The following is a 57671-nucleotide window of genomic DNA, read 5'->3' as shown; positions in this document are numbered from 1 at the left end:
CTTTACGCATATGCTCGGTCATACGACGTGATACTACGTCACGTGATGCAAGCTCTTTCTTTTCTGGCTCATAGTCAGGCATAAAGCGATGACCATCTTTATCACGTAATAAGCCGCCATCACCACGACACCCTTCTGTGGTTAAAATCCCTACTGGCACAATGGCTGTTGGGTGGAACTGCACCGCTTCCATGTTGCCTAAGGCGGCAACACCCGTATCTAATGCCAATGCTTGGCCAATACCTTCACAGATAATTGCATTGGTAGACACTTCGTAAATTCGACCATAGCCGCCAGTAGCAATAGTGGTTGCCTTGCCAATATAGGCACGTAATTCACCTGTAATTAAACAGCGTGCAATCACACCATGACAGCGTTTGCCATCATGGATAAGTGATAAAGCTTCAATACGTTCATGAACAGGAATGTCCATTTCAATGGCTTTATTATCTACTGCATATAACAATGAATGACCTGTACCGTCAGCGGTATAGCAAGTACGCCATTTTTTAGTCCCGCCAAAGTCACGGGCATTAATTAAACCATGGGCTTTTTCAGCTTCGGTAATCGTGACCTTTTCAGCATTCACTACCACTTGGCGATCGCCAGCAGTAATACGTGACCAAGGTACGCCCCAGTTAGCCAGTTCACGCACTGCTTTTGGCGCGCAATGGGCAAACATTCTTGCTACGTCTTGATCGCAGCCCCAGTCAGAACCTTTTACAGTATCTTGGAAATGGACATCTTCATCATCACCCATTCCTTTTACAGTGTTACCAAGGCTCGCTTGCATGCCACCTTGAGCCGCTGCAGAGTGAGAGCGCTTTGCAGGGATAAGCGATAACACCACGGTATCTAAACCACGTTCTTTTGAAGCAATAGCAACGCGCAAACCAGCAAGGCCTGCGCCAACGACTAATGAGTCTGTATAAATTATTTTCACGGGTATTCCTTAAATTCGATACGAGGTTAATGGCATAGGTGACTCATTAACCTAAAACTCTTAAGCTTCTAGCTCGGCACAAAAGGAGTCACTGGTAACTCCAACGATTGACCAATCACGATGTAAGTCATCAAACTTGCGATACCAATAATCATCAAGTAAATCACCATAAACTTGGCAAGTTTTAACGCTGCCATACGTTTAGTGGTAATGCCCCACTTAACGGCAACACGGTATAAGCCGAACATGGCATGAATAACTACGGCAGGAAGCAGTAATACATACAGCATCCACACATCTTGGTGGTAAACACGTTCAGCCGATAAATGCGGACCAATCGCAGGATTAGTGATCATGTCATAGAGATGAACAGGCGCGAGGAAGAATAATAAGAAGCCTGTGATCAGCTGCCAGAACCAAATTTTTGTATCTTGGTGAGGCATGATTGTCATTTGACTGCGAAGCGCTCGCCATTGCTGAATCTGAGCAGGAAAACGGCGCAAGGCAAATGCAGCATGAATAATCACCACAATTAACATGAAGGCAGAGATAAATTTGGTTAGTACAGGGAAGCCATGTCCAGTTTCACTGAATATTCCCCCCTCTAAAAAATGACCAACATGATAAAATGCCTCTTTACTGATTAGGATGCTCGACTCAAAATGCAAATGCATAATGATAAAGAGGCCCAATAGTAATCCAGTGGCACTTTGTAATTTATCCGCTCTGGCAGCCCAAATGGGGTTCAAATACCCTTTTGACGATACGTCATGTATTTTTTGATTTTGTGTTTGTGATGAAGCTGTCATAGTTCTCATGCCTGTTAATGACATATTGCTGGTGATTTCAGCTTATCAGTTATCACTATTTCTCCTTGTGCTAGAAAATTAAATCGTGATCAAGCTCACCCTGCATTCACCGTCTTTTAGAAGTTGATCACAGTCACAGATTGTTCAAATTTAAGAACTCAAAATTTACCTTATGTTTCATAAATTTATCATGACATTCAAACAAACAGATGAATATGGTGATTTCATCATGGATATTAATAGCTTAAAGATTAACCAGTAGCAAAAGGTGTGAAAATGGCCCTTTCAATGCAATTGAGCAATATTTCACTATCAAGTGCTGCTGTTTTACCCGCCAAGCAGGTACAATAGGCCATTAAATTATTCTCATAGGAAAACTCCATGCCTTGGATTCAACTTCGCATTAGTACTCACAGCGACCATGCCGACGCGCTTGGCGACCTCTTAATGGAGCAAGGTTCTGTATCAATTACCTATGAAGATGGTAAAGACACACCGATATTCGAACCCAAATTAGGTGAAACACCACTTTGGCAAGACACTATCGTGATTGCCCTGTTTGATGCTGGCACCGATTTAGCTCCGACAGTGAGCTTTTTAGAAACCCTGCCTTATCTAGGCAAAGGGTTTACACATAAAATCGAACAGATTGAAGATAAAGATTGGGTTCGTGAATGGATGGACAGCTTTCACCCGATTAAATTTGGTAACCGCTTATGGATCTGCCCAAGCTGGCGTGATATTCCTGAGCCTGATGCTGTTAACGTTATTCTTGATCCAGGTCTTGCCTTCGGAACAGGTACCCACCCAACCACAGCATTATGTTTAGAGTGGTTAGATAGCTTAGATTTATCTGATAAAGAAGTGATCGATTTTGGTTGTGGCTCAGGTATTTTAGCCATTGCAGCACTAAAACTTGGCGCTAAAACAGTTACTGGTGTCGATATTGATTATCAAGCGATTGATGCATCAACTGCCAATGCAGAACGTAACGGCGTAGCAGATAAATTAGCGCTATATTTACCAGAGAACCAACCTGACAATCTGCAAGCGGATATCTTGGTTGCTAACATTCTTGCGGGTCCTTTACGTGAATTAGCGCCTTTAATTGCAGAAAAGGTTAAAACAGGCGGTAAATTAGCCCTGTCAGGCCTGCTACAAGAGCAAGCAGAAGAAATATCACAATTTTACAGTCAATGGTTCATCATGGATGAAGCGGCTCACAAAGAAGACTGGAGCCGCTTGACAGGTACACGTAAATAACGGTAAAGGCAGTACACCCCTTATGGCAGCTAGATCTCTGCCAAAAGGGGCTATTACGACTCCCCAACTAAAAGTCAAGAAAAAAAGTTACATTTAGTTCATTTATTGACCTTTTCAGCAGCGCAAAAAAGGGCTAATATAGCGCCCCTTTGACGAGCAAGGTGATTAACTCAATGCAAATTGGCCCTTATCAACTGAGCAATCAGCTGATCGTGGCACCAATGGCAGGTGTCACCGATCGCGCTTTTAGAAACCTCTGTTTACGCTATGGCGCAGGCCTAGCAGTATCAGAAATGCTTTCATCTAATCCTGATGTTTGGGATACAGATAAAAGCCGCCAGCGCATGATGCATTCTGGTGAAGAAGGTATTCGCTCAGTACAAATTGCAGGTGCAGATCCTGATTTAATGGCAAATGCCGCCCAGTTCAACGTTGAACAAGGTGCGCATATCATTGATATCAATATGGGCTGTCCGGCAAAAAAAGTGAATAAGAAGCTTGCAGGCTCGGCATTAATGCAAGATCCCCAGCTAGTGAAAGAGATTTTACAGGCTGTTGTTAGTGCAGTTGATGTCCCTGTAACACTTAAGATCCGCACAGGTTGGCAACCTGAACATCGTAATGGTGTTGAAATTGCCCATATTGCTGAAGATTGTGGTATTGCATCGCTCGCCGTTCATGGCAGAACGAGACAATGCATGTATAAAGGCTTTGCCGAATACGACACGATTAAAGCAATAAAACAAAATGTCTCAATCCCTGTTGTTGCTAACGGAGATATCGACAGTCCTGAAAAAGCTAAGTTTGTCTTAGATTACACAGGCGCCGATGCTTTGATGGTAGGACGAGGAGCCCAAGGCAGACCGTGGATTTTTAGAGAAATTCACCACTACTTGGAAACAGGTAAAAAATTACCGCCAGTTGAGGCGAGCGAGCAACGAGAAATCATGCTCGAACACCTGAACAAATTGTACGAATTGTACGGCGAATACAAAGGTGTCCGATTTGCGAGAAAGCATATGGGATGGTACCTAAACCAAGAAGAACAGCGACAGTTCCGTGCTGACTTTAATAGGCTTGAAACCGCTGAACAGCAATATTCCCTTGTGGAATGTTACTTTGATGAATTAGTAAATTTTTAATATAAAGAGCAGAATAGAATGTTTGATCAGACAACTACTAACACAGAAGTTCACCAGCTAACCGTAGGTAAGATTGAAACCGCTAACGGTACAATCAAGCCACAACTATTACGTGACGCAGTAAAGCGTGCAGTAACAAACTTCTTCTCTCAGTTAGACGGTCAAGAAGCGTCTGAAGTATATGAAATGGTTTTAAGCGAAGTTGAAGCACCATTACTAGACATCATCATGCAACACACTCGTGGTAACCAAACACGTGCTGCGAACATGTTAGGTATCAACCGTGGTACTTTACGTAAGAAATTAAAAAAATACGGCATGAACTAAGAAGCAATTCTTAACATGATGTATTAAAACGGGTTTTCCAGAGATGGGAAGCCCGTTTTGCTTTATATGTACCCCCATATGTACCCCCGTTGTTTTGTTGTCCCTCTCTGTGATCTGGTCTTTCACCCTGTTATTACCCCCAAAATAAATCATGCGAAAAGATCTCTAGTTAGCACTGAATTACACCCTATTTGCTAAAACCCCCGAAAATGACAGCTTCAGTTGCAAGCTGATCCAGAATCCTCCTACCAAGCGCAATCAAGCCCTTGGCAACTGAGGAAAACTCAATGAAACATATAGATTTAGCCACTATGGATTGCCAATCAGCCAACGAATTAGTGTTTGACCGCCTAGTAAAAGAAAAAGAGAGGTTACAAATAACCTGTATTAGTAAAGCGCAGGCATTTCAACTCGAACGACAAGGACGGTTTCCACAGCGCAGACGTATCTCTAACCGCTCAGTTGCATGGCTACTATCGGAACTTTTAGATTGGGTAAACTCCAGAGAAAAAGTCACCCTATCTCAAACTGACTCTATAGCAGAAAGTGCCAGTGAAGGGGCGCTATGAATATGAGCGATGAAAAAGCAGCTCAAGATATGAGACCGTTAATTTCAGTCAACCATATCTGCTTAATTTTAGGCAAAAGTAGAACCACTGTTTTTCGCTGGGTCAAATCTGGCAAACTAATAAAGCCAGTGACAAGAAATGGTAGAACCATAGGCTGGAACCCAACCCGATTCGAACAGTGGCGATCTAAAGCCCATTAACAACCAATGTGCTGGTGGACATAAGGCCACCAGCACAACGAAACCAAAGTTATTTAACCTATATCCGCTCCATAAGCCCCCTCAATATGACCCAACACACTAAAACCCTCTAAAATTTAGTTTCTACTTGATAGCCACTTAAAGTCCTCCTACCAAGAGCAATCTGCCCCTTGGACTTCAGGAGAGACGAATGAAAACATCCATATTTACTCCATCAGCTGATGACAGTTTTGATGAACCCGTCATCAACGAAGAACAGCGCTGCTTCATCACAACAGTAAGCCGCTCTCAAGCATTTCAGCTAGAGCGAAATGGTCAATTCCCGACTCGTATAAAACTTAATGCCAATAGCAATGTTTGGAAGCTAAGAGAAGTACTTGAATGGATACGCACACGCCCTGTGGTGAAGCTAAAGGATGTAGAGGTATGCAATGACACCAACTAAGCCTACCACCAGCACAAGAGCTATAAGGCTATGCCAAGTCGTAGCCTCACAACATACAGTTGAACCAGTACTTACAACCGAGAAAATTGCGATTCGGCTAAATAAAAAACCTAAAACAATCCGTAATTGGCTCAGGCTGCAAGTGGACTGCCCGAAAGCCTTCAAAGACGGTAACGAATGGTATGTCTATCAATCAGAGTTATTGCGATGGGAACGAGGGGTGGATTAGCCACTTCCACAACTAGCTTTAACACGGGGCACTTGTTGCCCTTTTTATGACAATAAAATGAAACAAGTTGGGCTGTTATATGCTCTTCTTGAAGCAAGAAAATCGAAATATTAAGAGTGAAACCAGCGCCATGATTGCGCTGCAGACTGCCCTGATGATTAATTGAACTAGGTTATTAAATACTATTATGTCTCTACGCTCTTATGCAGCACCTAACAGTCACCCTTATGACATGGGATCGCCTATCTGTGAGCCAGTCTGTTTAGGCAGATTCGGCTGGCAGGTTATGAGCTTTGCTGATGGCCTTGATAGAAATATCTTAAACAAAACCTACCAATCCTTAACGGCGTTTCTATCTCGACACTCAAAGGCATTCGTCATTCGATTTGATATCTCCCTGTATGACTCACCAGAAGATAATAAACTCATAAGCAAGACCATGCGCAGCGTTACCACTAGCTTAAACAATAGATACGAGTCTAAAGCTGCCTATGGCTGGGTTAGAGAGCAAAACAGCTTAGATGATAAATGCCACTACCACTGCTTTGTCATTCTCGACGGGCATAAGGTTAATAAGACAAAAACCACCTTCGATTACGCTAGACATGCAATTGAGCTAGTTGTGAATGCAAAGACTCACTTCCCAAAGTATTGCCATTACATGGTGTATCGCAATGACCTTGTCACCTTTCAAGCAGCACTTTATCGCTTAAGCTACCTAGCCAAGAACACTTCTAAGCAAGCAAATCCGTCAAAGGTTAAGGGCTACTTCTTCAGCCGCATTGCACCACGGCTATAGAGATCACTTTCAGGCATATTTCAAACAGCAGTCAGCAAGCGTTGTTTTACTACAGAAATTGTTAATAGATTGTCAACCGTTTCAAGTTGGTTGAACAATAGGGAGTTTTTCTAAGGTGTTTGATCAGTCTCCCCCTGACGCAACCAGTTGCTTTTCATAAGCTTAGATAATTTTATATATGAGTTTGATGATCATAAATAGCTAGATAGCATCAAGTGATCACTTTTTTGTGATCACTCCTCAGTTGAGCCACCAGCTCATAGCAATAATTAAAGGGTGAAACTCACTTACGAAGAGTTACAGTTTTGGGGTTATGACGCTTGTAATGACAGCTTTAATTGGTGAGGGAGAATCTCTTGTAAGTTTTCTAGCTTCGCATCTCGTTTGATAACGACCTCACTCTCAGCTGATACCATAGGTATCCAGATTATATCCTCACAAGAAACCTCAGCCTGATACACCCTTCGTTGAGAGTAATCTAACTCAGGATATTTATTAAAGGCAAAGTCGATTGCAGTCTGCTTGCAAGAACTCCAACATTGACCAAAAGAGCCTGCTTGATGTTCTGATTCATTGCAGCCACGATAAATCGTTTTTAACCTAAAACTACTGCAATAGTCCTCTAATGGCTCCTTGAATATCACGATAGGAAACCAATCTTCCCCACCTCGATTTGTGTGAGTGTGCAGTTCCTTCCAAAGCTCTTCTCCATGGAATTCCAGAGTTAGCTTTATCGCATCAAACATACCCTGCTGAAGTACGTTAAACTTAGTGTCACTTTCACAATAAAGCTCATTATAATCAACTACAGTACTAACTCCTTCCTTGATCTGTTGAGATACGAAGTATAGATTCTCTATGTAGCTAATGGCATTAACTTGCTCTTCAGGAGTATAGGAGCTCAACTCAGACTCAATATGATTGAGATCTAGTTGCATGGATTCAGTAAGCATATGTAAGCAAGCGTCTGTCAATTGTGAGCAAATAGAGTCAGTCATCCGCTAGCTTTCCGCATTATCAATTTTCGCTATTAAAAACTCCGCAAACTCTTTAGTGATTTGCACCTTATCACTACCCATATTTAATGTTCCAAGGCTAAAACCACCAGCACTTGTAACTGGAATGGTTGGGTGTGTGTCTCTAAACTCATTCAATGCCGTATTTCGCTTAATGTCATGCTGCCACCATACTCGCCCAAAGTCAGTACTATAGTTCCTCCCCTCCATATACCAAGGCCAACGTTCCTTCCAAGGCTCTAGTGTTATCTCATCATCAGTCACATGAAAGAGGCTACCTGTAACTCTAAAGTATGAGATTAATGAGCCGCAACCAACGCCTGTAGTAATAACAACGTCACCTTGACGTACACCTTTTGGTTTCCATTTCGAAAAATGAAGGGGCTGATGCAAATCAGAGTAGTCATTTCTATCCTCAAGCCTCACAGGCTCTTCGCTTGTACCAATAGGCTTTAAGAAGTAAAGAGGTTCTTTATCCGTTTCAACTTCAGCTGAGTAAATGGTTGATATGATATCCACCGTCACATCAGGTTTCTTTGACCATTCAGGGTGGGAGTTCAAGTATTGCTCAGCAAACATTTTTGCCTTGTTAATTTGAGTTGACGTCAACTCAGGGTAATCTAAGCTACCTAATACCTGCTCTAACAATTCATTTATTGTGTGCTCATCGCGAACCTTTAGCCCCCATTCATGGTTGGAATACATACCACTATGAGTAAAATTTGCAGAGGTAACAACAGCTGATAAAGCTTCATCACCCATGGCCATATACACTTTGCCATGTAGCTGATTATCTATGTGGATTTTTAACTTGACTGAAGGGTACTTCGTTTGAAAATAGGTCTGTATGTCATGTAGCTGGAATGGCTTTGTCAGCTGTTCAGGATCATTCGCTTTAAAGGTAGTCACTATCTCTATTCGCTTCAAACTACTGAAGTCAAAGTTGTCCAACAGTGCAGCCATATCAGATGCTAAGTAGGGTGACGTAATCACTACCCGAGTAGGAGTTGCACTTAGAAGCTCTTGAATCGCAACCACATGGTTACTGCTAATATTCGAAGTTAATTCCATTTAAAATCCTTATTTGCTAACTAAAACCCTGACATAAACGTATCGACAAACTGCTTAAACTTGTCGCTGATAATAGGCAACACACGCTTACGCTGCAGTATTGTAGGCTTGCTCTCCAATGCCTTAGCAAAGTCTTCACGCAAAGGCATCTCATCACTTAGCTCAAATCGTGCCACCAGCTGCTCAAGGCGCTCTTTGTTTAGCTTCTGCTCCTGTGCAAAGACCTCCAAAGCTTCACGCTTCTCTTTCTCCCAAAAGAACTCAAACTCCTCATCAACATCAGCGCTAGCAGGTATGCCGTCAAGGTACTCATTCATAAACTTATCAATCAACTCTTTCTTGCTTAGCAATGTAGGGTCTGATGCAATAAGGTTAGCGATTACTTGGCGCTTCTTCTCTCTCTCTTCGCTACTTTCTTCACCATGAATTTCCCGTAGTAGTTGCAGTATATAGGCAACATTCACTTCATCTCTATGGAGCAGTTCTAACTCAAAATCCACATCATCAAGTATCGACACTTTCTCTTTAATGGTGCTTTCACGGATTTGACGACTTAAGTCTGCATACTTACTGGTGAAGTCTTGAAAGGTCTGCTCATCCATGGCGGTTTCACTCATGTCAAAGTCTGCAAAATTACTTAGCATATTCTTCAACTGCATCAGCTTTCTAAACTGCAATACAAACAGCTTCTGAGCGTCTTCATCTGCTAGGGTATCTACGTCATCAACGGTGGGTGTTATCGCCATCAGTGCAGTGTGAGCCTTATCAAAGTCGGCAATCAACTCGTTATAGGAGGGGGTCTCTATATCCTCTTTAGGCTGTTTGTTCGAAAACAGAGTAAACGCTTCATCAGCCGCTTTCTTAAGGTTTCTAAAGCAAACAATATTACCGTGAGACTTAGTTTCATCAAGTAAGCGGTTGGTACGGGAGAACGCTTGAATCAGTCCATGCTGCTTAAGGTTCTTATCGACAAACAAAGTATTAAGCTTAGGCGCATCAAACCCCGTTAAAAACATATTGACCACCAGCAACAGGTCAATCTCTTTAGCCTTCACACGCTTGGCAATATTTTTGTAATAGTTATAGTAAATCTTGCTATCTTTAGTGTGATAGCTCGTACCAAACATCTGATTATAGTCAGCAATAAAACTCTCTAACTTATCTCGACTATGTAGCTTAGCCGCTTGCCCTTCATTGAGATATTTGACCGAAACTTCACGCACTTCATTACTGTAAATATCAAGCTCACAACCACCAAGCTCATACTCCTCCTCTTCATTAGCCTCATAACTAAATATGGTGGCAATTTTGAGGTTATGTTTCCCTTCAGCTTTCTTCTTAGCAAAAAGCTCGTAGTATTGAATCAGCTCGGGGACACCAGAGACACAAAACATCGCATTGTAATCACGGCTATGAGTCTTACGACCATGATGATCAATAATGTAGTCGGTGATCATCTCTAACCGTTTTGGTGAGCTTAATAGCTCCTTGGTGTCGATATCCTCAACGTCAATATCAAGATTATTCTTAGAGCCATCTTTGTACTGATATCGCCCAACATACTCAATGGCAAACTTAAGTACATTATTATCTCTAATAGCATCGACAATCACATAGGTATGCAGGCACTCACCAAACAGATCTTTAGTGGTCTTCTTTACTGACTTCTTTGCAATAGCGTTGTCTGCAAATATCGGGGTACCAGTAAAACCAAATAGCTGGTTACCCCTGAAGAATTGGGTGATGTTTTGGTGGGTATCACCAAACTGACTGCGATGGCACTCATCAAAGATAAATACAATGCGCTTGTCTTGCAGTGCTGACATCTCCTCAAGGTAGCGCTTCTTAGTGATCACGTTATTGAGCTTCTGTAAGGTAGTGACCACCAGCTTGGTATTACGATTCGTGTTCTCGGTTTGCCCTTTTCTGAGCTTTACAGGCTTATCAAGCAGCTGGTGGAACAGCACCTTAGTGTTGTCGGTACTGTCGACACAACCTTTTGAGAAAGCATTAAACTCTAGCGCTGTTTGATAGTCTAGGTCTTTGCGGTCGACCACAAACACCACCTTATCAACTTCACTGAGCGAGGTAATGATTTGTGCAGCTTTAAATGAGGTCAGTGTCTTTCCTGAACCTGTCGTATGCCAGATGTAGCCATTCTCATAACCAGAGTCATAGCCCCCACCGCTATCTAAGTAGGAGTCGTGAGGAAGCCCATCAGCCTCCTTCACTTGCTTTACAATCGCCTCTACTGCATAAAATTGATACGGTCGAAGCACCATCAAGAACTTGCCAGTCTCATTCAGCACAATGTACTTAACGATCATATCGGTTAAGTGCTGTGGTGATAAAAAGGCGCTAGCAAACTCTGTAAGCTTGCTTATACGATTGTTACTGACATCAGTCCAGTCAAAGGTCTGCTTAGCTGACATCTCGCTGTTATTGGAGAAGTACTGGCTATTAATCCCATTAGAGATCACAAACAGTTGCACATAATTAAACAGGCCATGATTGGCATGATAAGAGTGCTTCTGGTAACGCTTAACCTGATTAAACGCCTCTTTAAGCTCTAATCCACGGCGCTTAAGCTCAATCTGTACCAATGGCAAACCATTAACCAGAATCGTGACGTCATAGCGGTTAGTGTACACACCTTTAACTGTGATCTGCTGCGCCACCTGAAAGTGATTCAGTCCTCGTTTAGCACTCTTAGCTGAATTAGCATTAGCCTGTTCAAACAGCAAGCTCAGGTGACAGCTATCACCATTATCTAAACTCACATCCAACTGATCCCGCAGTATCTTGGCTTTACCAAAAATATTACTCTTATCGAGCTTACCAAGTACCTGCTTAAACTCACCGTCTGATAGCTGAACACCATTAACTCGCTCAAGCTGCTTTTTAAGGTTAGCTTCAAGGGCAGCATTATCAGGCAGGCAGACCACCTCAAAGCCCTGCTTACTTAGCTGGCTAACAAGGTTATCTTCTAGTTGCTGTTCTGATTGATGTGCCATCTATTCCCTTCCATTTGTTCTGTGTTTGCGCTTGTATAGGTAGCTGACTCAATTGTGGCTAAATCCATCTAGTTACGGCCACTACCATGTAAAAAGCGTGTAAAAAGTAATAATGCTCCTATCCGAGCTAGAAGTGCTAGTAGCTGTCCTATAGTGTCTCATGGCGTATCTTTACGCACTAAAATGGCCAAATATGTTTGCTAATTGCCGTAAATTAAATTATATTCTGTAGCAACACGACCTCTATCGGTAAGTTTCCTTCGGGAAGCAGACTGCTTAGAGGTTTTTTATTGCCTGTCATTCGTGTGTGGTAAATAACTCTAACCAGTCTTCACAAACTCCCATACTATTTAAGTCCAAACCAAGCATCGACATATCGGGCAGATCATTAGCCATTAAGTCCGTTAACCTATTCCACCATGTTGAATTAGGGTTGATATGATCCATCAAGTGCTTAGTAATGCAAAACAGTAAAAAAGGGCGAGAGCGTAACCTGTCATATTCAATAAACGGTGCCACCCAAGGCAGTTCTGGTGCTGGAGGTAGCTTGGGCTTTTCAACCACATTGCGGTTCCAGAGTCTGCTATGATGAGCGCATAAGTTACGCAGGTAGTTCAGTGAACGCAGCCAACTGGCCAGCACACGGCCATTGGATAAGCCAAATTTTCGAGCGATTCTATCTTGGTCAGCCTCTTTCATACCGCCATACAGGAAGGACAGGGTACCAAAGTCCCACACCTCACAGGCTATCCAGATAGGTAGGGGTAGGCCATGTTTCTTCTTGTTGTGCTCTATAAACTTCTCTTTTGAGCGCTTAATCAACCCCGCTTGCTTAGTTAGCCAGTTATGATGCTCTGTCAGCCCAGTATGCGGCTTCAGAATCTTGGCAAACTTATCGTGGAATAGCTCTGGCTTTAAGTAGGCAAACATATCTTGCTCGCCCAATAAGTGAGCTAACTCAACACGAAATGCAATCTCAATCCGCTCTAGCGCATCCATTGCCAGCAAGCGTAGATTCTTATCAAATACATACAGCTGAACCGCCTGCTCAAAACTGGCACCAGTGATAAAGTTATCAAGCTTAACCTTTTTGCCTTCGACTTCTTGCTGCTGGCGAAACGAGTACCAGTAGCCACTTAAGCGGTAGTACCCAATACGGGCAAGGTAATCTAGCGCCTTATCATCTTCAGTGATGTTAAGGCCACGCTCACGTAGCTTATCGAGTTGCGCCTGATAGGAGTGCCAAGGCTTGCTATAGGGCATCTTGTTTCTCTCTCTGGCAACTTAATAAAGCGTTCATCGTTGAATTCCTTTTCTTATTTATATATATATTTTTCACAGCACAAACACGTCCACCAACCTACCTGTCTTACACAAACATCTGCTGCAGTAAGCCTTTCTTAAACTGCTTGATCTGCTCTACCTGCTCAGCCACCCCGTCAATTTTGTTATCGATAGCTTGCAGGAACTGGGCGATTTTCTGTTGTTCTTTTAAGCTTGGTAAGTTGAGTTTTAACTCTTGAAGATTCTTAAAATATAAACGTGTACGTGTTCCACCTTGCTTTTGTTGAATAGCAAAGCGCTTAAAATCATTACCTTCATTAAGCTGAAGCTCTAAGTAATAGCTATCCATATCCACTGTTTTAAATACTGGGTACTCCTTGCTAACTGCACCTTTTTCCCACCAACGGTTCACATTGAATTTAAAGACCAAATCATCACTCATGTGTCGATAAGTAAAGTACCCTAATGGCACAACACCATAATCACCTTCATTAATAACAGAGCGTTCTTGAGGATAGAGTCCTGTTCTAGATGAAGTTAAAATTGGGATTTCGGTATCAGCTGAAACCAACTCTCTATATGGCTCTAAGTACTTTCCAATACGCTCAACTCGCCACTCAGGAAACGCCTTGTTGTCGTCATCTTTAAACCTCAGTTGCTGGCTAAACAGCTGCTGCATGATGCCCTTCTTGTACTCTTTGAGCAGGCGATGCTTTTCTGTTAGCTGCCTGATTTTGCTATCGACAGCGATGAGGAAATCAGCAATTTTTTGTTGTTCATCAGTTTGAGGAATACATAATCTGATATCAGAAAAGAATTCCTTGACGCTAACATTGAGCAAGCCATGATTTCGGGCTCCCTCCTGAGCTATTTTTGCTATTTCTGTGTTTAAACGCCCAGACTCAAAGTACTGCGCAAAGAAATCACAACTATTTTCATTTTTTGATCTAAAACATATGTACAGCGGTGACACAACACCGCTATCATAAAATGACAAAGGTTTAATGGCTCCCATCGGGTAACCTTTGGAATAGCTTTTGTTATACGCAAAATCACCTTTTTCCAAAAAGTAATAACCCGAAACATCTCGGGAAGAAACCGATTTAGTAAAATAATTCAACTGGCTGACCAATCCATTTTGTGCGGATATGGTCAATACATTCATATTATTATCAATATTTTTTTTGGTTATTCGTAAAAACTCATTTCCAAACTCAGTTTCATGCCAACTGGGGTAATCCAACCCCTTATCGTTTTTAAAGCGCACTTTAGGCACTAAGGAACTTCTCATCCTTTCACCTCAAACGGTGCACTGATGCCCAGCTCTTTACAGTAATTGGTAATAGATATATCAATATCAACCATGGCCTTATCATTGGCCACCAGCTGCTTAGCCACTAGCGATAGGTCAACAGGCTCTGCCTCTTCAAAAGTATCCACATAGCGTGGGATATTGAGGTTGTAATCATTGTCGCTAAGGTCTTGTTGAGTCGCCACATAGGCAAACTTATCTAGCTCCTTGTCTGTCATTTTCTCACGCTCAGTCACGGCGTTGATGATGCGCTCAAGGTCACTGTCACGCATCACATTATTATTAGTGCCTTTCTCATAGTGGGCGCTGGCATCGATAAACAGGATGTTATCATCGGCTTTGCGGTGCTTTTTGAGCACTAATATACAGGTCGCAATAGGGGTACCAAAGAAGATATTGGCAGGCAAGCCAATCACCATATCGAGATAGTTTTTCTCCTTGATTAAATGCCGGCGAATATGGCCTTCGGCTGCACCACGGAACAACACGCCATGAGGCAGTACCACCGCCATGGTGCCGTTATCATTAAGCTGGTGAATCATATGCTGCACAAAGGCAAAGTCAGCCTTACCTTTTGGCGCTAGCTTACCGTAATCGGCAAAACGGTCGTTATTGAGATGTAGTGGGCTTGCAGACCATGCAGCAGAGAATGGCGGATTAGCAACTACCGCATCGAAGCGCTCTTCAAAATGCATTGGTGTTTCTAAGGTGTCATCGTTTTGAATATCAAAGCGGTTGTAATGCACATCATGCATGATCATGTTCATGCGCGCTAAGTTAAAGGTGCTAGGGTTCTGCTCTTGGCCATAAAACTTAAGGTCTGGGTTGTTAGCCTCTTTCGCTACACGCAGCAGCAATGAACCCGAACCACAGGTTGGATCATAAACACTTTTAAGGTTAGGTGTATCAAGCGTGACCAACTTAGCCAGCAGTTTAGACACCATCTGCGGGGTATAGAACTCACCCGCCTTTTTACCTGCTCCACTGGCAAACATACCGATAAGGTACTCGTAAGCATCACCTAGTACGTCTATTTCACTATTCTCTAAGTGAAATTCGATGTTATCGAGATGAATTAGCACTTGAGCAATCAGCTTGTTGCGAGCTTCTGGGGTTTTACCTAGCTTGTTTGAGGTAAGGTCTAACTCATCAAACAGACCTGTAAAGTCATCAGCACTTTCTGCGCCCATAGTGCTTTGCTCAATATGGTTAAGCACATTAGTGACATCATCAAGGATGAACTTGTCATTTTCTCCATGCTCAGCAATCAGGTGAAATAACTCAGAAGGCTTAAAGAAGTAGCCTAGGTTATCCAGTGTTTCATCTTTAACCGCTGCTAAGATCTCTTGGCCGTCTGCGGTGCTTTCGTCAATATCAGCAAACTTTATACCGTCTTCACTCAGTAAAGCATCTGCATAACGATTGAGCTTGTCTGATAAATACTTGTAGAAGATAAGCCCTAGAATGTAATCACGAAAATCATCGGCAGACATATTGCCACGTAGGGTATTTGCGATATTCCAAAGCTGCTTTTTAAGCTCTTGTTGATGCTGTTCGACCATGTTTATTCTTTAATCCGTTCGCTTGCATGAAGTACACCACTAAAAATAGGGGTGTTGTCACTCAAAAATTGTATCGATTATACACATTAATGCATCCAACCTATCTTTGTTAGATCAAAAACAATAAACATTCTCGTATCTATTGGTATTGTAAGGTATTACATAGTTCTATGAGCTGTAATACCTATGCGAAAAATGACTATTTATAAATGGCACTTTGCTATTACGAGATGGTGAATTCAAGACTGTGGCTTCTAGACTTTAACTTAGCGCAGTGACCATCACGCAGTGACAAACAAGGGTTAAGATGAACATTGAATTAATACCGACAGTAACATCACTACTGCAGCAAGATGCGATCACTGTCAGTGGCGATAGACAGCTGATTGAGAAGCTATCAGAACATATGGAGATGATGCTGCGCTTACCTAGTTTTGCTAATCGCTCAGCCTCTAGGTCTCGCTTTTTTCCTAAGGAGCATAAAAACCCTATAAGGCATAAGCTAATTGGGAGTATTGACAGGCCACTCACCAAGCAGGTGATCTATAGCATCAAATTATCAGCTGAACACATTGAACTATTAGCCCATATTCATAGTGAACATGATGTTGTAGAGAAAGCTGTTTTCAGCAAGACACTATCAAACATTAAAGACCCTGACTTTGAACTATACGAGCTGTATTCTGCGCTTGATAGATCACCAGTCTTCACTATCTGCCAACAGTGCAAACAGCTGGTGGCCTCAGAGCTATGCAGTGATGGGATTTGTAACGGTATCAAAGATGGTAATCACGGTTTGATTGCTCACAACAGTGATGCCCACCAGCACTGTGAGGCTACTTATAAGCAGGTATTTGATACTAGCCTTGTTGATCGACTCTCAAATGGTTATTGCTACGATGGCAATGTCGGGGTTTACAAAGACGTTGAAGCGGGAGAAGTTAAGTTCTATATCTCAGTGACAGACTGGCCACACCCTCACGAACCAGTACCCAGCTACCTAGTCCTTGCCACACTTCCACTTACCGCTAGCGTTAAAGAGGTGAAAAGCCTCAAGTTAAAACTAGAAGCAGAACAGGAATATCCTGCTCCCTGCTTTCACTGCAAGGAGCAGATCGATAATGCAGGAGATGGAATGGACTTAGATTCATTCGTTGACTTCAAGACAGAGGCTAAACTCTGCTACGGCTGCGCCTCTATTCATTATGGTGTGGTTTATTAATTACTCTCTGAAGATATTAGGTAGTGAGCAATCCTCCCTTTGCTCAATCCACAGTTTTTCACTGATAGTCTAAGCTCTATGAAGCAGCACAACATTATCAACTGGGTTAACGTGTTGCTCTAACCACTCACACCACATATTAAGTGCTGCAAGCTTCTCTGGAAGGTACTGACTTCGGTTGTAGATAGCCATAACCCCACCGAGTGAGTGGCCTAATAGCTGCTCGACAACATAAGGTGCAACACCTAAATCATTTAGCTTGGTAGTGAAGGTTCTTCGCAGATCGTGCAGTGACCATGACTCTTTGTGCTTTAAGCGCTTATGTATTAAGCAGCCACTGCCACTAACCGTTTCACAGCTTTTCAACTCACCCAGTAGGTATCCTGTCTGCCCATGTCTTTTATAGAGGAACTCTATGATCGGTTTTACTTTGGCTGGTATAGGGCGAATAATGATGGTATCGGTCTTACTGTGCGCTTTAGGTACTGTCCACAAGCCTGTTTCTAAGTCCCACTCATCAAATGTAGATAGTCTAAGCTCTTGAGTTCGAGCACCAAACACAATAAGCAGCTGACATAGGTAACGGAGGTAGAAACTCCCTTCACGTTTTTGTATTGAGTTCATTAAGTCATATAGCTCAACATCACTAAGAACTCTATCTTTCTTACGCTGCTTTTTACCAACATCAGATGCAATGAGGTCATCAAGCTCACGGCTTATTGCATAGCGTCTTACTCGGCAATACTTCAATGCCTGCTTACAGTTTTGCAGTATCTGCCCTGCCGCTACTGGCGCAGGTTTCTGTTTCTTACTTTTTATACCTTTCCGTATGTGGTCAAAACACTCAATCCAATGTCGTGTCTCAGTTTGCTCTACAGGAAAGTGGCCAATATAGGGATAGATATGCTTATGAAATTGAGCCTCTGTTCTAGGCGCGTTAACACGATGCTCTATGGCATAATTTTCAATCCAATAATCTAGGGCTTGCTTCACGGTTACGGGTGCTAATGATTTCTCTCTGCCCATACTGCGCTTTACTTTAGGATCGTGCCCCTGTGCTAACCAAGTACGGCACTCCTCAGCCATATCCCTTGCCTGCCTGAGTGATACATCTGGGTAGCTTCCTAGATCCATGCGTCTATTCTTGCCGCTAACCTTATAGCGATATTGAAAGCGTATCTTGCCTTGCATTGATACCCGAATGCCTAATCCCCTGCCATCAGCTTGCTCTATGGCTTTAGGTTGAGACTTACCGTTCATTGCTCTAAGCGATGTTTCGTACAACATAGTTCTGGCTCATTTTGGCTGGGAATACGGCCAATTCCATGTACCCCCATATGTACCCCCATGTAACCATAGGAGCCAATATCAGCCAATACCAATGAGGACACTAAAAACCTCTTAGCTGTTGATAACTAAGAAAAACTCATAACAAACAGAGACCTACTAAAACCAATAAAAACACCTAAATGCGATATACGGCATGAACTAAGAAGCGATTCTTAAGTTTGTTGTATTTAAAAAGGCTAATCAGTAATGATTAGCCTTTTTTGTTATTAACTCTTTTACATCAGCAGGTTAAATTAGGTCCAAGTAACCATTCAAACATCCTTATTTTTGGCCGTTTTATACATAGCTACAATCTCGTTCATTCAAAGCGTAAATCGCCTCTCGATCACTCATCCAACTAGTTAGTAACTTGTTTTAACAACTTTATTAATTTGTTACAATTACTTTGCTAATTAACTGATTTATTTACAAAACAACTTTAGCGATCACTTAATTAACGTTTAAATCTTTTTTAGGCAGCGCACACTATTCTGCCAATAATATTTGTTACGACATAACAATAAACAATAAGGCACTCAGTGCCAAATAATTAGCTAGAGCTAAGGCGCTCGGCGACATTATCACCACAATTAAGGAATGTTATGAAACATTGGATTGGAGCAGCAAGCTTATCGATATTCTTATCAGCTTGTGGCGGGAGCAGCGACAGTACCCCCGACATAGATGAAACACCAATAGATAAAGAACCTGTATCAGCAGTATTTGTAAATAGTTTCGCAGTAACCAGCAGTAATAGTTGTGATGCAGCAGGAACCCAGATTAATTTAGGTTTCGATATTAACGGCAACGCTAACCTTGATGATGATGAAATAACCTCAACAGAATATATTTGTAACGGCTCAGATGGCCTAACAGCTCTTTTAGAAACTGAAACCCTAGATATAGGATCTGCATGTGCTAATGGTGGTATCGCCATATATACCGGATTAGACGCTGATGCCGATGGCATACTAGCAAATAATGAGCGAACTCAAACCCGATATATATGTAGTGGTAAGAATGGTACTGATGGCAACGACGGAGCTGATGGCAACGACGGTGCCGATGGCAACGACGGTGCCGATGGCAACGACGGTGCCGATGGCAACGACGGTGCTGATGGCGAAGACGGTGCTGATGGCAACGACGGAGCTGATGGCAACGACGGAGCCGATGGCAACGACGGAGCCGATGGCAACGACGGAGCTGATGGTTCAAATGGTTTTAACAGCTTAATCAATGTCACTATAGAACCTGCAGGAAGCCAATGCCCCGCTGGCGGCCAAAAACTTGATATGGGATTAGATACCAATAATGACTTATCTTTAAGCGCTGGTGAAATTACATTAACAACTTATATTTGTCACGGCGTTGATGGTTCTGATGGCTCTGATGGCTCTGATGGCTCTGATGGCTCTGATGGCTCTGATGGTTTTGATAGTTTAATTGATATTACAACTGAGCCTGTTGGAGCAAACTGTACTGCTGGCGGCATGCGTATCGATACGGGTCTTGATACCAACCAAAGTGGCGTTCTAGACAGTGGGGAAATTACTGCAACAGAGTTTATCTGTAACAGTATCGATGGCTCAGACGGTTTCGATAGTTTAATCAAAATTACGACTGAAGCTGCTGGGGCAAACTGTGTCGCAGGAGGAAAACGTATTGATAGTGGTTTAGATACAAACCGAAGTGGTGTACTCGATAATAACGAAATATCAGTGACTGAATACGTTTGTAACGGCGAAGATTTTGATTCCGGTAACGATGATTACGACGCTCCTACAGCAACCATAACCTTCCCAATAAATAATAGTTTAACGACTGAAAGCAGTTATATCATTCGTGGAACGAGTACTGATGTAAGTAACATTGACTCAGTGAAAGTTAATGGCGTAGATGCCAGCAGCGATGATGATTATGCAACTTGGACTGCAAGTATTCCATTAAGCCACCTAGACAATACCATCACTGTAGCTGTTGAGGATGAATGGGGGAACGAAAATAACAGCGCAGCTTCAATCAACTTAAAAAATGTTGGTCCAATAATTAGTTATGTCAATGACATGAAAGTGGAAGACAGCGGTGATGAAATCTTCTTAGTTGATTCATCTAATGACACTGTTTATGTCGTTTCAAAAACTGATGGTTCGGTCAAAATCATCGCTGATGATAATCTTGGTGAAGACTTTATTGAGTTTACTGTGCCACAAGCTTTAGTGATTGATAGAGCGCGAGATCGATTATTAATATCTGACACTCTTGAAAATCATATCGTGGCAGTAAGTTTAACGACAGGGGCAAAAACAATATTTTCAAATGATGTCATTCCAAATACAGACTACCCTGTGAGTGATAATAGCATTATTGAAATGGCGATAGATGCGGACAATAATCGTCTGTTTGCATTGCAGTATGACAGTTCTGGCAATGATGACCGAATTTTAAGTATCGACTTGTCCACTGGCGCACGTACTTTATTTTCAGGTCAAGGTGTGCCTGATAATGATAATATTTTCGCCAGACCTTATGCAATGACAATCGATCACGATAATAACAAACTGTGGATCATGGATTTATATTCAGGTTTGTTTTCTGTATCAATGACAGATGGCACCCGCGCTGATGACTTGTATACTTATAATTTTACTTCCTCAGGAGCAATCACTTACGACCCAACCAATGATCGAATACTTTCCAGTAAAGGCAGAGTATCAGTGACCACCATTGATGTCGTATCAAGTGCGTTTGCGACACTATCTGATGACTCTACACCTGACGGTGAACTCACGCTCAAAGAAATCAGTTCTATTCGATGGGATGATGACAAGCAAGTCGCCTATACATGGGATGATGATCGAGAGATTATCACTCAAATTAATGGCACTGACGGTAGTCGTAGTCCTTTAACACACGGTTATACTGGCGATACCGATATTGTTTTTAGTTCGATCACTAAAATGGTTGAAAGTGCCGACGGCAGTACGCTTTATGTAACAGATGACAGTCATGAGGAAATATTTAAAGTTGATATTGCGACCGGTACTAAATCATTATTAACTAGCTCAACCTACCCTGATGCTAATAATCCAATTATTGAAGTCCATTTTGCAGTTTTGGACGAAAATAATAACCGCTTGTTAGTGATGGGAGATGAATTCAAACTCACCGCTGTAGATATCACCACAGGAATAAGAACACTAATTGATGCAAATGTGGGCAGCACTATAGGTGAAGATGTTTATGCTGCAGGATTAGAGTTTGATGCAGTCAATAACCGCTTATTTATTCTGGATGATGACGAATCCCACGTTTATCAATATGAACTTAATACTAATACGATTTCAATATTCATGCAGCATGATGACAATGGTTTTGAATATCCATTTGATTCAACTCTTGATACCGTCAATGATGCATTAATCATCGCTGATGAAAACCGTATTTTAATCAAACCGCTGGATGGTTCTGCTTTTACTGTTCTTTCAGATAACGCAGGTATACCGAACGCTGATAATCCAACAGATTATGACATTCATGCGATGACGTTTGACAGTGAAAACAATAGAATTCTCGTTGTAGATGCAGACCAACAATTATTTTCTATTGATCGCACTAGCGGTGTACGTAGCCTTTTAGGGGACCTAGATTATTTTAATAAAGGTGATTTGAACAAAGGCGTCGCAATGAGAGACATGATTAAAACTTCGTCAGGACAAATACTACTCTTTGACTATGACTCGAAATCTATCTTGTCATTAGATATCGAGTCACTAGATCACGTTATTGTAGCAAGGTAATGTAGCAAGGTAATAACGGCTAGATTTCAATCTAATTAACAACTAAAAACCGTAAAGCATAAGCATTACGGTTTTTTATTTTATGGTTTTCATTTCATTCGCACTCTATACCGCTTCTTCACAAGATTCTCAATCACCCAATACAAACCTGTTAACGATAAAATCAGCATCATCAAGCCAAATAACCAACTAAAGGGATTATTAAAACTGCCTTGGTGCAAGTAGTTCACCCGCTCTCATTAATTCAGTAAGGGCTGGAATACAGGCTTTTAAGATGGCAACGGTTTCAAATTCACTCTTCGGTGGTAATAAGGATAAATGGTTATGTGCTTGGGTCGCTTGCCATTCCATGTTTAAAAACCTTCTTTTATCGACATATATAGATATTTCTGTGAGCTGCTGTCGATTCAATCGACATGTAAAGTAAACATTTTTATGAAATCTAATTTAATCGACATATATTGCAATCAAAAGGTGATTATGTTGATAGCATCAACTAAGCGCTTACGTCACTAATGATAATAATGCATCATAGTTTGAGGATAGTTTCTTTACGCAGTCATCCCATGAGATAACTTAACGAGTGAGTTTTTCACGCTCTTAATGCCTTCGATACTAGACAGGAATGTAAGAGGCGGTTCATTTTCAAGTGAGATGCTGGGGGTATTTAACCATTCCAAAGCTATATTTATATCACCGTAATATTGCTCTGCTTGAGCTAATACCTCAATAATCATTAGCATCCTCTCGCTTTCAAGAAGCGTAAGCCTATCATTTTCTCTAGAATACTGACTACCATAAACACCCCCAATAAGTGAGATGAAGTGTTTTTTCTTCATTCCCATTAATTTGGCTGCACAATCAAGCATAGATACTGGTAGACCTAATTTAAGGAAGTTAATACTGTCTAATGTTGATGCCTGAGTAAAGTCAAAGTCTTTACCACCAAGCATAGAGTAAGAATTTTGATACATACTATATCCTACATAATATTATCTATTTAAACCCTAAGTTGTCTGTATGCCAGTATACAACCACAAAAAAACACCTTTCTGTATTACTCGGCAATATTCTAAATAAAACATACTGGCACGTTTTGAGTGCAATACCTTTTTAAGTTTGAAGGGTAAAGATCATCCATGTATATCCCTAAGCTTATTGTCACTTTATGCCCTAAAAATTCATAAAAGTTGTAATAAATTGCTAGTTTCAGTTCACATCCTTGAATCTTTAACCTAATTGTTCGAAGCAATAAAACAATTAATCACAATAAGATCATAAAGATACAATAAGTTACTTTTTATTTTTTTGACATAGCTAACATCTTAAAGCACTCATTGGGACTTACAGTAACAGGGCATTTGAGAAAATGAGATACATTTTTATAGCCACACTCAAGGATGGATAAGATGAAATCTGACTTTAACCCGACAATAAGATCGCTGATTCAACAAAAGGCGATACGATTTATTGGCGATAACGAGCGACTTAAACATTTTTTAAAAGAATACTTTGATAACGTTTCGAGGGGTAACTGTAAACCTTCATTTGAAGTATCTGACACTCCAATACCTATAGGCTGGGATTACGGCGAAACATATAACCTCACTGATTATATCAATCTACCACTAACAAAAACGTTGCTTTACACCATCGAATTGCAAGCTAATTTGTTTACCATAACAGCACATATTCATTCTACTGATGGTATCAATCATCAACTAATTTACGCCAAAAAGAATCCAAACTTAAACTATATACGCCCTACTTATCATGCAATATATCGTCACCTTGATAACTCTAATGCCTTCTTTATTTGTCAGCGCTGTAATAAGCTGGTGGCCACTTCTGAACGCGCTGTTGATGGCCAGTCCGTTTGTATTGATAACCACTGCAATACGACCTATAAGCAGGATTTTGATGCGACATGTGTCGATAGAATAAGCAACACTGGTAATATTGTTAATGTGTATAAAGACGAGGATAAGATTAAGTTTTATGTCGCATCAACTTATTGGGGTAGCCCATATCAATCGTGCCGCTTTGACCGTGTAATAAAAACCTTACCGCTAGGCACCACGTTGGATGAAGTAAGGGCATGGAGAAAGAAGCTTGAAAAAAGGCAACCCTACCCAGCCCCATGTTTTCATTGTGGTAGAGTGATTATGGAAGGTGAAGGTGAAAACTTAAGTGATTTTGTTAAGCATAAAACAAAAAGCAAAGTATGCCATGGCTGTATGTCTAAGCACTATCGGGTCGTGTTTTAAATTTTCTTATTGATAACTAAAGGTATTCGAAAGGCCATAATATTAAAAAATTTATGGCCACCAGCAATTTTAATCGATGAAGATGATGGGCTTACCAGTAGCATGTACTCCACACCATCGCAATCAATCTTATCGCACAAATTCCCTTATCTTCGACGGTTACCTAGCGCTGCCAGCTCAATCACCACTTAGAGCTTTAATTGCTTTGTAAGCGACTAACTGTAATACCCTTATAAGTCATAAATTATATATTCATTTAAACCCATACCTAACAACACACTTTAATGCGCATAAAAGTGTAATTGCCTATACAGTTTTATGCAGGGAATAAGTCATGCGAAGGTTATTGCTCAATAAATTATTGAAGTGGAAAGATAAAGATAAGCGTAAGCCACTGTTAATTGACGGCGCTCGTCAGACAGGTAAGACTTATTTACTGCAAACCTTGTTAGGCAGTACATTTGCTCGACTACATACGGGGCTACCCCTAAGTCGTTTAGTTTGGTGGTAAAAGTTCGTCGTAAGTCATGCAGTGACCATGGTTCTTTATGCTTTAAACGTTTGTAAATCAAACAACCTGAGCCGCTTACTGTTTCAGATGATTTTAGCTCGCCAAGCAAATAGCCGGTATGCCCGTGGCGCTTATAAAGAAACTCAATAATTGCTTTAGCTTTGGCAGGGATAGGTCGAATAATCAGTTTATCTGTCTTACTATGCGCTTTAGGTACCGTCCACACATCACGCTCTAAATCCCATTCATCAAAAGTGGACAGTCTTAACTCTTGAGTGCGAGCACCAAATATAAGCAGTAACTTACACAAATAACGAAGGTAAAAAGTGCCCTCACGATTTTCAATAGAGCGGAGTAAATCGTATACCTCAACATCGGTAAGGACTCTATCTTTTGGCTTTTGCTTTTTACCTACATCCGATGCGATTAAATCATCAAGCTCACGACTAATGGCGTAACGCCTTACACGACAAAACCTTAACGCTTGTTTAGTACTTTGAAGTATTTGACCTGCAGCGACTGGTGCAGGCCTTTTTTTACCTTTAATGCCACGCCTAATGCGGTCAAAGCATTCAATCCAATGTCTTGTTTCTGTTTGTTCTAAAGGGAAGTGACCAATATAGGGGTAGATATGCCTTTGATACTGAACAATGATTTTATCAATGTTGACACGATTCTCTCTGCCGTAATTATCAATCCAGTATTCAAGCGCTTGCTGAACAGTCACTGGGGCTAAGGTTTTTTCTCGGCTCATACTGCGCTTAAGCTTAGGATCATAACCTTCAGCTAACCATGAGCGACATTGCTCAGATAAATCTCTTGCCTGCCTTAGTGATATTTCAGGATAACCACCTAAATCCATCCGTCTATTTTTACGATTGATTTTATAGCGAAACTGAAAGCTCAACTTCCCCAACCTAGATACTCGCACGCCTAAACCTTTACCATCGGTAAGCTCAGTAACTTCAGATTGTGGCTTGCCATTCAAGGCGCGTAATGTGGTTTCATAAAGCATGGGTTTGGCTCATTTTCACGGGTAAATAGCTCAATTCCATGTACCCCCATATGTACCCCCATATGTACCCCCATGTAACCATAGGAACCCATACCTGCCAATACCAATGAAGACAGAAGAATAGCGTTAACCATTGATATATAAGTATTTATAATGACAAAATAAGACGAACTAAAACCACTGAAAACAGCTAGAAAGCAATTTACGGCATGAACTAAGAAGCGATTCTTAAGCTGTTGTATTAAGAAGGGTTAACCAGAAATGGTTAGCCCTTTTTTGTTTTTATCGATTTTTAACTTTATCTAGCAACTTTCATTAACTCTCTGAGCGTGTCTTTTAGCCAAATCAGTTTAGGGTTGTAGGCATTGCGCTTATGCCAAATCATCGTAAATGGAATAACAAGTTGATCAAGCCACTCTTGAGCTAGAGGGATAGGCAAAGAAACAAGGTTGGGATGTAATTGCTCAATATATTTCTCGCAATATTGTGGCGCTGTGGTGAGCAATTGATGTTCTGGTTGCGCTGCCATATAAAGAGCTTGCTCAAAGCTTGATAGGGTTAAGCCAATAGTGCGAGTCTGACCCATTTCGATTAATACCTCATCGAGCGCCCATTTATCACTCTTCTCCCACACGATATTGATATGTGAATATTTTAGGAATGTTTCTAGGCTCCAATCTTCTTTAAGCGCAGGATGATCATTGCGTAAAAATACTTTGGGATGGTCGTGAAATAACACTTCAAAATCAATTGAGTATGGCAGTAAGTTTAACGACTCTTTTGACCTTGGGTGAGTCTCTCGCCCAGTAAACGCAATATCCGCCTCGCCACTGACTAATGCTTCAAATGAATCATAATCCCAATTATTTGTTTTGACTGTGGCATTTGGATAATGCTGATGAACCTTAATAAGCAGTTGATTAAGAAATGTTAATAACAGTGGCGACTCAACATGTAAATCAAAGCGAACGTTACTTGATGTGGCTTCATTTCGTTTTCCTAATAATTGGCTACTCATTTGTAGCCAATCAGTGAGTTCTTGCTCCATGCTTTCTACCAGCGGTGTCGGCACAAGACCTGAAGGCGTTTTCACAAACAATGCATCATCAAACCAATATCTAAGCTTATTCAGCGACTTACTCACCGTTGACGGGGTGACATTGAGCTTTTTGGCTGCCATCGAAACACTGCGCTCTTGCACTAACAGCTGCAAGGTAAACAATAAGTTTAAATCAAGACGAGACAGAGCTTTTTTCATTATGAGTTGCTGTTGTATTGGCTTTTTCTAATAATAATAGAAACATACTAATGCTACTACCGAGTATTAAAATAAAGATAAGAATGTTCAACGCACTCACGTTTAGCATGCCCATTAACCAAATGTATGCCGCCGAGAAAGTCACGTGACTAACACAAAGTAGTGAACTAGCAACGGCTGCTCGCTTGCTAAATGGCGCTAAAGCTTGGCTCATTGTCACGCCAAAGCCTAAAGAGAAAGCGATACATAGCATGGCAAACGAAGCAATATAATAGCTTGCTTCAAGATTTAATTGGTAACAGCACACCAACCCTAATGCAGACCCTAAGAGTAACAACTGCCCAAAAACCATTAAGGTTTTTTGCTTAAAATAGTTCAATGCTAATGGTGTGACGAACGATGCGACCATACTCGTAAGCGCAGTAAATGCCATAATGGAGGCGTATGTTTCTCGGTCACATTCAAGCATGCCCATAATCACCATAGGCGAGACGTTAACATAGCTAAGGATGATGGTGATCCCTAACGATGTAATCAGTAAGCGCTTAATAAAATAGCCATTGAGAAAACTTTCAGAAGTATTTCCCTGCGCTGTCGATACACTGGATTTATCAAGCGTCTCTCGCAGCACAAAAGTTGCCATGATTAATACAATCAAGCCAATTGCTGCCATCACAGTAAATAAGGTGCGCCAAGGTGAGTAAATCATGATCATATGCCCCACGACCGGCGCAATCACCGGAATAATGCAGATAATGCCGTTGAGCATAGATAGCACTTTTGCTCTTACATCATCATTAAGTGCATCGCGTAAGATAGCAAACGCGGCGACATAGCAAGCTCCAGCTCCCACACCTTGAAAGAAGCGAGCCACTAAAAATGCATTTATTTGCTCTGTATTACCCGCTAACAAAGACGCAATGATAAATATCAAGCCGCCAACCATAGCCACAGGTTTTCGGCCAATTTGATCCGCGATTTTACCTGCAACAAGCATGGTGCTAGCCATACCGCCTAAATAAATTGAAAATGCAGTATGAAGTTGTGATTCAGTAGCACTCAGATCGGCAGCGATTTGAGGCAAACCGACAAGATAAAGGTCGATAGCCGTTGGATATAACAATACAAAACTGAAACTACAGAGTAAAAAGCGAAACATAAAACCTCCAGATGAACAAAGCGGCATGAGTTTATGTCGCAATACGTAAAGTGGCGAGTGAACTCGGCGACAACAGGTATGTCGTAAATGGACAATGCCTTGTCGGTAAATTCAACTACTCTTTACTATGGAGCTTAATCATTTACTTATTAGATAGTTAACTCTATAACAGTATTATAGAGAATGATGAGATAGCCACGTTGCGGTCTCGGAAAATCAATTCTGCATACCAAGAATGCATGCAAATAATGCATTCAGAGAAAGCTAACCCGACTTAACCCTGACTCGATATCGTTTCATCAATAGGTTTTCAATCACCCAGTACAGACCTGTTAGCGATAGAATGAGCATCACCAAACCAAAAAACCAACTAAAGGGATTATTAAAACTGCCTTGATGTAAGTAATCCATAAAGTGCAGCTTGAACATCAAATCAGCTAAATCAGTGCGGTCATTTTTATGGCCAACCAATCGACCATTAACGCCATTAATGTAAATTCGGGTATTCAAGTCATCATTAATGCTGACTTGCCACAATGGATTACATTCTTTGGGCCACTCATCAAAAGGCGCGCTCAATTTTTGCGTTTGGATAACCTCACCATTACCTGTGTAGGTTTGCTTAGCTAACTGCTCAGCAAGATGGCCATCAATCATCACTTCCTCGCCGCTCAGAGCATCAATGAGCGTTTGTTGCTGGCAGTCATGTTGGTAGCGCTGTACTTGCTCATCTAACAGATATACGGGGCGTTGATTCAATGAAATGAGGCTGACTTGCTCTACTGGTTTTACTCTTGCCAATATTGAGGCTAACGGCAAGAGTTCGTTAACGCTAAATGACTGCTTCTCTAATTGTGGTGGCGTTTTAAAGTACAACTTACCCTTAAGTGATTCATGGGGCGTGATGTTGAAATAAATACCTGTACCCAACCAAATGAGCAACTGCACACCGACGATCACCCCTAACCAATAATGACCGACTCGTAGCCAATGTCTGAGACTTTTCACCTTCATTAGCAATACCTCTTTCGGCGTTGCCAAAGTAAAACAAACCCTGCAAAAACGGCGATAAACGAGCCTATTGCACTGTAAAACAATAATGCATTATCAATCGCTTCCCCTTCGTCATAATCCATAATGTGCCATTTCCAAAACAGGTCAAACCAACGCCAATATTCATGACGTTTTGTCACCACATCGCCTGTCTGTGCTGATATATACAATGTCGTTTTGGCCATATCATCAAACACCACCTGCCAAACAGGCAAATGCCTTGAAGCTAGCTCAGCTGGAGCTTGCTCTACTAATAACTTAGCCGCAGCAATGCTGGCTGAAGGTGAAATAGCGTTATTATGCTGAAAAGACTGAGCTATCTTTGTTGCCTGCTCATGGGTTATTGCATCGAGTTGCATACCCGATTGGGCACTTATTAATAGTGTTCTTTCAGGTAGAGTGACGTGATAAACAGCTTGCTGAAGCAGTGATTTTACTGTGATTTTTTTAGCCTCAGGGAAATCTTGGTAAAGCTTGGAAATAGGATACGACACTGAAGATGCGTCAATTTTAGCGGTTTTTTCAACGGTAATATGATCGCTGCGGATAAAACCAATATCCATCAATACAAAGTAACTGCCCGTAAAGCCCCAAATCACAATAGGGATAGCCAAAATTAACATTAACCAGCGATGTATAAATTGAGCCGAAGTCATTTTGTTAACGATGTTTCGAGACGTTTTTTTATGATTCAAAATAACAATTTGCCTGTATTTTACTGTGATGTTTATATTGGTCGTAAACGCTAGCTATATTTTATATTGGCACTGATATTAGCAAAAACTAACTTACCGTAAAAATTCCCCCATCGCAGCATTTAAATCATTCCGCATTAACAGAAAAACCATATCATTCGCCCTATACCCGATACAGTTGAGTTAACTATCAGTCAGCAAATATGGTTAAATGTGCACTATAAAAAATCAAAAGGATTGATAATGACTCGATTAACTCAACTCGGTGCGATTGTGATAACGACTATCACAGCTATATGCGCCGCGCCATTAGCCTATGCGAGTTACCCGCAGTTATCTGAAGGCGTATCTAATAATGCCGTTGCTAAAGTCTCCACAACTAAAGGGGACTACCTCATTAGCTTTACAGGATTAGCTGAAGGGAAAGACTACCAAGCGGTTCATAATAAAGTGTGGGGCATTAATCTTTCGACCTCAGACTCCCAATGGCAAGCATTAAAACCTGTGCCATTTGTAGCGCCGTTAGCTGGTCGCCTCGCATCAATTGCTGTCGGTATTGATGAAAAAGCTTATGTATTTGGTGGCTACACAGTTGCTAAAAACCATGAAGAGATCAGCACTGTCGATAATTATCAGTTCGATATATTAACCAATCACTACCAGCGAATTGCTGACATGCCTGTAGCTGTTGATGACACTGCTGCCAGCGTTTATCAGCAGCGTTATATCTACTTATTTGGTGGCTGGCATAACGACGGCAATGTTAATTTGGTTCAAGTTTACGACACTAAAACAGATACGTGGGAGCAAGCAAGCCCTATCCCTGCTCCTGCCGTATTTGGTCAAGCTGTCGCCATGAGTGGCAATAAAATCGTATTGTGTGATGGTGTAAAAGTGCAGGCAAATATCGGTAAACGCCGCAACTATCAATCATCGCCAGTGTGCTTGTTTGGTAAAGTGAATCCAGAAAATCATTTAAGAATAAGCTGGCAATTATTGCCGCATTATTCGATCAGTGAACAGGCTGCCAAGCTTAATGAAGCACCAACAGCCACTGCACATTACCGAATGGCTGCCACAGGAGTCAGTGATTCATCTGAAGGGCAAGCAATCTTTATGGCTGGCAGTAACAACCCATACAATTACAGCGGCATCGGCTATAACGGCGACCCGAGCGCCCCTCATAATGTTCAATACACATTTGATTTTAAATCTATGCAATGGTTAACGCCTGTAACGCTTGATGTACCCAGCATGGATCATCGTGGCTTAATTTGTCACCATGATCAGCTGCTTCGCATCGGTGGCATGCTTGAGCAGCAACAAGTCAGTAAACAGGTGTTAGTGAGTCCACTAATAAATGGGCAAAAGTGTACTCAGTAAGAGATACTCGTCTTTAAATTATGTGATCCAACTAACAATTACTCATCAATATGATTGCCCAACCAAAAGATGCATTTAAAATACAGGTATTAACTTATTGCATCTTTTGGAGCAACCATGCCTTCTACTCGCTTTGAGCAATTACAAGCTTTGCCTATTCCTGCTTTAATTGACCATTTAGAAGCAACGCATCACCAATACGTGCGTGAAACAGCGCCGCTGCTAGTTGAATACTCGCAAAAAATGGTGCAAGCCCATGGCGAAGATTATGCAGAGGTTAAACCATTAGCCATGCTAATTGGTGCGCTGATTGCTGATTTGATGCCGCATTTAATGAAAGAAGAACAGATTTTATTCCCTGCGATGAGAAGACTCGCTGCTGGCGAAGAAGTGAATGGTTGCTTTGGCCATATTGGTAATCCAATTAATGCCATGGAGCATGAACATGATCATGCTGGTAGTGTTTTACAACAGTTACGCGAACTCACCAATAACTACCAAGTTCCTGAAGGTGCATGTAGCACTTGGCAAAAATGCTACCAAACCTTGGCTGAATTTGATGCTGATTTACAGGTACATATTCATACTGAAAATGAATTACTGTTTCCAAAAGCACTCGCAATCTAAACCTTAATCCGATTGGTTAAGTAAAAAGTTTCATCAGGTCCTTGGCTCTCGCTCCCCCAGCAGAGCCATTTTTTTGCTTTAATACTAATGCCATTCAACTATACTCAGCCATTCAACAACGCCAGCGTAATTTGATTTCTCAAGGCGTTATAACAGCTTTTGACTAACGCGCTATAACCGCAAAATATGCCTGTCACCACAGCGAAATCCTCACGGTTTATCTTCAAAGCAATGTGTGCTTAACTAATAAACAGTATGGTTAACAGTTAAACAGCTTATTTAAGCGATAAGCCATGCTTATTGTAATAATGGTTCTGGAGAGTCAGCATGGAAAAAGCTGGGGTATTTATTGCCACAGACGGCACAACATACGTAGACAAAAAACGTCACTTTTGGTGGCTGTCATTATTGATCCCCACTATTGCTGTCGCAGGGCCTTTGCTATATCAAACCTATCAGCAAGAAATTTTTCTATGGTTGTTTTTTGCAGTGGTCTATATGTTGTTTCCCTTAATTGATTATGTCATGGGAGAAGACACCAGCAATCCACCTGAATCAGTTATTCCTGCACTCGAATCCGACCCATTTTACGCTCGAATTACACGGTTAAATGTGTTTGTCGTACTGGCAACATTCATCTATTGTGCTTGGTTTGTTGCCAATTATTCCCTTAGTTATTCCGGATACTTAGCCGTTGCCTTGTTGGCAGGCAGCATTGGTGGGCATGGGTTAAATATTGGCCATGAACTCGGACATAAACGAAAAAACATAGACAAATGGTTGGCCAAGATTGTGTTGGCTCCTGCAGCTTACGGTCATTTTTTTATTGAGCATAATCGTGGTCATCATAAACATGTGGCCACACCAGAAGATCCCGCTTCAGCTCAAATGGGAGAAAGCATCTATCGATTTGCACTGCGAGAGCTCCCTGGTGCTATCATGCGTGCTCACCAAATCGAAAAGTTACGGCTCAACAAGGCAGGAAAATCCTCCTTGAGTTTACACAATGAGTTTTGGCAGGCCATGCTATTAACATTTTCGCTATTTATTGGTTTGGTGATCTGGTTAGGTGTATCAGTCATTCCCTATCTGCTCATTTGCGCTTTTTGGTCTATGTGGCAGTTAACCTCGGCAAATTATATTGAGCATTATGGCCTATTAAGACGTACGCTACCCAATGGTCGTTATGAGCCTCCGCAGCCTCATCATAGTTGGAACAGTAATCATATTTTCTCCAACTGGGCACTGTTTCATTTACAACGTCATTCTGATCACCACGCCAATGCAACACGCAGTTACCAATCATTACGACATTTCGATGACTTACCGACACTACCAAGCGGCTACTTTGGTATGTATGGTCTGGCTTATATTCCTTGGTTGTGGTTTAAAGTGATGGATATACGACTATTAGCAACTACTGGTGGCGATGCAAGTAAAATCAATATGCTTGCCAGTAAACGGCAACATCTCATTGAAAAATATAAGATGGTGATACAACATCCTACTGATTAACTGTCAATGCATTGAATTAAAGCAGCTTGCAATGTGGGCAAAGCTAAACCGTTAATATGAAGACTTATCGTAAAGCCCAGCAATCGCTGGGCTTTGTCATGTGTAAATACACTTAATCACTTCACGCTTTAGCTCTACCATGTATCCATTGATACAAAGCAGGTAAAACAAACAAGGTGAGAATAGTCGATGAAATAATACCGCCAATAACCACTGTCGCAAGCGGACGTTGCACTTCCGCACCGGTACCAATATTCAGCGCCATCGGCACAAAGCCCAGTCCGGCAACCAATGCTGTCATTAACACAGGCCTTAGTCTTATCAAAGCACCATCGACAATTGCATTTAATAGTTCGCCTTTTTCTTGGTGAAGTTGGCGGATAAAGCTCAGTAATACCAATCCATTAAGTACAGCCACACCCGATAAAGCAATAAAGCCTACACCTGCAGAAACAGACAATGGCATGTCTCTTATCCACAATGAAATGACCCCACCAGTTAATGCCAGCGGAATACCGGTAAAAATAATCAACGCATCTTTGACAGAGCTAAACGCCATAACTAATAAACCTAAGATAATAGCTAAGGTCAAAGGCACCACAATTGATAATCGTTGACTGGCTGATTCAAGCTGTTCAAATGTTCCACCATATTCAAGCCAATAACCTGCTGGAATATTCACTTGCTGAGCAATGTCTTGCTTGGCTTCAGCAACAAAAGATCCCAGATCGCGCCCACGAACATTTGCAGTAACCACAATGCGGCGTTTACCATTTTCGCGACTGATCTGATTTGGCGATGGCGCAATAGATAAACTGGCGACTTCTGATAAAGGAACAAACTCACCAGAAGGCATCACAATTGGTAAATTGTGTAAGTGCTCGACATCTTTACGGATATTTTCAGGCAATCGAGTCACTATTTTGAAACGGCGATCGCCTTCAAAAATCAATCCGATCTCATCTCCGCCAATCGCTGTCGCCACAAAATTTTGCAATGCTTGTACTGATAAACCGTATTGAGCAAGCGCCATTCGGTCAGGTTGAATCGACAACATTGGCAAGCCTGTCACTTGCTCGACTTGTAAATCCGTCACACCGTCAATCTTCTCTAGCACTTCATGAATGTCATTAGCTGAAGTTAATAACTGCTGTAAGTCATCACCCACCACTTTAATCCCCAAATCGGCACGCACGCCTGATATGAGCTCATTAAATCGCATCTCAATGGGTTGAGTTAGCTCAAAATTATTACCAGGTTGCCCCGAAACAGACTCCACAATATCAGCCGCTAATATTGCATGGCTCATTTTAGGATCAGGCCATTCATTACGAGGTTTTAGCATGATGAAAGTGTCGGCAATATTGGGCGGCATAGGATCATTCGCCACCTCAGGCGTTCCTATTTTAGAGAACACGTTTAAGACTTCTGGAAAGTGCTTAATACGATCTTCCAATAGTAATTGCATCTCTACAGATTGCTCTAAACCAGTACCTGGAATACGAATAGCCTGCAGCAATATATCTTCTTCATTAAGCTGTGGAATAAACTCTGAGCCTAACGTCGTCGCCAGCCAGATAGAAAAAGCAACCAAGGCTAAGGCCGCACTTAACACCAACCAGCGTAATTTCATCGCAAGCAAAAGGAGTGGCTTATAAACCGATTTACTTAATGCCATTACTCGGCTTTCTTTTTCGTTGATTTTACCCGTCATGAACAACGCGACAGCCGCTGGCACTAGGGTTAACGATAAAACCAATGCCGCCAATAACGCCATAACAACCGTAGCAGCCATAGGATGGAACATCTTTCCTTCCACGCCCGTTAAACTAAATAGCGGGATATACACCACAGTGATAATCAATACACCAAATAAGCTTGGACGAATCACTTCGTTAGTGGCTTCGTATACCAGTTGCAACCTTTGTTTACGTGCTAAAACCTGCCCGCCATTTTGCGCCTGAGCTTGACCTAAACGGCGTGTGGCATTTTCTACAATAATCACCGCACCATCGACAATAAGGCCAAAATCTAACGCCCCTAAACTCATTAAGTTTGCCGAAACACCTGCTTGCACCATGCCTGTCATCGTTGCCAGCATTGCCAATGGAATAACTGCAGCAGTGATTAATGCAGCCCTAGCGTTACCAAGTAGGATGAATAGCACCACAATGACGAGCAATGCGCCTTCAACGAGGTTTTTCTGCACTGTATGGACTGCTTTATCAACTAAGGTCGTGCGGTCATAGACCGCTTCTACTTTAATCCCTTCAGGTAATGACGCCTTGATATCCTCAAGCTTACTTGCCACCGCCAAAGACACTTGACGGGAGTTTTCCCCCACCAGCATCATGGCACTACCTAGTACTGTTTCTTTACCATCACGTGTTGCAGCGCCCGTTCTCAGCGCTTTACCGATACCAACATCGGCAACATCACTAATAAACACTGGCGCATTATCAATATGCTTAACAACAACTTGTTCAATATCATTAATCGAAGCAAGTTGCGCCGCTGAACGTACAGTCAGCTGCTGCCCTTCTCGCTCAATAAAACCTGCACCACGGTTACTGTTATTGGTTTCAATGGCTAATTTAATATCAGCAAAAGCGATGCCATAAGACAGCATCTTCATTGGATGCGGTGTAATATGATATTCCTTGTCAAAACCACCGATGGTATTAATTTCTGTCACACCAGAAACTTGGGCTAATTGCGGTTTGATAATCCAATCTTGGATCTCTCGTAACGCAGTCGCATCATATTCACGGCCATTGGCTTGCTGTGCCTCAGGTAAGGCTTCAATGGTATACATGAAAATCTCGCCAAGGCCGGTAGAGATTGGCCCCATTTCTGGCTCGATATCACTAGGCAATTTTCCTTTAATTGCATTTAATCGTTCACTAATAAGGTTACGGGCAAAATATAGATCCGTGCCCTCATCAAATACCACTGTCACTTGTGATAAACCATATCTCGACAGTGAGCGGGTATAGGCAAGATTCGGTATGCCCATTAAGGCATTTTCAATCGGGTAAGTGATTCTTTGCTCGGTTTCTTGCGGTGAATAACCTTCTGCTCGGGTACTGATTTGCACCTGCACATTGGTAATATCAGGCACCGCGTCAATCGGCAATTTTTGATAACTCCAAAGCCCCACTGCAACTAGCAGCAGCGCTAAAAACATCATCATCCAGCGTCGGCTAATAGCAAGACGCAAAACAGATTCAATCATTTGCATCTCCTTTTAGTGAACGTGGCCAGCACTAGACTTTTCAAGATCGGCTTTTAATAAAAAGCTTTTTTCGACCGCATACTCTTCACCTTCTGCTAGACCAGATAACAGCTCTGTCTTCTGACTGTCTCTTTTACCTAATGTTACAATGCGTTTTTCAAAGCCTTCTTCATTTCTGACAAAAACAACCTGCTGACCTTCCATAATTTGTATGGCGCGATTATCAATGGCTAACGCGACGTTGTGCTTACTCAGGGTCACTTCACCCGATAATAAGGCACCAACAGTCCAGTGCCCTTCAGTGTTATCGAGTGGCACGCGCGCACGTAAATACACCTCATTACCCATTGGATTTAGCAAGTATTGAATCGTTGAAGTCGTCCGTAATTGCTCAAAGTTCACGCTGAGTTTTTGCCCAACAGCAACGCGGTTTTTTTGCCTATGAAAGACTTGGAGCTCTCCCCATAGTTGGCTGCTATCGACAATGCTCACTAATGCTTTATCACTTACCATTTCGCCGACATTGCCGTGACGACTTACTACGACACCACTAATTGGCGCAGTAATCCCATAGCGTTTCAAACTCGCATTAGACTCAATTTCAGCAATCTTTTGCCCAGCTTGTACTTTATCGCCCACCTCGACAGTTAACTTGGTGATTAAGCCCGCAAATCGTGCACTAACATGACTCACATTTTGCTCAGGTAATACAGTGCGGCCATATAAAGTAAGTACTTTTTTGATTTCACCCGCCTGAGCTGAATCAGTCATAATCCCAGAAATAGCCATTTGCTCAGCACTTATGTGCACTTGCCCTTCTTCATGCTCATCATGGCCATGCTCATCTTCGTGACCATGTTCATCTTTGTGACCATGTTCATCTTTGTGGCCATGGCTGTCTTTATGTCCTTCTTGATGATCATGTTCATCTTGATGTAACTCGTTATGGTTATGATTGGATTCTGAATGTTGTTCTTCATGCTGATGCTCAGTAGACGCATAGACTGATACTGACAATACTAACGCCATCAATACCGCTAGACTGCGAACGAATAAGTGATTAGAAATACTGTGGTTCATGGTTAAAATCCTTGGAAATCACGGAAAAAGGAATGCTGAGATGCGGGTAAGGGTTCGGCAATTAATTGCTCAATATCAACACCAAACCGTAAAGCTGATGCCGCAGCGTCTATCATTGCTCGTCGTGAGAACAATAATTCCTCTCTTGCAGTTAAATAATCAAGGTAACTGTAGAGCCCCTGCTCGTAAGCGACTTGCGTATCTTCTAAGGCCAAAGTTAAGGTAGGGATAATGCGGGTTTGTAAGCGGTTAACCGTCATAATAGCTTGCTTGCGGCTGGCATAAGCGCGATACAGCTGAGCATACAATTCTCGCAAAGCGATATCTCGATTAATCAGTACCTCATCTTTTGCGGCTTGCGCTGCTATTACAGCTCCTGTATTTCGATCGCCACTGAATAAAGGCACACTAAACCCTGCTGATAGAGCCGTATCATTGGTTTGTTGCATTTGTTTAACGCCAACAGACCAACTGACATCCGTGCTAGATTGCGACTGAGCAAAACGCAACTCAGCTTGCTTCAATTGCGCCTGAGTTAAATACGCCTCAATCGCGGGGCTGTATTTCACTTTTTCAAATAACGGCGTTAATGCCACGTCATCGGTAAACTCAAATAAACTGCCTTCGAGGCTGGCATAATTCACCTGAGATTCACCCCACATCATACTGAGTGCTAACTTAGCGTACTCAAGTTGATGCAACTGTGTTTCGGCAACTAATTGGTTATTAAACACAGCGGCTTGCGCTCGTTTCACTTCAGCATCTGGCGTCAAACCTGTTTGAGCTCTAAGCTCAACAACGGTTAATGTTTCTTCTGCCAGTGCAAGTGCATCGTCAGCAAGTTGTAATCTTGATTGCGCAGCTAACACATCAATGTAACGACGCGTTGCTTCAGCAAGAATACCTAAGCCTGCAATTTTCTGTTCGGCATCCAGCAAGGCACGTTTTTTAGTCACTATGCCTGAACGCGCATCCAGTTTATCGCCAAGCTCGATGACAGACGATAAGGACACTGTCATTTCAGCACTATCGACACCTTGAAATTCGCCTGTTCCAGCGACATTCTCAAGTTCGAAACCTAACTCGAACCCTGGTGCTAACGCCTGAGTTTGCGCTTCACCATCTAATGCTTGTTGTCTAAATTGAAAAACCTTCAGCGAAGGATGCTGTAATTGAACTCGCTCTATTACGGTTTGTAACGTCAACTTTTCAGGCGCTGCACTCTGTTCAGCATAGACTGTTACGGGTAATAACACCGACAAGCTAAGTAAGCTGCAACATAAAACAGGAAACAGCACAGCACGCTGTTTAAAGCGACTTGTATTATAAAACATCAAAGATAAGCCTCGATTTAATACAAAAGATAACCCTAACTGAGTGTTCCTAAGTCATAGGAAAACGCAGTAGGCTTGAGCAAATTTAAGGGTTAAATTTGCTCACTAGAATAATATTTTTGATTAAAAGGTTAGGCTTGAGGAGGTCGTAAAAAGCTGAAGTATGGGGATTCAGCGGCAGTAGAAGTAAACGTAAATGCCACATAATCAGAATGAACTAGTTCATTTGCTATTGTGTTTGTAGGATGCATCAAGGTCATGCAACAAGAGCAGCAATTGTCTGTACACTCAGCACAATCATCATCAACATGAATAACCACAGTGCCATCATCACACAACTCTGTATCGCTGTAGCCAAGAGGATAATCTACATCAAGAGCATCATGATTAATAACTGCTAATTCAGTTACTTGGCCCTTATTGTTATCGTTTGAACTTTTGCCACAATCCTGATGCTCTAGCGCACAGTTGTCTGACATCGCTGCCACGGATTGCATCGCAAAAATCATGATCAACAAAACCCGCGCCAGCATAGCTGGAGACATAGTGATGATGGTTTTTAGCTTACGATAAAAACTTAACATGAGCGCTTAGACGATAACCTGTATGAAGTTATTAACAATTAGGTGAATTGGTAACACCTGTAACGTGCAAGTGTAAGCGAAACAATGATAAAACACTATGAGGTTTACCCACACAATGTCAGATTTGGAATAAAAAGAGTCAGAAACCTCGTTGACCGCACAATATTGATTATGATTTATCCATAAACATATTAGTTAACTTAAGCGATAATATAGGTAACTAATTAAAATTATTAAATTAATTTTCTTATTTCTTGTAACTGCTCAATTTCAATATGAGGTAATATGTGTCGAGCCTGACCTTGCTCATTTGGATTCAGATTTAACCACAAGCTTTGACAACCAGCTGCACGAGCGCCCAAAACATCGCTAATTGGATGATCGCCAATATGCAATAAATCCCCATGTAGTATCTCAAGATGTTGGCAACTCAAATCGAATAAATCACTGTATGGTTTCATCTTCACACCGTGTCCGGGATGCACAACAAACTTGAGCACGTCATCTAAGCCAACACGACTAGCATCGACATTACCATTGGTGATCCCAATCAGCGGATAATGGTTCCCTAACTCTGCCAGTAGAGTGATAACACTATCGTCTACTTTAAAATCACTACGATGGAAACGAAAACATTCCAAACCTTGTTGCGCACCTTGGCTGGCTTCTAGCTCAGTGTAATCCCATTGAATGAGCGCCTGACGTAGCACTTCATACCTTGCAGCGGTCGTATCATGGGCTAGCTCTTCATGGCCAGTTATCACTTGCGATTTCAGTTCTCGCCACTGAGTAATTCCCCAACCTTCAGGGACGTTAAAGTGCTCTTGCATGAACAATGATAATGCGGATTCTGCTTTAATAATGTGGGGCGCGTTATGGTACAAGGTGTCATCTAAGTCAAAACTGATTGCCTTAAAAGGCCTAAGTCGCAAATATTGTTTCATTATTTCTCCTTAGCTTTTTTGGCCCTAGGGTGAGCTCCATCATAGACCTTTGCTAAATGCTGAAAATCAAGGCTGGTATAGATTTGGGTAGTGGATAAGTTAGCGTGCCCTAATAGTTCTTGCACGGCTCGTAAATCTGCACTTGATTCAAGCATATGCGTTGCAAAGGAATGTCGCAATTTATGAGGGTGAACTTTTGCCGATAAAGATTGTGTTTGGCCCCATTTTTTCATTCTGAGTTGGATGCTGCGATGGGACAATCGCTTGCCTTGCTGACTAACAAACAAAGCATCACCAGTATCACCTTTGACCAAATCATGACGACACTCGCACCAAACATTGATTGCAGCCAGCGCCATTTTGCCTATCGGCACCACGCGCTGCTTACTGCCTTTACCCATCACTTTAACTTCGTTTTGACTTAAATCGATATCTGCCACATTTAAACTTGCAAGTTCAGCTAAACGTAAGCCACTGGAATAAAACAATTCCATAATAGCTTTATCCCGTTTACTTAACGGGTCATCCGCATCAATATCCAATAAATGGCTGACGGCGTCTAAATCCATGTTCTTAGGTAAGGGCTTAGCCTGTTTAGGAGCATGCAATGTTTTAGCTGGATTGGTTTTTATCACTTGTTCACGAACAAGAAACTCAAAAAATTGTTTAAGCGATGATAAACACAATGATAGAGAGCGTGGACTTAATCCTTTGCGATGCAAAGATGATATTACTCGTTGAAGCTCGTCTCTTGAGACAGTTAACCAGCCGTCATCAAATGCCTCTAATGACGTCCCTTGAGGCTGTTTAAAAAGAATCTCACCTGCTCGCACAAGTTCGTAACGGTAATTTCTAATGGTATGAGGAGACAATTGTCTTTCAGAGTGAAGGTAACGTTCAAAACTGGCTAACCAATTCGGTTGTTGTGCCATTATGCTACCTCCATTCTTTTTATAGCGTTTATCCAAACAAACACGGGGGTGCCGCCTATAATCATAAGGGACTGATTTAAAACTTTGGCAGCATATGATCAAGCAAATCTCTGATTTGTTTAAAAAACAAATGATCCATTTCAGGATGAAAATGAGCAGCATCAGCCGACGCTACACCAAAAATCACCTGACCATTTTCATCAGACAGTTTAGTTAATGCAACGGAGCCCACTTCACTGCCAAACAAACGTTTTGATTCAGATTGAGTCAGGCGACCAAAATAAAAACCTTGTTGGATACGTTGACGCCAAATATTTGCTAATTCACTGTCGATATCGTGAACCGTAATTAAACGAACATGAGTGAATCCAAACTGCCCTTTTAGCTGCTCAGACAATACTTGCCTTAACTCACCTAGATCTTCGCACTTTAAAATACTCAGCGATAACGCACTGTTGAACCTGAAAATCTTTTCGTTTTCAGTGGCGATTTTCATTAATGACGTAATTTCTTCTTCCAATTGCGTGACTCGAGAACGCAATAAATCTTGGCGTTTCTCAACTAAAGAAACCGTACCACGCTCATGGTGAGAAACACGCATTGCCAGTAATAATTCAGGGTAACGATTGAAAAACTCTGGATTATCAAGTAAGTATTCGCGGATCATCAATTCATCAATTGGCATAGCTTCTAATGGTAATTCTGTGCCAAGTAATGCGGCAGATTCAGCATTGTCTTCGAGAAGTTTTTTAGTACGGGTTACATCGTTCATAACTGAATTTGTCCATCAAATACATGTTCAGCAGGTCCAGTCATCCACAATGGTTTCCCTTCTCCTTCCCAATTAATGGTAAGGCGACCTCCAGGCAGGTCAACTTTGACCTGTCTATCTAACTTATTCTGTAAAATACCGATAGCTACAGCAGCGCATGCCCCCGTACCGCAAGCTAATGTTTCTGCTGCGCCACGTTCATACACTCTTAATTTTATGTGGCCACGATCAACCACTTGCATAAAGCCAACATTCACGCCTTTCGGGAAACGTTCATGCTTTGTCAGCATTTGGCCAATCTCTTCTACATCGGCGGTGTCAACATTATCGACTTCGAGTACGCAATGAGGATTGCCCATCGAGATTGCGCCACATAAAAATGTTTGCTTAGGGGTTTGCAGTAAGTAGGTTTTCTCTGGACGTTTCGCTCTGAAAGGGATTTTCCCCGGTTCAGTGACCGGAACCCCCATATTAACCGTCACATTTCCATCACGTTCAAGCCGCAGTGTCATTTTACCAGAGCTGGTACTGACACGAATTTTATACTTATTAATTAGCCCTTTATTACGTACAAAGCGGGCAAAACAGCGTGCACCATTGCCACACTGTTCCACTTCACCGCCATCAGCGTTAAAGATTCGATAATGAAAATCTAAATCAGGATCATACGGAGGCTCAACTAATAAAAGTTGATCAAAGCCAATACCGAAATTTCGGTCGGCTAAACGGCGAATTTGATCAGGCGAAAAAAACACATTCTGTGTTACGCCATCAACCACCATAAAATCATTACCCAGCCCATGCATCTTGGTGAATTGGATCAAAAGAATTTCCTTTATCGAACTAAAAAATTAACTGATTTCACTAGTTTAAGGTAGTAAGTGCTCACCTTGCCATAATTGCTCTAATTTTTCACGCTCGCGTATGACTTGATGCTGGTCTTGGTCAACCATGACTTCAGCAACTCTAGGGCGAGAATTGTAATTTGATGCCATGACAAACCCATATGCACCACTTGAGCGAACGGCGAGTAAATCTCCAGCCTGAACATTAAGCTGGCGGTTTTTCCCCAAAAAGTCACCTGTTTCACATACAGGACCTACGACATCATACTCATAGCTTGGTGCAGAAGTGAGTTGAACAGGAATAATATTTTGCCAAGCGCTATAAAGTGATGGGCGAATAAGATCGTTCATCGCGCCATCAACAATGGCAAAGCGCTTATCGCTATTTTCTTTCAAAGAAAGTACTTCAGTGACAAATATACCTGCATTAGCCGCAATCGCACGCCCAGGTTCAAAAATTAATTTAAGTGGTCTATCACCTAGACGTTCAAGTAATGCGGCAGCATATACGTCAGGATGTGGCGGTGTTTCATCATCATAAGGCACGCCTAAGCCGCCGCCAACATCAAAATGTTTAATTTCGATGCCATTAACTGCAAGACGGTCAATTAACGCCAACATTCTATCCATCGCATCTAAGAATGGCTGCATTTCTGTAAGCTGAGAGCCAATATGACAATCGACCCCTTTGATCGCTAAATGAGGGAGTGCTTGTGCACGTGCGAACACTTGCTCAGCTTCATCCATTGCAATACCAAACTTGTTTTCTTTAAGCCCAGTCGAAATGTATGGATGAGTCCCTGCATCGACATCGGGATTAACTCGCAATGATATCGGCGCGACTTTACCTAATTTACCAGCCACGTCATTGAGCAACTCAAGCTCTGCGCTTGATTCTACATTGAAACAATAAATGCCAATGTTTAATGCTTGTTCCATTTCAGCAATGGTTTTACCCACCCCCGAGAAAACAACTTTTTTCGGGTCGCCGCCAGCAGCGATAACACGAGCTAATTCACCACCAGAGACAATATCAAAACCACTGCCAAGCCTAGCAAGTACATTTAACACCGCCAGATTAGAGTTGGCTTTTACCGCATAACAAATAAGATGGGGATGATTAGCCACGGCATTGTTAAATGCATTCCAATGACGCTCTAACGTCGCTCTAGAGTAGATATATAGTGGTGTGCCGTGAGTTTTAGCAAGTTCAGCAACAGAACAACCTTCAGCAAATAAACTATCCTGTTGATATGTAAAATGGTCCAAAATGCGTTTCCTTGTAAATCTTATTTATTTTGTGTCGGCTCTTGAGTTTGCTCGAGAGACTGTTGTTGGGTTGATTCAGTAGTAGGCTCTTGCGGTTTTCGCTCTTGCTGATTCGTTTCCACTTCAGAAGATTTATATAAAGGGCCTTTTTGTCCGCAACCTATAGTGAATAGGCTAACAAGCATTACTAATAAAAACAGTCTCATTTTTCTCAACATCTATGCATCTGGGGAGTTATAGCCTTATAATCGCATTCATAACCTAGAAAGCACAAGGATTGAAATACATGGCTATGACAGATACTGAATTTCATCAGTTGGCAGATGAAATGTTTAGCAAGATAGAAAACGCCATAGAAACAGCAATTGATGAGCAAGATGCTGATGTGGATATCAATGCGAGTGGCAACGTGTTGCAACTAGAGTTTGAAGACGGTTCGCAAATTGTCATCAATAAACAAGAGCCTTTACATGAGTTATGGATTGCGACGCGATTTGGTGGCTACCACTTTGCGCTTGTTGATGGTAAATGGTTTGATGAACGTAACGATAATGTATTTATGCCATTTGTTATTGAGTCAATTAAAAAACAAAGCGGCATTGCTTTGTCAATTTAAGCGCTAATTTATCAATGAGGTGAACTGAGCTTAAATATCTGAGCTCAGTTCATTCATTTCTACGCCAAATGGCACCACACTCAACTCGCCATCAATTCGTTCTAATTTAAAAAACTGTGGCACATTGAAATAATGCAATGAAGAGGCATCTCGCTCAAAAGCAAAACTATGGCTTTCTTTCTCAACTAATTCTTTCATCGACACATCTTCATATTCACGCTTTGTGAGCCGATTAGTTTCATCAATAATAAACACATCAAGAACATCGGGTCGCTGCCTTAAAAAGTACTGTTTTGCCCCTTTTGAGATATACAGCTTAATGATGCTGGGAATACTGCGAAAAGGATCAGACTTAATAACAGCTACGGGGGCATTTAACTGCGCTTTTTTATAACGTTCAACTTTGACTGGAGCAACTTTAACCTCATCGCCCGTCAACACCTTATAGACGAGACCCATAGAGTTAAAATACAAACCGTAGCGCTTATCGGATAATTTTATTGGGTGCATCATTGCCGACGATGATCTTGCTTCATGGCAATATTTAACGCACTGATTAAAAATATTAAACAGTGCATCATGAATTTGCTTCTTTAATCGCTCGGCACACACCAACACTTCGATATCGACTTGTTCAGGCGTTGCTTTTAGCCCCAGCGCCACAAAAGACAGCGCTTCTAATAAGCCTTGCTCACCTTTAAAGCGATGACATTGCCACTCGCCCCAACTATTCAGTGAAATCACATCCAGAGTCGACAACATGTTTTGCTGCTTTTTCCCTAAAGAAAAAACATTACCATTCATGTAATCCACCATGATTTCCTGACCTTGCCATTTTAGCGTAGGGTCACCATCAACGTTGGCCACCACAATCAGTTTTTTATAGAAAAAAGGTTGGCATAATTCAGCTTTTGAGACTTTATTATTATGGTTTAGTAGTGGCACTAAATGAGCCGATAGTTGTGTTAGCAACGCTGAACGATGTTTCTTACGGCCATATTCTTGCCAACGAGTGGTGGTTCTGGACACATCATTCATCACCGCCCAAGCAATAAGGGCCGTTGGAGTATCCGCTTTAATGATTGAGGTTTCGCCTAACAGTTGACCTGACTTCAGTGGTTTACGGTAAAGGTAATAACGGGATTCTTTAATGCTGTGAATGATGGTCATGTTCGGCTCGAATACCGAGTGACTCCACAGCTTATTTAAGGGCAGCAGTTGATGTTCATCATCACTAAAATAGGTATGTAACTTACGGGCTAACATCCCTAACTCTTCAACTCTAAAGCGATCGCTCAACGCTTGCTTAGAGGCAAATTCAAGTAGCGTTTTATAGCTTTTCAATAAGAGTTCATTTAATTGTTTATTGAACCACTTTAGCTGGCCTGAATGCCAGTTTTGGCTATTATCTAGGGTTTCTAATAAACTTGATGGCCAATGCCATTGCTCAACAAGTTGCTGCATCTTATCTCGGCGCCAATCTTGTCCTACACACGCATTGGTTAAATTAACCCCGCATTTTAGGTAAAAACAACGTCTAACAATCTCTAATCGACGAATGTCTTTTTGTTTTAATAAATAGCTTTCGATACGTTGATACAGAATCAAATAGGCGTCATTCGAATCAGAAAAATCATCACGTAGACACTGCTCCCAAATTTGTTCAGTTATAAAATAAGATTTGGGATAGTCCGCCGCATAAGTTTCAAGTAGCAGTACTTTAAGTAGCGCTTTGTGAGGTTTATTCAACCCCTTATACAGTTGCCACAATGAAGCGCCAAAGTACTCAGTCGCAGGCATTGACCTTACGTCACCTAAATGCAACACCGATGGTTCTTTTAAAGCTTCAGGCCACCACCCCACAGGTTTACCCGCTAGGCGAATGTGCGAACGATAAAACTCTTCTAGTAATAACCAGTGCTGCGTACTACCACTGTGCTCTTCACCGAGTGAACTAAAGCAGTTATCAAATGCACTGCACTCTCGAAACTGCAACGGGTGCACTAAGTAAAAATTCACTTCAAAATCAAATGAAGCAAACCACTCCGTTAATGCCGCCGTTTTGTCTGCGATGAGGGCTAAGTCAGCATTGCCAAGGCTCGACTTATAGACCAACCATACATCAACATCACTTTTGGGGTTCTGGCCGAAACTGGCAGTACTCCCCATAGAGTAAACACCTTCGAAGGCACTTGGTTGGTTATTGTTGGTTTCAATAAAGGGTAAATCAAATACTTCACACGCGAGCGCGACTTCTGGAAGGGTTGCAAAGTCGCTCACGCCAAATGGGGTTAATGCAGAGGTGCCACCGGGTAATTGGGGATGATGATGGTGTATGAGGTAAGGAATCAAATCGAATAAGCGTTGCTGTTTTGGTGACAATAACGATTTGACTCGTTCGTAACGAACAAGGTTTAATCGATTAGCTATTTTGACTGGCCGACAACTGTTTTCAATCAAGGCTTCCATCCCTGTGCAACCATCTACTATCGTTTTGATACCAATTTGACAAGCAATTGCTTGCAATATTAGCGCTCAATTAATTAGCAACAACATGATCATATTATCACTTTTAGATAATTACGCCAGTAAATGAGATCTGCGTCACAAAAATTTTATGTGCATAGGTCAAACAATCACTATCAGTTTGTTACATAAGCTCGATGGCAATGTTAGCATTGACGCAATTAAGTCTATTGATGGAACTCTCTGGCATGTCTCAAAATGTTATTCGTATCGCTACTCGTAAAAGTCCACTGGCTATGTGGCAAGCTGAATTCGTAAAAGCAGAGCTTGAACGCATTCATTCTGATTTAACGGTTGAGTTATTACCAATGAGCACTAAAGGAGACGTTATTTTAGATACGCCTCTGGCTAAAGTGGGTGGTAAAGGGTTATTTGTAAAAGAGCTGGAAGTTGCCATGCTTGAAGACCGTGCAGACATCGCTGTTCATTCAATGAAAGATGTACCGGTAGATTTTCCTGAAGGCCTAGGTTTGCAAGTGATTTGTGAGCGTGAAGATCCTCGTGATGCATTTGTATCTAATACATACAAAACCATTGCTGAATTACCTCAAGGCGCTGTAGTGGGTACATCAAGCTTACGTCGTCAATGTCAGATCCGTGCAGCTCGTCCTGATTTAGTGATTAAAGACTTACGTGGTAATGTCGGAACACGTCTAGCTAAATTAGATAGCGGTGATTACGATGCCATTATTCTTGCTGCTGCGGGCTTAATTCGCCTTAAACTGGATGAACGTATTGCAAGCTTTATCTCAGCAGAAGATTCACTTCCAGCAAATGGTCAAGGCGCTGTAGGAATTGAATGTCGTACTGATGATGAGCGTGTTAAAGCATTACTCGCTCCACTAGAACACCTTGAGACGCGTTACCGTGTATTTGCCGAGCGTGCTATGAATACCCGCCTTGAAGGTGGTTGTCAGGTACCTATTGGTGCTTACGCTGAAATCGAAGGTGATACATTAAGCTTACGTGGTTTAGTGGGTAACCCTGATGGCAGCCAAGTCATTGAAGGTGCTGTATCTGGTCCTAAAACGGATGCTGTCGCTTTAGGTGAAGCACTGGCTGATGACCTACTTAGCCGTGGCGCTAAAACTATTTTAGATGCTGTTTACAACAAGTAATTAGGCGAAAGCTTACATGAAAGTCTTGTTAACGCGCCCAGAGGGGCGCAATCAAGCAATGATAGAACAGCTCAATGCAAAGGGAGTGGACTATATTGTCACTCCTTTGTTAGCAGTTGCTCCAACTCAACACCCTTTCTCTCTTCAGCAACTTTCTGATGCTGATGCCATCATTTTTATCAGTACCAATGCGGTAAAGTACGCTGCAGAAATGCTTAATAACCATTTTCCTGCAAGTCGATATTACGCTGTTGGAAAAGCAACAGCTGCGGCACTGGCAGAGCTCGGTGTATTTGCAGAAACCGCACCAGAAGAAAGCCAAGATAGTGAAGGATTATTATCGCTAACCTCGTTAAGCGATATCGCTCAACAACAAGTCGTCATCATTAGAGGCGTTGGCGGTAGAGAAACCATCGCCGAACAACTTAGCCTAAGACAGGCAAGTGTCAGCTATTGGGAAGTTTACCAGCGAGTCACGCCACAACTCGATTCACAATACATTTGCAACTATTGGGCAAGCGCTCAAATAGACACTATCGTCGTGACCAGTGGCGAAGTCCTAGATAATCTAATTAAACTTGTTCCAAAAGAGTTATTTGCATGGTTGCAATCATGTCATATCATAGTACCTAGTCATCGAGTGGAACAAAGGGCTAAAACGGCAGGTATTCATCACGTCACCAATGCTAACGGCGCGAACACTGAAGCTGTTTTACGAGCGTTATCTATTTAAACAATAAAGTAAACTTGCTTATTTGCCATATTGTATAATGCTGCCAAACTTGTACCCTATCACTCTACATTTTTGTCGCGCAGTAAATGGTCGCACTAATTGTTAACCGCAATTAGTTACTCAAGGACAGCTCATGGAACACAAAAAGCAAGCTTCAACGTCTACTCCAGAAAATAATGAAGCACCTTCAGAATCTGTAAATGAAGTCAATTCTGTTACTGAAAATCAAACTAGTTCTCACACTGATGCTGACTCAACAGACTTGCCTACGAGCAAAGTGCCATCTTCAATACATTCTGATGCGCCAAGCGATAAACCGAAACACAATAAGAGTTCATGGTGGGTAAGATTAAGTATTTTACTCTGCCTGATTATCGCTCTTGCTGGCATTGGCATAAGCTATTTATTGTTGATTGAACTCGAAAGTCAGAAAATTGAGTTACAAACTCAGTATCAACAAACACAAGCTATCAGTAATGAAGTGACTGAAGCGTTAATTGAACCTAAGCGTCGTATTGCAGAATTAGAAGTACAGCAACAAAACGATACCTTGGCCTACCAACAACAAAATCAGTTGGCAAAATCACACCAACAACTTCAAGAGCGAGTTGCAACCTTAGCTCAACGAAATCCAAACCATTGGATGGCATCTGAAGCTGAATACTTGGTGAGAATGGCAGGACGTAAATTATGGTTAGAGAATGACCCTAAAACTGCAGCCGGATTGCTAAAGTCTGCCGATGATCGTATTGAAGCAATGAAAGACCCTGCTTTGTTATCTATTCGACGTGCATTAGCCCACGATTTAGCTCAAACGAATGCCATTAAAACAACAGATGTTGCCGGTACCATCTATACGATTGATGGTATTTTAAATCAGTTAGACAGCTTGCCGTTAAACCGTGCCAAAGCGCAGTCAGCTGAAGACTTAGCAGAACAACACGTCATTACAGACTCGTTAGATGACTGGCAAAGTAATCTTGCTAAAACATGGCATTCAGTTACTGACGGCTTTATTACCATCCGTAAACGTACAACAGATATAGAGCCGTTATTAGCACCAGATCAACAATGGTATTTAATTGAAAATATTAGAAATAAATTACTACAGGCTCAGTTGGCTCTGTATCAACATGATGAAGTAAATTATCGTCAATCGATCGGCTTTGCTCGCACATGGATTCAACAGTATTTCGATTTAGATGAAGACTTAACTCAAGACACCATGACAGCACTTGATGCGTTAATTACAGTTAAAATTGACCAAGTGAAGCACACCAACTTTGAATCGACCCGGTTACTACAGCAATTAATCACTTATGGTTCATTGGTTCCAGCAGAGGAACCACAGCTATGATTAAAATTCTTGCTTATGTCATCATCATTTTAATCGGTTTCTGCATTAGCCCATTCATTATTGGCAATACTGGCTATATCTATATTGCGGCGGGCGAGTATCAAATAGAAACCAGCTTAGTCTTTGGTTTATTAGGGTTAGTACTCTTTTATTGCGCGCTCCAATTAACTGAATGGCTCATCATATTTTTGCTTAATATTGTTATCAATAGCCGTTACTTACCAGAACGTTGGCGTAAAGAAGCTGCGAAGAAGCACACGCTTCAAGGCGCGTTAGCATTAGCAGAAGAAGATTGGCCTAGTGCAGAAAAAGCCATGGCAAAAGGTGCTGCTAAAGGGGAGCTGCCTGCGCTCAATTTATTTGCAGCGGCAAGAGCTGCTCATCATCAAAAAAACACTGATAGCCGAGATAAATACTTAGCAGAGGCGGCAAAAGACCCTTTGGCTAAAACCGCCGTTAAAACCTCAAAAACAAGGTATCTAATTCAGCAAGGAAAACTGACTGAAGCAAGAGCTGAGCTTGATGCATTAAATCCAACCAGTAAAAGTAAATCACCAGTATTAAAACTAGCCCTTGACCTTTATCAACTTCAAGATGATTGGCAAGCACTTAAAATCTTATTACCGGCGATTAAAAAACGTCAGATTATTAGTGAAAAGCAGTATGAAGAGGTTGAATACACAACCAATACGGCATTATTAACGGCAGCGTCTCAACATGGCGAACAAGAGCTAGAAAAGTGCTGGCATTGGCTAAGTAAAACGGAGCGTAATCAGCCACACCTTATTAGTATCTACGCTCGCGGCCTGTGCCAATATGATCGTAAAAAAGACGCCATAAAAATCATCAATAAAAGCTTAAAGACTGATCTTCATCCAGCACTTTTAGCTGACATCCCCAAAATAATCGATGCGGATGATGAAGATATTAGAAAATTATTAGCTCGATTTGAGCAAAGTCATGAACATGATGTTGATTATCAAATTTGTTTAGCAAAGTTAGCTCAACAAAAACGTGATATTAAAGTGGTTAAAAATCATTGGCATAGTGTTTGCCAGATATCACCTAAGCGTGAGTACTTTTTAGCATTAGCCCAAGCGCAGGAGCAATTAGGCGAAAATGCTGCTGCATTACAAAGCTACCGTAAAGCAGCTAATTGTTCTGACTAATATTCATTAAATCGAATAATTAACTATTTAAAAACCTGCCAATTGGCAGGTTTTTTTATCTATTTTGTAAACTAAACGCCAGCTTGAATCGTATAAAAAATAAACTACACTTGTAAATTCCAGTTTTTAGCACTTTGTTATTAAAAACTTCACATTTCCCCATAATGACTTAGTTGCATTGATTTACTAAGTAAATCTTAATTTTAAAACATTTTCATTATCTTAAAGGCATTTAAGGCCACGCCAAAAAATTGACCAAGCATACATATAACGCTAAAATTGTTATATTGCGGTTAATCTTTCTCGCTAATTAAATAACGACAAATATAGCAATGTGATTTTTTATGCATCGAATGTAAATACATTGCTAAAATAGGGTTTGGAGCTAAATATGAGTTCTGTTGTAACGACTAAAAATGGTGTCTTAAGTTCTGCAAACGGCGAGATCACTCTCACGTTAAATGGGCAATCCAAGAATATTCTTCCAGGGGAACAAATTCCTGCTGGTGCAGAACTCCAATTTGCGAGCGATTTAGCATTTGTTGTCACTTTTGATGACGGCACAGTGCTAAACGGTGATGAGCTTATTGCTGAACAAGCTGACCCTAACGTCACTGATGATACAGTGGCTCAATTTTCAACAGATATGAGCCCAGAAGAATTAGCTGAGATTGAAGCGCTACAAGCGTTAATTCTTTCGGGTGAAGACCCTACCGAAGAATTACCAGAGACCGCTGCGGGTGAAGCATCTGGTAACGAAGGTGGCAGTGACTTTGCTTCTCTTGCCCGTGATGGCGCCGAAACTATTGCCATTGCTGGTTTTGATACGTCTTTCGATGCTCCTGAAACATTAACAGCCAACCTGTCGTTAGGTGATGAAGGCGTTAACGCATTAAACAACAATAATTTCAATGTTGCTCAATTCACCGATAACTTTGTCAATGGTGTGTCATTTACTACCTCTTCTGGTTTATCGGGCTTTACGGGAGACTTCGGTGCTCCAGGCTCGTTTGCTTACTTGCCGGGTGATACCATCACCTTCATGGTGGGTGGCGTAACAATTGCGACCTTTAGTGCAGATGTAATTCAGGGCGACATTCTATTCTTACAAGATATTGCTGGCACGTTATTGTCTGATACCAACATGGATTATGTTGAGAACATGGCTATTTTTCTTCAAGCCTTGGACAATGATTTATCCGATGGTGTTGATGATGGTGTGTTAAATACCAACAGCTTAGTTAATATTGAAGATAGCTATGCCACCAATATCAATATTCTTCTTTCTGTTCATGAAGCCTTAGCAAACTACATCGACCCAACAACAGGCCAGCCTTTAAATATCGCGACTGCTGGTAAAGAAATGATTTCTCAAGTTTTGGCTGAACTTGGCATCATCTTTACTCGTGATACCGAACGCCAAGAAAACGAACAAAACCTTTTTGAAACCATCGCAATGGAGCATGTTGCAAGTACTATTGATGAGCTTGCAGGTGACAGAGCACCTGATGAGCATGATGCTCGTACTGTTGATGTACTCGATGTGCCAGGTGGCTTAGTAACCTATAACTACAACGAACTAGATGGCCAAATAACTTTTTCTGTCAATGATTTACTTGAAGGTGCTGTTGGGCAACAAGTTGTCGATCAAAATTTACTCGTCACTAATGTTAGATTGAGCGCCGCTTTTGAAAATATCGGAACATTGCAGGATTTAGGTGATGGTAACTACGCCATTATCTTGAATGAAGGCATTGATCAATATGATCTTGAGGGACTCAGTATTGATTACCGCGTTGAAGATTGGACGGTATTTAAAGACGTTACCTCGTCTACGCAAGATCAGTACAAATCACACTTATCAGCTGATATTCCCGATGTATTAGAGGATGTAGGTTTTAACCAATTCACCTTAAACAGTGAGTTGACCTTTGAAGATGATCAAGACTTATCGATTACATTTACCAGTGAGCTATTAAGCGAACAACTTGGTTACCCTATCGCTGAGTATGCTGATGATTATTTAGTCCCTCTGGAGTATTCCAATGATGGTGGCTTAACCTGGCAAACAATGACTGTAACAGGAATCGATACGAGTGGTGACTTAGCACGCCCTATCTTTGGGTTCACACTCGCAGCAGGTAGTGACAGTGTCATGATCCGCGTGCCGATTTTTGATGACGCAATAATCGAACCCACAGAATATTTCAACGCCATTGTTAGTGGCGAGAATGTTTATGATGAAGAATTAGAATTTGCCATTATTGATAATGATGGAGAAGGCTCTGACTTACCTGTCGTCGATATTGATTACGCTGTAGTTGTTGAGGGCATGGAATTTGCCCTGTTCACATTAACGTTAAGTGAACCTAGCACTGAAACCATTACCTTGGATTATAGCTCTGAAGAGCTGACAGCATTGTTCGGTGAAGATTTTACTAACGTAAGTGGAACTGTCACTTTCCTTCCTGGTGAAACGACTGCCTATATTACAGTACCTATTACCGATGATTTAATTGTTGAAGATAGTCCTGAATTTGCATTAATAAATCTATCTAATGTGACTAATGCCGTACTGGGTGATACCCAAGCCACCCTGCGTATTTATGATAACGATTCGCCTGATAATACAGCGATAACTTTGGATATCGATCCTGTTACTGGTGATAACGTATTAACGCCAGATGAATCTACAGGTACAGTGACAATTACTGGTACTGTTACAGCCGATGCATCGATCACAACGGGTATTATCATGCTGACCATTAATGGTCAGGAATACCAAGCCATTATGCAATCTGATGGCACCTTCTCTGTGGAAGTGGATGCTCAAGATTTATTAAACGATCCTGATACTGTTATTGACGGAATTGTATATGGCTATGGTGATAATGGCGCCAAAGGCACAGCAACATCAACCGAAGATTACGACATTCCAACTGAAGTGGTAAATGACAGTATCATTATCGCTGAAGACACTGTTGCAGAAGGTAATGTTCTTGATAATGATAGTGACACCGATGATGTATTAACTGTCGTTAGTTTTGAAGTTAATGGCCAAACCTACTCTGCGGGCGATTCTGTCACGCTAGATGAAGGTGTATTAACGCTTAATGAAGATGGTAGTTATACCTTTACTCCTAATACTGATTGGAATGGTCAGGTTCCAGTTATCACCTATACGACTAACACTAACGTCACCGCAACTCTAACCATTGAGGTTACGCCTGTTGCAGATGGTGCACCTGGCGTCATTATCAACACTGATGCCAATAATGACGGTATTATCAGTGAAGATGAATTAGCAGGTAACACTGAAGTTTCGGTCACGATAGATTTAACAACTACTGGTGCTCAACCTGGTGACACCTTGGTTGTTAATGGTCAAGAGATCATCTTAACTCAAGAAGATATTGATAATGGATCAGTAGATTTAACATTACCAGCACCGCAAGAAGGCGACACAATTGAAGTTGTGGCAACCGTTATCGACTCAGCTGGAAACATTAGCCCCGAAGGCTCTGATAGTGCAACCCTAGATACTACAGCTCCTGTTATTTCAGTTGTTGCACCAGATAACAGTAACGATGACACGCCACTTATTTCAGGCACTACGGATGCTGAACCTGGTAGCACTGTTACTTTGGTCGTTACAGACAGTGAAGGTAATGAGCAAATTTTAGAAGCCATTGTCAGTGAAGATGGTAGCTTTGAAGTTGAGGTCAATGATCCTTTAGCCGAAGGCGATTATACCGTTGTTGCTGAAGTCACAGATCCTGCTGGGAATACTGCAACAGACAATGATAATGGTTCTGTGGATACCACAGCTCCAACTATCACTGTTAGTGCACCCGATAGTAATCTTGATTCAACCCCTACAATTACCGGCACAACAGATGCTGCACCTGGTAGTACTGTGATCATTACAGTCGTCGATGCTGAAGGAAATGAGCAAACTCTCGAAGCTATTGTCAATCCCGATGGAAGTTATGAAGTTGATGTAGTTGAGCCATTAGTTGAAGGTGATTATACCGTCAATGCTGCTGTAACAGATCCTTCAGGTAATACAGCAACTGCAAATGATGAAGGTGCAATTGATACCGTAGCGCCTGAAATTACAGTTAACGCACCTGACAACTCATCTGATAACACGCCAATTATCACAGGTACTACGGATGTAGAGCCTGGGACTACAGTGACAATTATAGTGACTGATAGTGAAGGTACCGAACAAATTATAGAAGCTGTTGTTTCTCCAGATGGAACCTATGAAGTTGAAGTACCAGAACCTTTAGCTGAGGGAGATTACACTGCAGTTGCTGGCGTATCTGATCCTGCTGGTAATGGCGCTATGGCTGAAGATACGGGTGACGTTGATACAACTGCACCAACCATCACAGTCGCAGCACCAGAAGGAACCGGTGATAATACCCCATTAATTATAGGCTCAACTGATGCAGCTCCTGGCAGCACTGTGACCCTTACCGTCACGGATAGTGAGGGTAATGAACAAATTCTAGAAGCAGAAGTAAATCCAGATGGTACATATCAAGTAGAAGTCCCTTCACCACTTTCTGAAGGCGATTATACCGTTACAGCTTCTGTTACTGACGCGGCTGGTAATACAGCGACAGCAAATGATAATGGTGAAATTGATGCTGTAGCAGGTCAATTGACCGTAGATTTAGTCATCGATGGCGATAATAACGGTGACATCACTGGTACATCACAAGATATTCCAGCTGGCGGCACGGTCACTCTAGTGATCACCGATATTGCGGGTACTGCAATTACCATCACTGATGTGGCAGTAAACGCGGACGGTACTTACTCTGTTGATAATGTTGACCTGTCTACGCTCGTGGATGGCGACATCACAGTGGTTGCGACCGCAACCGACAGCAACGGTAATGACCTGTCTGCCAACGACACTGAAAACCTTGATGCTGTTGATGCTGAGCTAACAGTAGACTTAGTGATTGATGCATCGAACCAAGGTGACATCACTGGTACGAGCCAGGATATTCCAGCAGGTGGTACGGTCACTCTGGTGATCACCGATATTGCGGGTACTGCAATTACCATCACTGATGTGGCAGTAAACGCGGACGGTACTTACTCTGTTGATAATGTTGACCTATCTACGCTTGTGGATGGCGACATCACAGTTGTTGCGACCGCAACCGACAGCAACGGTAACGACCTGTCTGCCAATGACACTGAAAACCTTGATGCCCTTTCAAGCAACATCACCGTCGATTTAGTCATCGATGGCGATAATAACGGTGACATCACTGGTACATCACAAGACATTCCAGCAGGCGGCACGGTCACTCTG

The 57671-nt window shown here is 41.7% G+C and carries 43 protein-coding genes and 3 pseudogenes (1 of these 46 running past the window's edge); 19 read left to right on the top strand and 27 right to left on the bottom strand.

Annotated features, from left to right (window positions below):
- Positions 1-943, bottom strand: the start of a protein-coding gene (locus J8L86_RS05555; RefSeq protein ID WP_211029253.1) for a fumarate reductase flavoprotein subunit. Its footprint begins 1046 nt before the window's first position; 943 of the gene's 1989 nt are visible here — the first part of the coding sequence; it begins with the start codon at positions 941-943; its stop codon lies beyond the left edge, outside the window.
- 68 nt (positions 944-1011) lie between these two features.
- Positions 1012-1752 (bottom strand): fumarate reductase cytochrome b subunit, encoded by a 741-nt coding sequence (locus tag J8L86_RS05550; RefSeq protein WP_211029252.1) that lies wholly within the window; start codon positions 1750-1752, stop codon positions 1012-1014.
- 381 nt (positions 1753-2133) lie between these two features.
- On the opposite strand from J8L86_RS05550, the gene prmA reads away from it, so the two are divergent.
- From prmA to J8L86_RS05520, 6 genes are all read left to right on the top strand, one after another.
- Positions 2134-3015: a 50S ribosomal protein L11 methyltransferase gene (gene prmA, locus J8L86_RS05545; protein WP_055023589.1), complete on the top strand. Its 882-nt coding sequence runs from the start codon at positions 2134-2136 to the stop codon at positions 3013-3015.
- Positions 3016-3188: 173 nt separating this feature from the next.
- Positions 3189-4157 carry a tRNA dihydrouridine synthase DusB gene (gene dusB / locus J8L86_RS05540; protein ID WP_055023590.1) on the top strand — a complete coding sequence of 323 codons (969 nt, stop codon included), beginning with the start codon at positions 3189-3191 and terminating at the stop codon, positions 4155-4157.
- An 18-nt stretch (positions 4158-4175) separates the two neighbouring features.
- Entirely contained in the window at positions 4176-4484 is a 309-nt protein-coding gene (gene fis / locus J8L86_RS05535; protein ID WP_055023591.1) for a DNA-binding transcriptional regulator Fis, read from the top strand.
- 287 nt (positions 4485-4771) lie between these two features.
- Complete coding sequence (locus J8L86_RS05530) at positions 4772-5053, top strand: AlpA family phage regulatory protein (RefSeq protein ID WP_247663238.1); 282 nt, start codon at positions 4772-4774, stop codon at positions 5051-5053.
- Positions 5054-5443: 390 nt separating this feature from the next.
- Entirely contained in the window at positions 5444-5698 is a 255-nt protein-coding gene (locus J8L86_RS05525; RefSeq protein ID WP_211029250.1) for an AlpA family phage regulatory protein, read from the top strand.
- 416 nt (positions 5699-6114) lie between these two features.
- Positions 6115-6726 (top strand): inovirus-type Gp2 protein, encoded by a 612-nt coding sequence (locus J8L86_RS05520; protein WP_211029248.1) that lies wholly within the window; start codon positions 6115-6117, stop codon positions 6724-6726.
- A gap of 311 nt (positions 6727-7037) precedes the next feature.
- Here the strand turns inward: J8L86_RS05520 and J8L86_RS05515 are convergent, their stop codons facing one another.
- The 6 genes from J8L86_RS05515 to J8L86_RS05490 all read right to left on the bottom strand — a co-directional run bounded on the left by J8L86_RS05515 (position 7038) and on the right by J8L86_RS05490 (position 15985).
- Positions 7038-7724 (bottom strand): hypothetical protein, encoded by a 687-nt coding sequence (locus J8L86_RS05515; protein ID WP_211029246.1) that lies wholly within the window; start codon positions 7722-7724, stop codon positions 7038-7040.
- Positions 7725-7727: 3 nt separating this feature from the next.
- Entirely contained in the window at positions 7728-8813 is a 1086-nt protein-coding gene (locus J8L86_RS05510; protein WP_211029244.1) for a phospholipase D-like domain-containing protein, read from the bottom strand.
- A 20-nt stretch (positions 8814-8833) separates the two neighbouring features.
- On the bottom strand, positions 8834-11827 hold the full coding sequence (locus tag J8L86_RS05505; RefSeq protein WP_211029242.1) for a type I restriction endonuclease subunit R: 2994 nt from the start codon (positions 11825-11827) through the stop codon (positions 8834-8836).
- Between the two features lie 297 nt (positions 11828-12124).
- The gene (locus J8L86_RS05500; RefSeq protein ID WP_211029234.1) at positions 12125-13090 is read right to left on the bottom strand and encodes an Abi family protein; all 966 of its coding nucleotides are present in this window, start codon (positions 13088-13090) and stop codon (positions 12125-12127) included.
- A 106-nt stretch (positions 13091-13196) separates the two neighbouring features.
- On the bottom strand, positions 13197-14402 hold the full coding sequence (locus J8L86_RS05495) for a restriction endonuclease subunit S (protein WP_211029232.1): 1206 nt from the start codon (positions 14400-14402) through the stop codon (positions 13197-13199).
- The gene (locus tag J8L86_RS05490; RefSeq protein WP_211029230.1) at positions 14399-15985 is read right to left on the bottom strand and encodes a type I restriction-modification system subunit M; all 1587 of its coding nucleotides are present in this window, start codon (positions 15983-15985) and stop codon (positions 14399-14401) included. Before J8L86_RS05490 ends, J8L86_RS05495 begins: the two co-directional genes overlap by 4 nt.
- A gap of 307 nt (positions 15986-16292) precedes the next feature.
- Between J8L86_RS05490 and J8L86_RS05485 the strand changes: the two genes are divergently transcribed.
- Positions 16293-17207: a hypothetical protein gene (locus J8L86_RS05485; protein WP_211029228.1), complete on the top strand. Its 915-nt coding sequence runs from the start codon at positions 16293-16295 to the stop codon at positions 17205-17207.
- Positions 17208-17276: 69 nt separating this feature from the next.
- Here the strand turns inward: J8L86_RS05485 and J8L86_RS05480 are convergent, their stop codons facing one another.
- Entirely contained in the window at positions 17277-18494 is a 1218-nt protein-coding gene (locus J8L86_RS05480; protein ID WP_211029227.1) for a site-specific integrase, read from the bottom strand.
- 644 nt (positions 18495-19138) lie between these two features.
- On the opposite strand from J8L86_RS05480, the gene J8L86_RS05475 reads away from it, so the two are divergent.
- A complete protein-coding gene (locus J8L86_RS05475; protein ID WP_211029224.1) occupies positions 19139-22336 on the top strand; it encodes a hypothetical protein in 3198 nt (1065 codons plus the stop codon).
- A 201-nt stretch (positions 22337-22537) separates the two neighbouring features.
- On the opposite strand, the gene J8L86_RS05470 is transcribed toward J8L86_RS05475, so the two are convergent.
- Positions 22538-22687, bottom strand: a complete 150-nt coding sequence (locus tag J8L86_RS05470) for a hypothetical protein (protein ID WP_211029222.1) — start codon at positions 22685-22687, stop codon at positions 22538-22540.
- A 200-nt stretch (positions 22688-22887) separates the two neighbouring features.
- The gene (locus tag J8L86_RS05465) at positions 22888-23310 is read right to left on the bottom strand and encodes an antitoxin Xre/MbcA/ParS toxin-binding domain-containing protein (protein WP_211029220.1); all 423 of its coding nucleotides are present in this window, start codon (positions 23308-23310) and stop codon (positions 22888-22890) included.
- 435 nt (positions 23311-23745) lie between these two features.
- Between J8L86_RS05465 and J8L86_RS05460 the strand changes: the two genes are divergently transcribed.
- Positions 23746-24603 (top strand): hypothetical protein, encoded by an 858-nt coding sequence (locus J8L86_RS05460; protein WP_211029218.1) that lies wholly within the window; start codon positions 23746-23748, stop codon positions 24601-24603.
- A gap of 334 nt (positions 24604-24937) precedes the next feature.
- Positions 24938-25075, top strand: a pseudogene (locus tag J8L86_RS21095) (AAA family ATPase); the annotation flags it as partial.
- Positions 25076-25121: 46 nt separating this feature from the next.
- On the opposite strand, the pseudogene J8L86_RS05455 reads toward J8L86_RS21095, so the two are convergent.
- The 5 genes and pseudogenes from J8L86_RS05455 to J8L86_RS05435 all read right to left on the bottom strand — a co-directional run.
- Positions 25122-26129: pseudogene (locus tag J8L86_RS05455) on the bottom strand (integrase family protein); the annotation flags it as partial.
- 298 nt (positions 26130-26427) lie between these two features.
- A complete protein-coding gene (yidZ, locus tag J8L86_RS05450; protein WP_065109286.1) occupies positions 26428-27387 on the bottom strand; it encodes an HTH-type transcriptional regulator YidZ in 960 nt (319 codons plus the stop codon).
- The gene (locus J8L86_RS05445) at positions 27362-28546 is read right to left on the bottom strand and encodes an MdtL family multidrug efflux MFS transporter (protein WP_065109285.1); all 1185 of its coding nucleotides are present in this window, start codon (positions 28544-28546) and stop codon (positions 27362-27364) included. The genes yidZ and J8L86_RS05445 overlap by 26 nt, the downstream gene beginning before the upstream one ends.
- A gap of 264 nt (positions 28547-28810) precedes the next feature.
- Complete coding sequence (locus J8L86_RS05440) at positions 28811-29560, bottom strand: PepSY domain-containing protein (RefSeq protein WP_211029214.1); 750 nt, start codon at positions 29558-29560, stop codon at positions 28811-28813.
- The gene (locus tag J8L86_RS05435; protein WP_247663236.1) at positions 29560-30255 is read right to left on the bottom strand and encodes a peptidase; all 696 of its coding nucleotides are present in this window, start codon (positions 30253-30255) and stop codon (positions 29560-29562) included. Before J8L86_RS05435 ends, J8L86_RS05440 begins: the two co-directional genes overlap by 1 nt.
- 282 nt (positions 30256-30537) lie before the next feature.
- Here J8L86_RS05435 and J8L86_RS05430 point away from each other — a divergent pair, with 282 nt between their 5' ends.
- The 3 genes and pseudogenes from J8L86_RS05430 to J8L86_RS05420 all read left to right on the top strand — a co-directional run bounded on the left by J8L86_RS05430 (position 30538) and on the right by J8L86_RS05420 (position 33819).
- Positions 30538-31677, top strand: a complete 1140-nt coding sequence (locus tag J8L86_RS05430) for a kelch repeat-containing protein (protein ID WP_211029212.1) — start codon at positions 30538-30540, stop codon at positions 31675-31677.
- 126 nt (positions 31678-31803) lie between these two features.
- Positions 31804-32304 (top strand): annotated as a pseudogene (locus tag J8L86_RS05425) (hemerythrin domain-containing protein); the annotation flags it as partial.
- Between the two features lie 327 nt (positions 32305-32631).
- The gene (locus J8L86_RS05420) at positions 32632-33819 is read left to right on the top strand and encodes an alkane 1-monooxygenase (protein WP_192021656.1); all 1188 of its coding nucleotides are present in this window, start codon (positions 32632-32634) and stop codon (positions 33817-33819) included.
- A 121-nt stretch (positions 33820-33940) separates the two neighbouring features.
- Here J8L86_RS05420 and J8L86_RS05415 read toward each other — a convergent pair whose 3' ends face one another.
- From J8L86_RS05415 to J8L86_RS05370, 10 genes are all read right to left on the bottom strand, one after another.
- The gene (locus J8L86_RS05415) at positions 33941-37054 is read right to left on the bottom strand and encodes a CusA/CzcA family heavy metal efflux RND transporter (RefSeq protein WP_211029201.1); all 3114 of its coding nucleotides are present in this window, start codon (positions 37052-37054) and stop codon (positions 33941-33943) included.
- Positions 37055-37066: 12 nt separating this feature from the next.
- Positions 37067-38134 carry an efflux RND transporter periplasmic adaptor subunit gene (locus tag J8L86_RS05410; RefSeq protein ID WP_211029198.1) on the bottom strand — a complete coding sequence of 356 codons (1068 nt, stop codon included), beginning with the start codon at positions 38132-38134 and terminating at the stop codon, positions 37067-37069.
- Positions 38135-38136: 2 nt separating this feature from the next.
- Positions 38137-39468 carry a TolC family protein gene (locus tag J8L86_RS05405; RefSeq protein WP_211029196.1) on the bottom strand — a complete coding sequence of 444 codons (1332 nt, stop codon included), beginning with the start codon at positions 39466-39468 and terminating at the stop codon, positions 38137-38139.
- A gap of 131 nt (positions 39469-39599) precedes the next feature.
- Positions 39600-40052 carry a hypothetical protein gene (locus J8L86_RS05400; RefSeq protein ID WP_211029193.1) on the bottom strand — a complete coding sequence of 151 codons (453 nt, stop codon included), beginning with the start codon at positions 40050-40052 and terminating at the stop codon, positions 39600-39602.
- A gap of 233 nt (positions 40053-40285) precedes the next feature.
- Entirely contained in the window at positions 40286-40996 is a 711-nt protein-coding gene (locus tag J8L86_RS05395; RefSeq protein ID WP_211029191.1) for an HAD-IA family hydrolase, read from the bottom strand.
- Positions 40996-41928: a tyrosine recombinase XerC gene (xerC, locus tag J8L86_RS05390; protein WP_211029182.1), complete on the bottom strand. Its 933-nt coding sequence runs from the start codon at positions 41926-41928 to the stop codon at positions 40996-40998. Before xerC ends, J8L86_RS05395 begins: the two co-directional genes overlap by 1 nt.
- Before the next feature lie 76 nt (positions 41929-42004).
- Positions 42005-42613 carry a DUF484 family protein gene (locus J8L86_RS05385; RefSeq protein ID WP_055023624.1) on the bottom strand — a complete coding sequence of 203 codons (609 nt, stop codon included), beginning with the start codon at positions 42611-42613 and terminating at the stop codon, positions 42005-42007.
- 83 nt (positions 42614-42696) lie between these two features.
- Complete coding sequence (gene dapF / locus J8L86_RS05380; RefSeq protein WP_055023601.1) at positions 42697-43524, bottom strand: diaminopimelate epimerase; 828 nt, start codon at positions 43522-43524, stop codon at positions 42697-42699.
- 45 nt (positions 43525-43569) lie between these two features.
- Positions 43570-44814 (bottom strand): diaminopimelate decarboxylase, encoded by a 1245-nt coding sequence (gene lysA / locus J8L86_RS05375; protein ID WP_055023602.1) that lies wholly within the window; start codon positions 44812-44814, stop codon positions 43570-43572.
- 20 nt (positions 44815-44834) lie between these two features.
- Positions 44835-45032, bottom strand: coding sequence for a lipoprotein (locus J8L86_RS05370; RefSeq protein ID WP_055023603.1), 198 nt, complete (start codon positions 45030-45032; stop codon positions 44835-44837).
- Positions 45033-45100: 68 nt separating this feature from the next.
- Between J8L86_RS05370 and cyaY the strand changes: the two genes are divergently transcribed.
- On the top strand, positions 45101-45430 hold the full coding sequence (cyaY, locus tag J8L86_RS05365) for an iron donor protein CyaY (protein WP_055023604.1): 330 nt from the start codon (positions 45101-45103) through the stop codon (positions 45428-45430).
- 30 nt (positions 45431-45460) lie between these two features.
- Here the strand turns inward: cyaY and J8L86_RS05360 are convergent, their stop codons facing one another.
- On the bottom strand, positions 45461-47956 hold the full coding sequence (locus J8L86_RS05360) for a class I adenylate cyclase (RefSeq protein ID WP_231919098.1): 2496 nt from the start codon (positions 47954-47956) through the stop codon (positions 45461-45463).
- Between the two features lie 188 nt (positions 47957-48144).
- On the opposite strand from J8L86_RS05360, the gene hemC reads away from it, so the two are divergent.
- The 5 genes from hemC to J8L86_RS05335 all read left to right on the top strand — a co-directional run.
- On the top strand, positions 48145-49074 hold the full coding sequence (gene hemC, locus J8L86_RS05355; RefSeq protein WP_055023625.1) for a hydroxymethylbilane synthase: 930 nt from the start codon (positions 48145-48147) through the stop codon (positions 49072-49074).
- 16 nt (positions 49075-49090) lie between these two features.
- A complete protein-coding gene (locus J8L86_RS05350; RefSeq protein WP_080916987.1) occupies positions 49091-49807 on the top strand; it encodes a uroporphyrinogen-III synthase in 717 nt (238 codons plus the stop codon).
- Positions 49808-49940: 133 nt separating this feature from the next.
- Positions 49941-51164: a uroporphyrinogen-III C-methyltransferase gene (locus tag J8L86_RS05345; RefSeq protein WP_211029180.1), complete on the top strand. Its 1224-nt coding sequence runs from the start codon at positions 49941-49943 to the stop codon at positions 51162-51164.
- The gene (locus tag J8L86_RS05340) at positions 51161-52333 is read left to right on the top strand and encodes a heme biosynthesis HemY N-terminal domain-containing protein (RefSeq protein WP_065109272.1); all 1173 of its coding nucleotides are present in this window, start codon (positions 51161-51163) and stop codon (positions 52331-52333) included. The genes J8L86_RS05345 and J8L86_RS05340 overlap by 4 nt, the downstream gene beginning before the upstream one ends.
- A gap of 391 nt (positions 52334-52724) precedes the next feature.
- Positions 52725-57671 (top strand): retention module-containing protein (locus tag J8L86_RS05335; RefSeq protein ID WP_211029178.1); only part of this gene is annotated, 4947 nt, incomplete at its 3' end.

The organism is Shewanella sp. MMG014, assembly GCF_018100775.1.
GTDB classification, from domain to species: domain Bacteria; phylum Pseudomonadota; class Gammaproteobacteria; order Enterobacterales; family Shewanellaceae; genus Shewanella; species Shewanella japonica.
The sequence above is the reverse complement of the archived record's forward strand: the minus strand, read 5'-3'. Positions and strand labels throughout refer to the sequence as shown.

Coding starts and splice junctions, on each gene's coding strand:
- J8L86_RS05550 (WP_211029252.1), bottom strand. CDS start 1,752: ATGACAGCTTCATCACAAACACAAAATCAAAAAATACATGACGTATCG.
- prmA (WP_055023589.1), top strand. CDS start 2,134: ATGCCTTGGATTCAACTTCGCATTAGTACTCACAGCGACCATGCCGAC.
- dusB (WP_055023590.1), top strand. CDS start 3,189: ATGCAAATTGGCCCTTATCAACTGAGCAATCAGCTGATCGTGGCACCA.
- fis (WP_055023591.1), top strand. CDS start 4,176: ATGTTTGATCAGACAACTACTAACACAGAAGTTCACCAGCTAACCGTA.
- J8L86_RS05530 (WP_247663238.1), top strand. CDS start 4,772: ATGAAACATATAGATTTAGCCACTATGGATTGCCAATCAGCCAACGAA.
- J8L86_RS05525 (WP_211029250.1), top strand. CDS start 5,444: ATGAAAACATCCATATTTACTCCATCAGCTGATGACAGTTTTGATGAA.
- J8L86_RS05520 (WP_211029248.1), top strand. CDS start 6,115: ATGTCTCTACGCTCTTATGCAGCACCTAACAGTCACCCTTATGACATG.
- J8L86_RS05515 (WP_211029246.1), bottom strand. CDS start 7,724: ATGACTGACTCTATTTGCTCACAATTGACAGACGCTTGCTTACATATG.
- J8L86_RS05510 (WP_211029244.1), bottom strand. CDS start 8,813: ATGGAATTAACTTCGAATATTAGCAGTAACCATGTGGTTGCGATTCAA.
- J8L86_RS05505 (WP_211029242.1), bottom strand. CDS start 11,827: ATGGCACATCAATCAGAACAGCAACTAGAAGATAACCTTGTTAGCCAG.
- J8L86_RS05500 (WP_211029234.1), bottom strand. CDS start 13,090: ATGCCCTATAGCAAGCCTTGGCACTCCTATCAGGCGCAACTCGATAAG.
- J8L86_RS05495 (WP_211029232.1), bottom strand. CDS start 14,402: ATGAGAAGTTCCTTAGTGCCTAAAGTGCGCTTTAAAAACGATAAGGGG.
- J8L86_RS05490 (WP_211029230.1), bottom strand. CDS start 15,985: ATGGTCGAACAGCATCAACAAGAGCTTAAAAAGCAGCTTTGGAATATC.
- J8L86_RS05485 (WP_211029228.1), top strand. CDS start 16,293: ATGAACATTGAATTAATACCGACAGTAACATCACTACTGCAGCAAGAT.
- J8L86_RS05480 (WP_211029227.1), bottom strand. CDS start 18,494: ATGTTGTACGAAACATCGCTTAGAGCAATGAACGGTAAGTCTCAACCT.
- J8L86_RS05475 (WP_211029224.1), top strand. CDS start 19,139: ATGAAACATTGGATTGGAGCAGCAAGCTTATCGATATTCTTATCAGCT.
- J8L86_RS05470 (WP_211029222.1), bottom strand. CDS start 22,687: ATGGAATGGCAAGCGACCCAAGCACATAACCATTTATCCTTATTACCA.
- J8L86_RS05465 (WP_211029220.1), bottom strand. CDS start 23,310: ATGTATCAAAATTCTTACTCTATGCTTGGTGGTAAAGACTTTGACTTT.
- J8L86_RS05460 (WP_211029218.1), top strand. CDS start 23,746: ATGAAATCTGACTTTAACCCGACAATAAGATCGCTGATTCAACAAAAG.
- yidZ (WP_065109286.1), bottom strand. CDS start 27,387: ATGAAAAAAGCTCTGTCTCGTCTTGATTTAAACTTATTGTTTACCTTG.
- J8L86_RS05445 (WP_065109285.1), bottom strand. CDS start 28,546: ATGTTTCGCTTTTTACTCTGTAGTTTCAGTTTTGTATTGTTATATCCA.
- J8L86_RS05440 (WP_211029214.1), bottom strand. CDS start 29,560: ATGAAGGTGAAAAGTCTCAGACATTGGCTACGAGTCGGTCATTATTGG.
- J8L86_RS05435 (WP_247663236.1), bottom strand. CDS start 30,255: ATGACTTCGGCTCAATTTATACATCGCTGGTTAATGTTAATTTTGGCT.
- J8L86_RS05430 (WP_211029212.1), top strand. CDS start 30,538: ATGACTCGATTAACTCAACTCGGTGCGATTGTGATAACGACTATCACA.
- J8L86_RS05420 (WP_192021656.1), top strand. CDS start 32,632: ATGGAAAAAGCTGGGGTATTTATTGCCACAGACGGCACAACATACGTA.
- J8L86_RS05415 (WP_211029201.1), bottom strand. CDS start 37,054: ATGATTGAATCTGTTTTGCGTCTTGCTATTAGCCGACGCTGGATGATG.
- J8L86_RS05410 (WP_211029198.1), bottom strand. CDS start 38,134: ATGAACCACAGTATTTCTAATCACTTATTCGTTCGCAGTCTAGCGGTA.
- J8L86_RS05405 (WP_211029196.1), bottom strand. CDS start 39,468: ATGTTTTATAATACAAGTCGCTTTAAACAGCGTGCTGTGCTGTTTCCT.
- J8L86_RS05400 (WP_211029193.1), bottom strand. CDS start 40,052: ATGTTAAGTTTTTATCGTAAGCTAAAAACCATCATCACTATGTCTCCA.
- J8L86_RS05395 (WP_211029191.1), bottom strand. CDS start 40,996: ATGAAACAATATTTGCGACTTAGGCCTTTTAAGGCAATCAGTTTTGAC.
- xerC (WP_211029182.1), bottom strand. CDS start 41,928: ATGGCACAACAACCGAATTGGTTAGCCAGTTTTGAACGTTACCTTCAC.
- J8L86_RS05385 (WP_055023624.1), bottom strand. CDS start 42,613: ATGCCAATTGATGAATTGATGATCCGCGAATACTTACTTGATAATCCA.
- J8L86_RS05370 (WP_055023603.1), bottom strand. CDS start 45,032: ATGTTGAGAAAAATGAGACTGTTTTTATTAGTAATGCTTGTTAGCCTA.
- cyaY (WP_055023604.1), top strand. CDS start 45,101: ATGGCTATGACAGATACTGAATTTCATCAGTTGGCAGATGAAATGTTT.
- hemC (WP_055023625.1), top strand. CDS start 48,145: ATGTCTCAAAATGTTATTCGTATCGCTACTCGTAAAAGTCCACTGGCT.
- J8L86_RS05350 (WP_080916987.1), top strand. CDS start 49,091: ATGAAAGTCTTGTTAACGCGCCCAGAGGGGCGCAATCAAGCAATGATA.
- J8L86_RS05345 (WP_211029180.1), top strand. CDS start 49,941: ATGGAACACAAAAAGCAAGCTTCAACGTCTACTCCAGAAAATAATGAA.
- J8L86_RS05340 (WP_065109272.1), top strand. CDS start 51,161: ATGATTAAAATTCTTGCTTATGTCATCATCATTTTAATCGGTTTCTGC.